General features: G+C 54.5%; 58 protein-coding genes and 1 other RNA gene (2 of these 59 cut by a window edge). 25 read left to right on the forward strand and 34 right to left on the reverse strand.

Features of this window, described 5'->3' with window-relative positions:
* From M987_RS01445 to M987_RS01480, 8 genes are all read right to left on the reverse strand, one after another.
* On the reverse strand, nt 1-335 hold the beginning of the coding sequence (locus M987_RS01445; protein WP_014071665.1) for an SDR family oxidoreductase. It extends 409 nt beyond the left edge of the window; the window shows 335 of its 744 coding nt (coding positions 1-335); the start codon lies at nt 333-335; its stop codon lies off the left edge, out of view.
* A gap of 69 nt (nt 336-404) precedes the next feature.
* Nucleotides 405-3,278 carry an aminomethyl-transferring glycine dehydrogenase gene (gene gcvP, locus M987_RS01450; protein WP_014071666.1) on the reverse strand — a complete coding sequence of 958 codons (2,874 nt, stop codon included), beginning with the start codon at nt 3,276-3,278 and terminating at the stop codon, nt 405-407.
* Between the two features lie 124 nt (nt 3,279-3,402).
* Nucleotides 3,403-3,792, reverse strand: a complete 390-nt coding sequence (gcvH, locus tag M987_RS01455; RefSeq protein WP_014071667.1) for a glycine cleavage system protein GcvH — start codon at nt 3,790-3,792, stop codon at nt 3,403-3,405.
* 23 nt (nt 3,793-3,815) lie between these two features.
* The gene (gcvT, locus tag M987_RS01460) at nt 3,816-4,910 is read right to left on the reverse strand and encodes a glycine cleavage system aminomethyltransferase GcvT (RefSeq protein ID WP_014071668.1); all 1,095 of its coding nucleotides are present in this window, start codon (nt 4,908-4,910) and stop codon (nt 3,816-3,818) included.
* Between the two features lie 429 nt (nt 4,911-5,339).
* Nucleotides 5,340-6,542: an FAD-dependent 2-octaprenylphenol hydroxylase gene (gene ubiI, locus M987_RS01465; protein WP_014071669.1), complete on the reverse strand. Its 1,203-nt coding sequence runs from the start codon at nt 6,540-6,542 to the stop codon at nt 5,340-5,342.
* A gap of 12 nt (nt 6,543-6,554) precedes the next feature.
* Nucleotides 6,555-7,733 (reverse strand): 2-octaprenyl-6-methoxyphenyl hydroxylase, encoded by a 1,179-nt coding sequence (ubiH, locus tag M987_RS01470; RefSeq protein ID WP_014071670.1) that lies wholly within the window; start codon nt 7,731-7,733, stop codon nt 6,555-6,557.
* Entirely contained in the window at nt 7,730-9,043 is a 1,314-nt protein-coding gene (gene pepP / locus M987_RS01475; RefSeq protein ID WP_088201906.1) for a Xaa-Pro aminopeptidase, read from the reverse strand. Before pepP ends, ubiH begins: the two co-directional genes overlap by 4 nt.
* Before the next feature lie 31 nt (nt 9,044-9,074).
* Nucleotides 9,075-9,653 carry a YecA/YgfB family protein gene (locus tag M987_RS01480; RefSeq protein ID WP_074392699.1) on the reverse strand — a complete coding sequence of 193 codons (579 nt, stop codon included), beginning with the start codon at nt 9,651-9,653 and terminating at the stop codon, nt 9,075-9,077.
* 168 nt (nt 9,654-9,821) lie between these two features.
* On the opposite strand from M987_RS01480, the gene zapA reads away from it, so the two are divergent.
* The 3 genes from zapA to M987_RS01495 all read left to right on the forward strand — a co-directional run bounded on the left by zapA (nt 9,822) and on the right by M987_RS01495 (nt 10,997).
* Nucleotides 9,822-10,151 (forward strand): cell division protein ZapA, encoded by a 330-nt coding sequence (gene zapA, locus M987_RS01485; protein WP_014071673.1) that lies wholly within the window; start codon nt 9,822-9,824, stop codon nt 10,149-10,151.
* A gap of 41 nt (nt 10,152-10,192) precedes the next feature.
* A non-coding RNA gene (ssrS, locus tag M987_RS01490) (6S RNA) lies at nt 10,193-10,376 on the forward strand.
* A 24-nt stretch (nt 10,377-10,400) separates the two neighbouring features.
* On the forward strand, nt 10,401-10,997 hold the full coding sequence (locus tag M987_RS01495; RefSeq protein WP_014071674.1) for a 5-formyltetrahydrofolate cyclo-ligase: 597 nt from the start codon (nt 10,401-10,403) through the stop codon (nt 10,995-10,997).
* A 107-nt stretch (nt 10,998-11,104) separates the two neighbouring features.
* Here M987_RS01495 and serA read toward each other — a convergent pair whose 3' ends face one another.
* The gene (serA, locus tag M987_RS01500; protein ID WP_014071675.1) at nt 11,105-12,337 is read right to left on the reverse strand and encodes a phosphoglycerate dehydrogenase; all 1,233 of its coding nucleotides are present in this window, start codon (nt 12,335-12,337) and stop codon (nt 11,105-11,107) included.
* 267 nt (nt 12,338-12,604) lie between these two features.
* Nucleotides 12,605-13,264 carry a ribose-5-phosphate isomerase RpiA gene (gene rpiA / locus M987_RS01505; protein ID WP_014071676.1) on the reverse strand — a complete coding sequence of 220 codons (660 nt, stop codon included), beginning with the start codon at nt 13,262-13,264 and terminating at the stop codon, nt 12,605-12,607.
* Nucleotides 13,265-13,453: 189 nt separating this feature from the next.
* Here rpiA and argP point away from each other — a divergent pair, with 189 nt between their 5' ends.
* Nucleotides 13,454-14,347, forward strand: a complete 894-nt coding sequence (gene argP, locus M987_RS01510) for a DNA-binding transcriptional regulator ArgP (RefSeq protein WP_003860089.1) — start codon at nt 13,454-13,456, stop codon at nt 14,345-14,347.
* Nucleotides 14,348-14,390: 43 nt separating this feature from the next.
* Here argP and M987_RS01515 read toward each other — a convergent pair whose 3' ends face one another.
* The 7 genes from M987_RS01515 to tkt form a co-directional block, all read right to left on the reverse strand.
* Complete coding sequence (locus M987_RS01515; protein ID WP_014071677.1) at nt 14,391-15,113, reverse strand: oxidative stress defense protein; 723 nt, start codon at nt 15,111-15,113, stop codon at nt 14,391-14,393.
* A gap of 92 nt (nt 15,114-15,205) precedes the next feature.
* Nucleotides 15,206-15,841 carry an arginine exporter ArgO gene (argO, locus tag M987_RS01520; protein ID WP_041162121.1) on the reverse strand — a complete coding sequence of 212 codons (636 nt, stop codon included), beginning with the start codon at nt 15,839-15,841 and terminating at the stop codon, nt 15,206-15,208.
* Between the two features lie 145 nt (nt 15,842-15,986).
* Nucleotides 15,987-16,841, reverse strand: a complete 855-nt coding sequence (gene mscS, locus M987_RS01525) for a small-conductance mechanosensitive channel MscS (protein WP_014071679.1) — start codon at nt 16,839-16,841, stop codon at nt 15,987-15,989.
* Nucleotides 16,842-17,028: 187 nt separating this feature from the next.
* Entirely contained in the window at nt 17,029-18,108 is a 1,080-nt protein-coding gene (gene fbaA, locus M987_RS01530; protein ID WP_014071680.1) for a class II fructose-bisphosphate aldolase, read from the reverse strand.
* Between the two features lie 89 nt (nt 18,109-18,197).
* Nucleotides 18,198-19,361: a phosphoglycerate kinase gene (pgk, locus tag M987_RS01535; RefSeq protein ID WP_014071681.1), complete on the reverse strand. Its 1,164-nt coding sequence runs from the start codon at nt 19,359-19,361 to the stop codon at nt 18,198-18,200.
* A 49-nt stretch (nt 19,362-19,410) separates the two neighbouring features.
* On the reverse strand, nt 19,411-20,430 hold the full coding sequence (gene epd / locus M987_RS01540) for an erythrose-4-phosphate dehydrogenase (RefSeq protein ID WP_014071682.1): 1,020 nt from the start codon (nt 20,428-20,430) through the stop codon (nt 19,411-19,413).
* Nucleotides 20,431-20,817: 387 nt separating this feature from the next.
* Complete coding sequence (tkt, locus tag M987_RS01545) at nt 20,818-22,809, reverse strand: transketolase (protein WP_014071683.1); 1,992 nt, start codon at nt 22,807-22,809, stop codon at nt 20,818-20,820.
* A 272-nt stretch (nt 22,810-23,081) separates the two neighbouring features.
* Between tkt and loiP the strand changes: the two genes are divergently transcribed.
* Together loiP and M987_RS01555 are read left to right on the forward strand one after the other, a co-directional pair.
* Nucleotides 23,082-23,840, forward strand: coding sequence for a metalloprotease LoiP (gene loiP / locus M987_RS01550; RefSeq protein ID WP_014071684.1), 759 nt, complete (start codon nt 23,082-23,084; stop codon nt 23,838-23,840).
* A 210-nt stretch (nt 23,841-24,050) separates the two neighbouring features.
* Nucleotides 24,051-25,319: an OprD family outer membrane porin gene (locus M987_RS01555; RefSeq protein ID WP_014071685.1), complete on the forward strand. Its 1,269-nt coding sequence runs from the start codon at nt 24,051-24,053 to the stop codon at nt 25,317-25,319.
* A gap of 51 nt (nt 25,320-25,370) precedes the next feature.
* Here the strand turns inward: M987_RS01555 and speB are convergent, their stop codons facing one another.
* From speB to M987_RS25245, 4 genes are all read right to left on the reverse strand, one after another.
* Nucleotides 25,371-26,291 carry an agmatinase gene (gene speB / locus M987_RS01560; RefSeq protein WP_014071686.1) on the reverse strand — a complete coding sequence of 307 codons (921 nt, stop codon included), beginning with the start codon at nt 26,289-26,291 and terminating at the stop codon, nt 25,371-25,373.
* Nucleotides 26,292-26,501: 210 nt separating this feature from the next.
* Nucleotides 26,502-28,478 (reverse strand): biosynthetic arginine decarboxylase, encoded by a 1,977-nt coding sequence (gene speA, locus M987_RS01565; protein ID WP_014071687.1) that lies wholly within the window; start codon nt 28,476-28,478, stop codon nt 26,502-26,504.
* A gap of 8 nt (nt 28,479-28,486) precedes the next feature.
* Entirely contained in the window at nt 28,487-28,618 is a 132-nt protein-coding gene (gene yqgB / locus M987_RS23590; protein ID WP_014071688.1) for an acid stress response protein YqgB, read from the reverse strand.
* 94 nt (nt 28,619-28,712) lie between these two features.
* The gene (locus M987_RS25245) at nt 28,713-28,856 is read right to left on the reverse strand and encodes a hypothetical protein (RefSeq protein ID WP_418250466.1); all 144 of its coding nucleotides are present in this window, start codon (nt 28,854-28,856) and stop codon (nt 28,713-28,715) included.
* 425 nt (nt 28,857-29,281) lie between these two features.
* Between M987_RS25245 and metK the strand changes: the two genes are divergently transcribed.
* The 8 genes from metK (at nt 29,282) to ruvX (ending at nt 36,343) form a co-directional block, all read left to right on the forward strand.
* Nucleotides 29,282-30,436, forward strand: coding sequence for a methionine adenosyltransferase (gene metK / locus M987_RS01570; RefSeq protein WP_014071689.1), 1,155 nt, complete (start codon nt 29,282-29,284; stop codon nt 30,434-30,436).
* A 348-nt stretch (nt 30,437-30,784) separates the two neighbouring features.
* Nucleotides 30,785-32,182: a galactose/proton symporter gene (gene galP, locus M987_RS01575; protein ID WP_014071690.1), complete on the forward strand. Its 1,398-nt coding sequence runs from the start codon at nt 30,785-30,787 to the stop codon at nt 32,180-32,182.
* Nucleotides 32,183-32,241: 59 nt separating this feature from the next.
* Nucleotides 32,242-32,739, forward strand: a complete 498-nt coding sequence (locus M987_RS01580) for a SprT family zinc-dependent metalloprotease (protein ID WP_014071691.1) — start codon at nt 32,242-32,244, stop codon at nt 32,737-32,739.
* A gap of 94 nt (nt 32,740-32,833) precedes the next feature.
* Nucleotides 32,834-33,541 (forward strand): deoxyribonuclease I, encoded by a 708-nt coding sequence (endA, locus tag M987_RS01585; RefSeq protein ID WP_014071692.1) that lies wholly within the window; start codon nt 32,834-32,836, stop codon nt 33,539-33,541.
* A 52-nt stretch (nt 33,542-33,593) separates the two neighbouring features.
* Nucleotides 33,594-34,325: a 16S rRNA (uracil(1498)-N(3))-methyltransferase gene (rsmE, locus tag M987_RS01590; protein ID WP_014071693.1), complete on the forward strand. Its 732-nt coding sequence runs from the start codon at nt 33,594-33,596 to the stop codon at nt 34,323-34,325.
* A gap of 19 nt (nt 34,326-34,344) precedes the next feature.
* Complete coding sequence (gshB, locus tag M987_RS01595; RefSeq protein WP_014071694.1) at nt 34,345-35,292, forward strand: glutathione synthase; 948 nt, start codon at nt 34,345-34,347, stop codon at nt 35,290-35,292.
* 74 nt (nt 35,293-35,366) lie between these two features.
* Nucleotides 35,367-35,927, forward strand: coding sequence for a YqgE/AlgH family protein (locus M987_RS01600; protein ID WP_014071695.1), 561 nt, complete (start codon nt 35,367-35,369; stop codon nt 35,925-35,927).
* Nucleotides 35,927-36,343, forward strand: a complete 417-nt coding sequence (gene ruvX / locus M987_RS01605; protein WP_014071696.1) for a Holliday junction resolvase RuvX — start codon at nt 35,927-35,929, stop codon at nt 36,341-36,343. Before M987_RS01600 ends, ruvX begins: the two co-directional genes overlap by 1 nt.
* Here the strand turns inward: ruvX and M987_RS01610 are convergent.
* Nucleotides 36,337-37,059, reverse strand: a complete 723-nt coding sequence (locus M987_RS01610) for an IclR family transcriptional regulator (RefSeq protein WP_014071697.1) — start codon at nt 37,057-37,059, stop codon at nt 36,337-36,339. The two genes, ruvX and M987_RS01610, sit on opposite strands and share 7 nt — an antisense overlap.
* Before the next feature lie 60 nt (nt 37,060-37,119).
* Nucleotides 37,120-38,127, reverse strand: coding sequence for a type IV pilus twitching motility protein PilT (locus M987_RS01615; protein WP_041162122.1), 1,008 nt, complete (start codon nt 38,125-38,127; stop codon nt 37,120-37,122).
* A gap of 17 nt (nt 38,128-38,144) precedes the next feature.
* On the opposite strand from M987_RS01615, the gene M987_RS01620 reads away from it, so the two are divergent.
* Genes M987_RS01620 through M987_RS01645 form a run of 6 tightly spaced genes read left to right on the forward strand, consistent with a single transcriptional unit; the run spans nt 38,145 to nt 41,884 of the window.
* Nucleotides 38,145-38,849, forward strand: coding sequence for a YggS family pyridoxal phosphate-dependent enzyme (locus M987_RS01620; RefSeq protein ID WP_014071699.1), 705 nt, complete (start codon nt 38,145-38,147; stop codon nt 38,847-38,849).
* Nucleotides 38,850-38,867: 18 nt separating this feature from the next.
* Entirely contained in the window at nt 38,868-39,434 is a 567-nt protein-coding gene (locus tag M987_RS01625) for a YggT family protein (protein WP_014071700.1), read from the forward strand.
* Complete coding sequence (yggU, locus tag M987_RS01630; RefSeq protein WP_014071701.1) at nt 39,431-39,727, forward strand: DUF167 family protein YggU; 297 nt, start codon at nt 39,431-39,433, stop codon at nt 39,725-39,727. Before M987_RS01625 ends, yggU begins: the two co-directional genes overlap by 4 nt.
* Nucleotides 39,728-39,730: 3 nt before the next feature.
* Complete coding sequence (locus tag M987_RS01635) at nt 39,731-40,324, forward strand: XTP/dITP diphosphatase (protein ID WP_014071702.1); 594 nt, start codon at nt 39,731-39,733, stop codon at nt 40,322-40,324.
* Complete coding sequence (gene hemW / locus M987_RS01640; protein WP_014071703.1) at nt 40,317-41,465, forward strand: radical SAM family heme chaperone HemW; 1,149 nt, start codon at nt 40,317-40,319, stop codon at nt 41,463-41,465. The genes M987_RS01635 and hemW overlap by 8 nt, the downstream gene beginning before the upstream one ends.
* A 56-nt stretch (nt 41,466-41,521) precedes the next feature.
* Entirely contained in the window at nt 41,522-41,884 is a 363-nt protein-coding gene (locus tag M987_RS01645; protein WP_014071704.1) for an endonuclease domain-containing protein, read from the forward strand.
* Between the two features lie 60 nt (nt 41,885-41,944).
* Here the strand turns inward: M987_RS01645 and M987_RS01650 are convergent, their stop codons facing one another.
* From M987_RS01650 to trmB, 3 genes are read right to left on the reverse strand one after another with little or no spacing between them, the layout of a single operon-like run.
* The gene (locus M987_RS01650; RefSeq protein ID WP_014071705.1) at nt 41,945-42,664 is read right to left on the reverse strand and encodes a YggN family protein; all 720 of its coding nucleotides are present in this window, start codon (nt 42,662-42,664) and stop codon (nt 41,945-41,947) included.
* Between the two features lie 53 nt (nt 42,665-42,717).
* A complete protein-coding gene (locus tag M987_RS01655) occupies nt 42,718-43,044 on the reverse strand; it encodes a YggL family protein (RefSeq protein WP_014071706.1) in 327 nt (108 codons plus the stop codon).
* Nucleotides 43,044-43,763, reverse strand: coding sequence for a tRNA (guanosine(46)-N7)-methyltransferase TrmB (trmB, locus tag M987_RS01660; RefSeq protein WP_014071707.1), 720 nt, complete (start codon nt 43,761-43,763; stop codon nt 43,044-43,046). Before trmB ends, M987_RS01655 begins: the two co-directional genes overlap by 1 nt.
* A gap of 144 nt (nt 43,764-43,907) precedes the next feature.
* On the opposite strand from trmB, the gene mutY reads away from it, so the two are divergent.
* The 4 genes from mutY to M987_RS01680 all read left to right on the forward strand — a co-directional run bounded on the left by mutY (nt 43,908) and on the right by M987_RS01680 (nt 47,939).
* Complete coding sequence (mutY, locus tag M987_RS01665; protein WP_014071708.1) at nt 43,908-44,960, forward strand: A/G-specific adenine glycosylase; 1,053 nt, start codon at nt 43,908-43,910, stop codon at nt 44,958-44,960.
* 26 nt (nt 44,961-44,986) lie between these two features.
* Entirely contained in the window at nt 44,987-45,259 is a 273-nt protein-coding gene (locus M987_RS01670) for an oxidative damage protection protein (RefSeq protein WP_013098674.1), read from the forward strand.
* 125 nt (nt 45,260-45,384) lie between these two features.
* Entirely contained in the window at nt 45,385-46,461 is a 1,077-nt protein-coding gene (gene mltC, locus M987_RS01675; RefSeq protein ID WP_041162124.1) for a membrane-bound lytic murein transglycosylase MltC, read from the forward strand.
* Nucleotides 46,462-46,682: 221 nt separating this feature from the next.
* Nucleotides 46,683-47,939 carry a nucleoside permease gene (locus tag M987_RS01680; protein WP_014071710.1) on the forward strand — a complete coding sequence of 419 codons (1,257 nt, stop codon included), beginning with the start codon at nt 46,683-46,685 and terminating at the stop codon, nt 47,937-47,939.
* Between the two features lie 82 nt (nt 47,940-48,021).
* Here the strand turns inward: M987_RS01680 and citG are convergent, their stop codons facing one another.
* Genes citG through M987_RS01720 form a run of 8 tightly spaced genes read right to left on the reverse strand, consistent with a single transcriptional unit; the run spans nt 48,022 to nt 55,336 of the window.
* Nucleotides 48,022-48,825, reverse strand: a complete 804-nt coding sequence (gene citG / locus M987_RS01685; RefSeq protein WP_014071711.1) for a triphosphoribosyl-dephospho-CoA synthase CitG — start codon at nt 48,823-48,825, stop codon at nt 48,022-48,024.
* Nucleotides 48,803-49,342: a citrate lyase holo-[acyl-carrier protein] synthase gene (gene citX, locus M987_RS01690; protein WP_014071712.1), complete on the reverse strand. Its 540-nt coding sequence runs from the start codon at nt 49,340-49,342 to the stop codon at nt 48,803-48,805. Before citX ends, citG begins: the two co-directional genes overlap by 23 nt.
* Nucleotides 49,339-50,862 carry a citrate lyase subunit alpha gene (citF, locus tag M987_RS01695; protein WP_014071713.1) on the reverse strand — a complete coding sequence of 508 codons (1,524 nt, stop codon included), beginning with the start codon at nt 50,860-50,862 and terminating at the stop codon, nt 49,339-49,341. The genes citX and citF overlap by 4 nt, the downstream gene beginning before the upstream one ends.
* Nucleotides 50,863-50,872: 10 nt before the next feature.
* Nucleotides 50,873-51,748, reverse strand: coding sequence for a citrate (pro-3S)-lyase subunit beta (citE, locus tag M987_RS01700; protein WP_014071714.1), 876 nt, complete (start codon nt 51,746-51,748; stop codon nt 50,873-50,875).
* On the reverse strand, nt 51,745-52,038 hold the full coding sequence (citD, locus tag M987_RS01705) for a citrate lyase acyl carrier protein (RefSeq protein WP_014071715.1): 294 nt from the start codon (nt 52,036-52,038) through the stop codon (nt 51,745-51,747). The genes citE and citD overlap by 4 nt, the downstream gene beginning before the upstream one ends.
* A 16-nt stretch (nt 52,039-52,054) precedes the next feature.
* The gene (citC, locus tag M987_RS01710) at nt 52,055-53,080 is read right to left on the reverse strand and encodes a [citrate (pro-3S)-lyase] ligase (RefSeq protein ID WP_014071716.1); all 1,026 of its coding nucleotides are present in this window, start codon (nt 53,078-53,080) and stop codon (nt 52,055-52,057) included.
* 13 nt (nt 53,081-53,093) lie between these two features.
* Nucleotides 53,094-53,957 (reverse strand): fumarylacetoacetate hydrolase family protein, encoded by an 864-nt coding sequence (locus M987_RS01715; protein ID WP_014071717.1) that lies wholly within the window; start codon nt 53,955-53,957, stop codon nt 53,094-53,096.
* Nucleotides 53,958-53,974: 17 nt separating this feature from the next.
* Nucleotides 53,975-55,336 carry a 2-hydroxycarboxylate transporter family protein gene (locus M987_RS01720; protein WP_014071718.1) on the reverse strand — a complete coding sequence of 454 codons (1,362 nt, stop codon included), beginning with the start codon at nt 55,334-55,336 and terminating at the stop codon, nt 53,975-53,977.
* A 345-nt stretch (nt 55,337-55,681) separates the two neighbouring features.
* Here M987_RS01720 and M987_RS01725 point away from each other — a divergent pair, with 345 nt between their 5' ends.
* Nucleotides 55,682-56,860: the 5' portion of an ATP-binding protein gene (locus M987_RS01725; protein WP_041162125.1), read on the forward strand. 459 nt of this gene lie beyond the right edge of the window; 1,179 of the gene's 1,638 nt are visible here — the first part of the coding sequence; the start codon lies at nt 55,682-55,684; its stop codon lies beyond the right edge, outside the window.

Below are 56,860 nucleotides of genomic sequence, written 5' to 3' on the forward strand. Positions count from 1 at the left end.
ACATTGGTGGCCAGCACACGGTTGATACGCTCGGCAGACAGGTTTTCAATGGTGGATTGTTCAAACAGGATCCCGGCGTTGTTTACCAGCGCGGTCAGCGGCTCGCCTTCCCGGTCAAGGCTTTCAAACATCGCCAGTACCTGCGCTTCATCGCTGATATCCGCACGCACGGCAAAAGCTTTCCCACCCGCATCAACAATCGTTCTGATGACATCCGTTGCCGCCTTGATGTTGCGGTGATAGTTCACCGCAACGGTGTAACCTTCGCCTGCCAGCTGTAGCGCGGTGGCTTTACCAATTCCGCGGCTGGCGCCGGTCACAAGTGCAATAGCCATTCACAATCTCCAGATAAAAAAAAGCCGGGTGGCGCTTGCGCTTACCCGGCCTACAGTATGGCAAAGAAATTACTGGTATTCGCTCATCGGCACGCAGGAGCAGAACAGATTACGGTCACCGTAAACGTCATCAAGACGTTTCACGGTCGGCCAGTATTTGTTCGCCACGCCTGCCGGGAAGACCGCCAGCTCACGGGTATAGCTGTGGTTCCACTCTGCCACCAGCTCGTGCTGGGTGTGCGGCGCGTTAACCAGTGGGTTATCTTCCAGCGTCCATTCGCCGTCCAGCACACGATCAATCTCCATGCGGATCGCCAGCATCGCATCAATAAAGCGGTCCAGCTCGGCTTTGCTCTCAGATTCCGTTGGCTCTACCATCAGCGTACCCGCTACCGGGAACGACATGGTTGGGGCGTGGAATCCGTAGTCGATCAGACGTTTGGCGATATCCAGTTCGCTGATGCCGCTCTGCTCTTTCAGCGGACGAATATCCAGAATACACTCGTGCGCCACGCGACCATCACGGCCGGTATAGAGCACCGGGAAGGCAGACTTCAGGCGAGTCGCAATGTAGTTGGCATTCAGAATTGCCACCTGACTTGCCTGCTTCAGCCCTTCCGCACCCATCATGCGGATATACATCCAGCTGATAGGCAGGATAGATGCGCTACCAAACGGTGCCGCAGATACCGCGCCCTGACGGGTCAGCATCCCTTCGATTTGCACGACGCTGTGGCCCGGAACAAACGGTGCCAGGTGCGCTTTCACACCGATTGGACCCATACCTGGGCCGCCACCACCGTGTGGAATGCAGAAGGTTTTGTGCAGGTTCAGGTGCGACACATCCGCGCCGATAAAGCCCGGAGAGGTAATGCCGACCTGAGCGTTCATGTTGGCGCCATCGAGGTATACCTGGCCGCCAAACTGATGCACCACTTCGCACACTTCACGGATAGTCTCTTCGTACACGCCATGAGTGGATGGGTAGGTCACCATGATGCAGGAGAGTTTATCGCCCGCCTGCTCGGCTTTTGCACGCAGGTCGGCCAGGTCGATATTACCGTTCTTATCGCAAGCCACAACAACCACTTCCATCCCTGCCATCTGTGCAGATGCCGGGTTAGTACCGTGGGCGGAGCTTGGGATCAGGCAGATATCGCGATGCCCTTCATTGCGGCTTTCGTGATAGTGGCGGATCGCCAGCAGACCGGCATATTCACCCTGAGCACCGGAGTTTGGCTGCATACAGAGTGCATCGTAACCGGTCAGTTTCACCAGCCAATCTGAAAGCTGGTTGATCATCAGGTGATAACCTTCTGCCTGCTCTGGCGGGCAGAACGGGTGCAGCTCAGAGAACTCAGGCCAGGTGATTGGGATCATCTCGGCCGCGGCGTTCAGCTTCATGGTGCAAGATCCCAGCGGGATCATCGCCTGGTTGAGCGCCAGATCTTTGCGTTCCAGAGAGTGCATATAGCGCATCATCTCGGTTTCGCTGTGATAGCGATTGAACACCGGGTGCGCCAGGATGGCATCGTCACGCAGCATGGTTGGCTGGATGGAGCGGCTGTCGTGCGCCACCTCTTTATCCAGTGAATCAACGTCCAGGCCGTGAGCGTCACCCAGCAGCACGTTAAACAGATTCAGGATATCTTCACGCGCGGTACTTTCATCCAGCGTAATGCCCACTGCATTGTGAATATCGCTGCGCAGGTTAATTTCTGCCGCTTCGGCGCGTGCCAGCACGGCCGCTTTGTCTGCCACTTCAACACACAGGGTGTCAAAGTAGTGGGTGTGGCGCAGCTTGAGGCCTTTTTGTTGCAGGCCGCAGGCCAGAATATCCGCCAGACGGTGAATACGACCAGCAATGCGCTTCAGGCCAGCCGGGCCATGGAAGACGGCATACAGGCTGGCGATGTTTGCCAGCAGAACCTGCGAGGTACAAATGTTGGAGTTCGCTTTCTCGCGGCGGATGTGCTGCTCACGAGTCTGCATCGCCATACGCAGTGCGGTGTTACCGGCAGCATCTTTCGATACCCCGATAATACGACCTGGCATAGAGCGTTTGAATTCATCTTTCGCGGCGAAGAATGCCGCGTGCGGGCCACCGTAGCCCATCGGTACGCCGAAGCGTTGCGCAGAGCCGAAGACAATATCCGCACCCTGTTTGCCTGGTGCAGTCAGCAATACCAGCGCCATAAAATCAGCGGCAACGCTCACTACCACTTTACGGGCTTTCAGCTCGGCAATCAGCGGGCTGTAGTCGTGAACTTCACCTGTGGTGCCTACCTGTTGCAGCAGCACGCCGAAGACGTCCTGGTGATCCAGCACTTTGTCTGCATCATCAACAATCACGTCAAAACCGAAGGTTTCCGCACGGGTGCGTACCACGTCCAGTGTTTGTGGATGCACATCTGCCGCCACGAAGAAGCGGTTGGCATTTTTCAGCTTGCTGACACGTTTGGCCATCGCCATGGCTTCTGCCGCAGCGGTCGCTTCATCCAGCAGAGACGCGGAAGCGATATCCAGGCCAGTCAGATCCAACGTGACCTGCTGGAAGTTCAGCAGCGCTTCCAGACGGCCCTGAGACACTTCTGGCTGATAAGGGGTGTAAGCGGTGTACCAGCCTGGGTTTTCCAGCATATTGCGCTGGATAACCGGCGGTAACTGCACGTTGGTATAGCCCATGCCAATGTAAGACTTGTAGCGCTTGTTCAGGCCGGCAATTGCCTTCAGCTCCGCCAGAGCGGCGAATTCTGTGGTGGCTTCACCTACCTGCGGCGGTGTTGCAAGCTGGATGTCTTTTGGCACTATCTGGCCGATCAGTGCGTTTAATGAATCCGCGCCAACCGTGTTCAGCATCTCCTGCTGTTGCTGAGCATCCGGCCCAATGTGACGTTCAATAAAAGCGCCACGGTTTTCAAGCTGGCTTAAAGTCTGTGTCATGAGCGATGGTTCCTGAAACGTGCAGTGAATTGAGATCCCCTCTCCCTTTGGGAGAGGGTTAGGGTGAGGGGAAAATGGGCACCCTCACCCCGTCCCTCTCCCAAAGGGAGAGGGCGAAAAACGGTTACTCGTCTTCTAACAGTGCTTCGTACGCGGTCGCGTCCAGCAGGGCGGCAACTTCCGCTTCGTCGCTGGCTTTAATTTTAAAGATCCAGCCGCCTTCATATGGCTCGCTGTTCACCAGCTCCGGGGAGTCGCTCAGTGCATCGTTTACGGCAACGATTTCACCGCTGACGGGTGCATAGATGTCGGATGCCGCTTTAACAGATTCCGCAACTGCGCAATCGTCGCCTGCACTTACAGTCGCGCCCACTTCCGGCAGATCAACAAACACCATATCGCCCAGCAACTCTTGCGCGTGCTCGGTGATCCCTACGGTGTAAGTGCCGTCCGCCTCTTTGCGCAGCCACTCGTGTTCTTTGCTGTATTTCAGTTCTGCTGGCACATTGCTCATTGAATTTCTCCTGATAAAAATGATTAGGCGACCGGCTTACCGGCGCGAACAAAAATCGGTTTGGTCACGTTGACGGGCATTTCGCGGTTGCGGATTTGCACCACCGCCGTTTCGCCAATTCCCACCGGTACACGTGCCAGTGCAATACTGTAGCCCAGAGTCGGAGAGAAGGTACCGCTGGTGATAATGCCTTCGAGGTGATTGCCGTTAGCATCGGTGAAACGTACCGGCAGTTCGCCGCGCAGCACGCCTTTTTCGGTCATCACCAGGCCGACCAGCTGTTCGGTACCTTTTTCACGCTGGATTTCCAGCGCTTCACGACCAATGAATTCACGGTCAGCGGGTTCCCACGCAATGGTCCAGCCCATGTTGGCGGCCAGCGGAGACACGCTTTCATCCATTTCCTGCCCGTAGAGGTTCATCCCGGCTTCCAGACGCAGCGTATCGCGCGCGCCCAGTCCTGCCGGCTTAACGCCCGCTTCTACCAGCCCACGCCAGAAATCAGCAGCTTTCTCATTTGGCATAGCAATTTCGTAGCCCGCTTCACCGGTATAGCCGGTGGTCGCGATAAACAGATCGCCTGCCTGCACGCCGAAGAACGGCTTCATCCCTTCCGTTGCTTTACGCTGTTCATCGCTGAACAGAGAAGCGGCTTTTGCCTGCGCGTTCGGTCCCTGTACGGCGATCAGCGACAGATCGTCACGAACAGTGATATCGACAGAGAAAGGTTCAGCGTGTTGGGAAATCCAGGAGAGGTCTTTTTCGCGGGTGGCGGAGTTTACAACGAGGCGGAAGAAATCTTCAGTGAAGTAATAAACAATCAGGTCATCAATCACACCGCCAGAAGCATTGAGCATCCCGGTGTAGAGCGCTTTGCCTGGGGTCTTCAGTTTTGCGACGTCATTTGCCAGCAGATAACGCAAAAACTCCCGGGTGCGGCTACCGCGCAGGTCGACAATGGTCATATGGGACACGTCGAACATGCCGGCATCGGTGCGCACCGCATGATGCTCATCAATCTGTGAGCCGTAGTGCAGCGGCATCATCCAGCCATGGAAATCCACCATGCGCGCGCCGCATAACACGTGTTGATCGTACAAAGGAGTCTGTTGAGCCATCTTTTCCTCGTTGAATAAGCAGGGCTATCTTGCGTTTCATGCGCCCAAAATCGCCACGAAACCCGGCGTCGGCATCACTTTACGGACGTCGACGCAAACGTTCTCTTTTACCTGAACTTACCACCGAAACCGGTGATTAACCATAAGGTAAAGCGGGTCATCACATTAGCTTATGACCAAAAATCGCTAAAAAGCCTACAGAGTTATTCACTGGAAAAATGCGATTAAACCCGCACAAAATTAACATTGAACTAACAAGATTTAGCACATGGTGATATTTCATGCGGAAAAACGGACCGAATTTCCGCAACATAAAAAACGTAAGATTAGATAATCTAATGCGAAAAATGGCGTGGAATTAGAATATTTCAAACGAGGGAATTTCCCCGGCGCAGAGGCCGGGAAAATAAAGTGTGACGGGTATCTAAGTTAGCGTAGCCAGTCCGGCAGATCGTTAAGACCCATCGCCTGACGCAGGAGTTGCGGTTTTACGCCCGGGAGGGTGTCGGCAAGTTTCAGGCCAATATCACGCAGTAACTTTTTGGCCGGGTTTGCGCCAGCGAACAGCTCGCGGAAGCCCTGCATTCCTGCCAGCATCATTGCGGCACTGTGCTTGCGGCTACGCTCGTAGCGACGAAGGTATAAATGCTGACCAAAATCTTTGCCTTCACGGTGCAGACGGCGCAACTCATCAACCAGTTCTGCGGCATCCATAAAGCCCAGATTAACCCCCTGCCCGGCCAGCGGATGAATGGTATGCGCCGCATCGCCCACCAGCGCCAGACGGTGCGCCGCGAACTGACGCGCATAGCGACCGGTAAGCGGGAAGACCTGTCGTTCGCTTTCAAGCGTACACAACCCCAGACGATTATCGAAAGCAACGCACAGCGCCTGGTTAAACTCTTCAGGCGTAGCTTCCTGCATCCGTTGCGCTTTTTCAGGCACCAGCGACCAGACAATGGAGCACAGGTGCGGGTCGGCAAGCGGCAGGAATGCCAGGATACCGTCATTATGGAAAATCTGACGCGCCACGCCGCCGTGTGGCTCTTCGGTACGGATCGTGGCCACAAGCGCGTGATGGCGATAGTCCCAGAAGGTCAGCGGAATATCCGCTTTATTACGCAGCCAGGAGTTCGCGCCATCTGCCCCTACCACCAGCCGCGCGGTAAGCATCTCGCCACTTTGCAGGGTAAGGAATGCCTCATTTTCGCCCCAGGCTACCTGCTGGATTTGCGCCGGAGCCATCAGCGTGACATCACTACAGCTCTGGGCTTTTTGCCACAGCGCGTGGTGGATCACCGCATTCTCAATAATATGACCCAGATGGCTGTACCCCATGCTTTCGTCATCAAAAGCAATGTGGCCAAAGCTGTCTTTGTCCCACACTTCCATTCCGTGATAGCAACTGGCGCGGTGCGCGACAATATCCGACCACACGCCCAGGTGAGCCAGCAGTTTTTCGCTGGCGGCGTTGATGGCCGACACACGTAATTCTGGTGGCGCATCCTGTGCAACGGGCTGAGGCTGTTTTTGCTCAAGCACGGCCACACGCAGGCCGCTACCCTGTAAACCACAGGCCAGCGCCAGCCCGACCATTCCGCCGCCGACAATGGCGACATCAACATTCTGCACGGTGATAACTCCTTAACGAGCGACCCAACCAAGAGTCCTCTGCGCCAGCACATCACGTGCCGGGATAAATAATTCCATCGCCATCAGCCCGAGGTTGCGCCCGGCAACCAGCGGCGCCCAGCGATTAGCGAACAGATGCACCAGGCCATCCGTGACGCCGATTGTGGCCTCTTTATCGGCATGACGGCGCTTCTGATAATGGCTAAGCACCGAATACGCGCCACAATCTTTTTGTTCACCCCACGCCTGCGCCAGTGATTCCGCCAGGCTCATGACATCGCGCAGTCCCAGATTAAATCCCTGGCCCGCAATCGGGTGCAGGGTTTGCGCGGCATTCCCCACCAGCGCAACGCGATGGGAAATCGACTGGGACGCGGTCGTCAGCGACAGCGGATAAACCGATCGTTTCCCCGCGTGGGTGATGCGCCCAAGCCGCCAGCCGAAGGCTTTTTGCAGCTCAGTGCAAAAGCGCTCATCGCTCCAGGACAACACTTCATCCGCCTTATCTTGCGGGTGGCACCACACCAGCGAACAGCGATCTTGCGCCATCGGCAACATCGCCAGCGGGCCATGCTGCGTAAAACGCTCAAACGCACGCCCGTGATGCTCGCTTTGTGTAGAGACATTCGCAATGACCGCCACCTGCCCATACGGCTGCGAGCGCCATTCCACGCCACACTGTGTACCCAGCGCAGAGCGGGAACCATCAGCTGCAACCAGCAGCTTACCTTCAAGTGTCGAACCATCGTCGAGCGTGACGTTAACGGCATCTTCGCTGCGGCTAAAACTGGCCACGCGCGCCGGGCAGTGTAGCGTCACACCAGGTGCGTCCTGTAACAAACGGAACAGGCGAAGCCCAACGTCGTGCAGCTCAACAACCTGACCCAGCGCATCGATGCGATAATCCTGCGCATCAAGGGTAACAAACCCCGCATGGCCGCGATCGCTGACGTGCACTGTGTCGATGGCGGTCGCACAGTCGGCGATAGCCTGCCAGATACCAATGCGCGCTAACTGCTGGCAGGTGCCTTGTGCCAGCGCAATTGCGCGGGCATCAAAGCCTGGATGCTCGGTGGTCTGAGGTGCGACAGCTTCAATCAGGTGAACCGGAAGCTGCCCCTGCGTTAAATGTGAAATGGCCAGAGCCAGCGTGGCCCCGGTCATGCCACCGCCAACGATAATCACGCTCATAAGCGTGCCGCTGCCATCAGCGCCTCAATGTCGTCGGCATTTTTCACAACAGAGGCGGTCAGGTTTTCATTGCCGGTTTCGGTGATGACGATGTCATCTTCAATACGAATGCCAATCCCACGGTACTCTTGCGGCACATCGGCGTCCGGGGCGATATACAGACCCGGTTCAACGGTTAACACCATGCCCGGCTCCAGCACGCGCGAGCGTTCAGAACCATAGGCGCCCACATCATGAACATCCAGCCCCAGCCAGTGGCTCAGGCCATGCATAAAATACGGACGATGGGCATTTTCGGTGATCAGGGTATCCACTTCGCCCTTCAGAATGCCAAGACGCACCAGTCCGGTAATCATGATCCGCACGACAGCACCGGTGACTTCCTGAATGGAGGTGCCCGGGCGATAGAGCGTCAGCGCCGTTTCCAGTGACTCAAGAACGATGTCATAAATTGCGCGCTGCGCAGGCGTGAATTTGCCGCTTACCGGGAAAGTACGGGTGATGTCACCAGCATAGCCCTGATATTCGCAACCGGCGTCAATTAGCACCAGGTCACCCTCCCGCAGTTCACTTTCGTTCTCGGTGTAGTGCAGGATGCAGCCGTTTTCCCCGCCGCCCACGATGGTGTTGTAGGACGGATAGCGCGCGCCGTGGCGGTTAAATTCGTGGTGGATCTCGCCTTCGAGCTGGTATTCAAACATCCCGGGACGGCACTTTTCCATCGCGCGGGTATGCGCCAGCGCACTGATTTCGCCTGCACGACGTAGCACTTCAATTTCTTCTTCAGACTTGAAGAGACGCATCTCGTGCACCACCGGACGCCAGTCCGTGAGCGTAGCTGGCGCAGATAAGTTCTGACGCGAACCTTTTCGCAGCTTATCCAGCGCGTTGAAGACAATCTCATCGGCCCAGGCATATTCGCCCTGTGCGTGGTAGAGCACGTCCAGGCCGTTAAGCAATTGATAAAGCTGCTGGTTGATTTCGCTAAACGCCAGAGCGCGATCGACACCGAGCTTTGCAGGAGCGGCCTCCTGGCCCAGGCGACGGCCAAACCAGATTTCGGCGGTTAAATCCCGTACGCGGTTGAAAAGCACGCTGTGGTTGTGGGTGTCATTGCTCTTAATCAGCACCAGTACTGCTTCAGGTTCGTTAAACCCGGTGAAGTACCAGAAATCGCTGCTCTGGCGATAGGGGTATTCGCTGTCGGCACTGCGCGTCACTTCAGGCGCGGCAAAAATTAGCGCGGCGCTTCCTGGCTGCATTTTTGCCAGCAGCGCCTGACGACGGCGAGAATACTCTTGATTCGAGATAACCATGACACCCTCCTGTGCGTTATTTTTCTTAATGTAAGGTTGGCTTGCGCACTTCCGGCGCGGTTGGCTGCGAGCGCGTAAAGGTGTCGTGGCACAGCAGTGCCGCAACGCGTACGTACTCAATAATCTCTTCGAGGGACATTTCCAGCTCTTCCTGGTCTTCCTCTTCGTCATAGCCAAGCTGCGCGATATTGCGCAGATCGTCGATAGCTTCACCCGCTTCGCCGGTAACTTTATCGAGCTTAGGCTGTGTCACGCCAAGACCCAGCAGATAGTGGTTTACCCAACCTGCGAGCGCATCAGCGCGTTCGAAGACGCTAACGTCGTCGCCTTCAGGCAGATAAAGCTGAAAAAGGAAGCCGTCATCTTCCAGCGAGTCGCTGGTTGCGGAGTGCATTTTACGCAGCGCTTCAGCCAGTTCGTGACCAAACGCCAGCCCTTCGTTCGTCAGGTCGTGAACCAGCGGCTGCCATGAGCTGTCGCTGTTTCCGCCACACAGCATCCCGGCGATCAGACCGTGCATTTCGGCAGGGGTTAATCCTACTCCCTGCTGGTTCAGTAACTGGCTTAATTCGTTGTAACCAGGCATTTCGTTCTGTATAGACATGCGCATTCGTCATCGTTGGGAGGAATATTCATGATATGCTACCACTTTGGACCCTGGTGATACCAGAAAAGGGCTTGTATCTTCACATCAGGGTAGCTATAGTGTCGCCCCTTCGCGGCCCCCGGGGCAGTAAGCGAAGGCAGCGCAGTCAATCAGCAGGAAGGTGGCATGTCTGCACAACCCGTCGATCTCCAGATTTTTGGCCGTTCACTGCGAGTGAATTGTCCACCTGAACAAAGGGATGCTTTGAATCAGGCTGCGGACGATTTGAATCAGCGGTTGCAAGATCTAAAAGAACGCACTAGAGTCACAAATACTGAGCAGTTGGTCTTCATCGCCGCGTTGAACATCAGCTATGAATTGACTCAGGAAAAAGCAAAGACCCGCGATTACGCGGCGAGCATGGAGCAGCGCATTAAAATGCTCCAGCAGACCATTGAACAGGCATTGCTTGATCAAGGTCGCACTCCCGAAAGACCGGGACCAAAGTTTGAATAACACTTCTCAGTTGACTATGGTAGAGTAACTGGGAAGACAAAATTTCTCTGAGATGTTCGCAAGCGGGCCAGTCCCCTGAGCCGATATTTCATACCACAAGAATGTGGCGCTCCATGGTTGGTGAGCATGCTCGGTCCGTCCGAGAAGCCTTAAAACTATGACGACACATTCACCTTGAACCAAGGGTTCAAGGGTTACAGCCTGCGGCGGCATCTCGGAGATTCCCTCTCTCTTCTTCTACCGACTACCATGACTCTACTTTCTGAAGTTTCTGCCTCACGCCAGGACATCCGTCAGTTAATCCGTAAACGCCGTCGTGCGTTAACCCCCGAACAGCAAACTCATTTCGCCCAACAGGCCGCCGCACGCATGATGGCATACCCGCCGGTTGTGATGGCACATACGGTCGCCCTGTTTCTGTCGTTTGATGGCGAACTGGATACCCAGCCGCTTATCGAACAGCTCTGGCGTGCCGGGAAAAAGGTTTACCTGCCGGTGCTGCATCCGTTTAGCGAAGGGAACCTGCTGTTCCTGAACTACCATCCGCATAGCGAACTGGTGGTCAATCGCCTGAAAATCACCGAACCGAAGCTGGACGTGCGCGACGTGCTCCCGCTTGCCGAGCTGGATGTGCTGGTAACCCCACTGGTGGCGTTTGATGAACAAGGCCAGCGGCTGGGTATGGGCGGCGGCTTTTATGACAGAACGCTGCAAAACTGGCAGCAGTATGGTTTGCAGCCGGTGGGCTATGCGCATGATTGTCAGGGCGTGGAGGTATTGCCGGTGGAGAAATGGGATGTGCCGTTGCCGGCGGTGGTGACGCCGTCGAAGTTGTGGGAATGGTAAACCAAACGTGCGGCCTGATGCCCTCACCCCAGCCCTCTCCCACGGGGAGAAGGTGAAAACATAAAAAACGGTAACTATCGTTACCGTTTTGCATTTACCACGCGCGATCAGTAAAGCAGACGCGCGCGGATAGTCCCCGGGATCGCCTTCATGCTCAGCAGCGCTTTCTCGGCCACATCTTCATCCGCTTCAATATCGATAACCACGTAACCCATCTGAGAGTTCGTTTGCAGATACTGTGCGGCAATGTTGACGCCCTGCTCAGCGAAGATCTGGTTAATTGCGGTCAACACGCCTGGGCGGTTTTCGTGAATGTGCAGCAGACGGCGGCCACCGTGCAGCGGCAGAGACACTTCCGGGAAATTCACCGCAGAGAGCGTAGAGCCGTTGTCGGAGTATTTGCTCAATTTACCTGCCACTTCCAGGCCGATGTTCTCCTGCGCTTCCTGAGTTGAACCACCGATGTGTGGCGTCAGGATCACATTATCGAACTCGCACAGCGGAGACGTAAACGGATCGGTGTTGGTTGCCGGCTCGGTCGGGAATACGTCGATTGCCGCCCCTGCCAGGTGTTTACGCTTCAGCGCATCACACAGTGCCGGGATGTCGACAACGGTGCCGCGCGCGGCGTTGATCAGCAGTGAACCTGGCTTCATCAGCGCCAGCTCCTCTGCACCCATCATGTTTTTAGTGGACGCGTTTTCCGGCACATGCAGGCTCACGACATCACTCATGTTCAGCAGGTCAGACAGGTGTTGAACCTGGGTAGCATTCCCCAGCGGCAGTTTGCTTTCGATATCGTAGAAGAAGACGTTCATACCGAGGGATTCAGCAAGAATACCCAGTTGCGTACCGATGTGGCCGTAACCGATGATACCCAGTTTTTTGCCACGCGCTTCGAAAGAGCCGGACGCCAGTTTGTTCCACACGCCGCGGTGTGCTTTGGCGTTCGCTTCCGGAATACCGCGCAGCAACAGCAGCAGTTCGCCAATCACCAGTTCCGCAACAGAACGGGTGTTAGAGAACGGGGCGTTAAAGACAGGAATACCGCGCTTCGCAGCAGCACTCAGGTCAACCTGGTTGGTGCCGATGCAGAAGCAACCAATGGCAACCAGTTTTTCTGCCGCAGCGATAACGTCTTCAGTCAGGTGAGTACGGGATCGCAGGCCAATGAAGTGGGCATCACGGATGGACGCTTTCAGCTCTTCAGTATCCAGCGCGCCTTTGTGAAATTCGATGTTGGTGTAACCCGCTGCACGAAGGCTATCGAGTGCTTTCTGATGCACGCCTTCTACTAGCAGGAATTTAATCTTGTCTTTCTCCAGTGATACCTTTGCCATTTACCCGACCCTGTTTTTTGTCTGAACTGATGTTGTGCTGGATTTGAATCCGCTCTAGCCAACATATCAAAAAAAACTATTGCAGCAATATGAACGTTTGCGTCGGCACTCTGAAGAAAAGTCATACAGGGCAAAATGACAGAGGAAAATGCTGCGTAAATTTACGAAAGTGGCAGGATCGGCAAAAGAGGGGCAAAAACGTGACACAAGTCACCGAATTTAGCTTTTCAAAAATTTTTTAGCGGGGGGAGTGCTCCCCCCGTCAGATCATTTCACGATGGTTTTCACGCCGTCAGCCGTACCGATCAGCGCGACATCCGCGCCACGGTTGGCGAATAACCCTACGGTGACTACGCCTGGAAGGCCATTGATGGCATTTTCCAGCGCAATGGCATCCAGAATTTCCAGACCGTGCACATCCAGGATCACGTTACCGTTGTCAGTCACAACACCCTGACGGTATTCCGGGCGGCCACCCAGCTTCACTAGTTCACGTGCCACTGCGCTGCGTGCCATTGGGATCACTTCGACTGGCAGCGGGAATTTGCCCAGAATATCGACCTGTTTAGAGGCATCCGCGATACAGATAAATTTATCCGCAACAGAAGCGATGATCTTCTCACGCGTCAGCGCCGCGCCGCCGCCTTTGATCATCTGCATGTGGCCGTTGATCTCATCAGCGCCGTCAACGTAGATCCCCAGGCGATCCACTTCGTTCAGGTCAAAAACGGTAATGCCAAGGCTTTTCAGCTTTTCCGTGGAAGCATCGGAGCTGGATACTGCGCCCTCGATCTGCCCTTTCATCGTGCCCAGCGCATCGATAAAGTGCGCCGCTGTAGAGCCCGTGCCGACACCGACAATCGTTCCCGGTTGCACGTACTGGAGAGCGGCCCATCCTACTGCTTTTTTCAGTTCATCCTGCGTCATGATCTTTTTGCCTGTGGTGTGAAAACTCAGGGCGCATTATAGAACACGTAAGCGGGAAATGTCCCTGTGACCACTATCACATAACCGCGCAAAGCCCTGACAGATCCGATGTGGGTGCATTTCGTCTGTATCAAACGTAAATTTGTGTCATAGTGCTGAATAAGCACATTTCAGGAGTAAGCCAGAGCAATGAAACGTCCGGACTACAGAACACTACAGGCACTTGATGCGGTTATTCGTGAACGAGGTTTTGAGCGCGCAGCGCAAAAGCTGTGCATCACTCAATCCGCCGTCTCACAACGTATCAAACAGCTTGAAAACATGTTCGGGCAACCGCTGCTGGTGCGTACCGTCCCGCCTCGCCCAACGGAACAAGGCCAGAAGCTCCTCGCTCTGCTGCGCCAGGTTGAACTGCTGGAAGATGAATGGCTGGGTGACGAACAGACCGGCTCTACGCCGCTGCTGCTGTCGCTGGCGGTGAACGCCGACAGTCTGGCAACCTGGCTGTTGCCGGCGCTTGCACCGGTACTGGCCGACTCCCCTATTCGCCTGAATTTACAGGTAGAAGATGAAACCCGCACTCAGGAACGCCTGCGTCGCGGTGAAGTGGTGGGTGCCGTCAGTATTCAGCCGCAAGCGCTGCCAAGCTGCCTTGTGGATCAGCTCGGTGCGCTGGATTATCTGTTTGTGGGGTCGAAGGCTTTCGCAGAACGCTACTTCCCGAATGGCGTTACCCGCGCAGCGCTGCTTAAAGCCCCGGCCGTTGCGTTCGACCATCTTGATGATATGCATCAGGCCTTCCTGCAACAAAACTTCGACCTGCCGCCTGGCAGCGTGCCGTGCCACATTGTGAACTCGTCCGAAGCCTTTGTGCAGCTCGCACGTCAGGGAACCACCTGCTGCATGATCCCGCATCTGCAAATTGAGAAAGAGTTAAAAAGCGGTGAGCTTATCGATTTAACGCCGGGGCTGTACCAGCGCCGGATGCTTTACTGGCACCGTTTTGCGCCGGAAAGCCGCATGATGCGCAACGTAACAGATGCACTGCTGGCATTCGGGCATAAGGTGTTGAGGCAGGATTAAAAAAATACGCCGGGTGGCGCTAACGCTTACCCGGCCTACTGGTTTACTGAGCGGATTTTTGAGTGGGTTCCAGCTCAAATACCACATCAACCTGATCGTCGAACTGGATAGTCGGCTGCTCATAAGTTTCCTGAGCAGAAACCGGCGCAGCATCGGCCTTCATCATCCGAACCATCGGGCTTGGCTGGTAGTTAGAGACGTGGTAACGCACGCTATACACCGGGCCGAGTTTGCTGTTAAAACCTGAAGCCAGCTGCTGCGCCTGATGAATTGCATCATCAATGGCCGCTTTGCGCGCTTCGTCTTTGTATTTTTCAGGTTGCGCAACGCCCAGTGAGACAGAACGAATTTCGTTCAGACCCGCTTTCAGCGCGCCATCCAGTAATGAATTAAGCTTATCGAGCTGACGCAGCGTGACCTCAACGGTACGCACCGCGCGGTAGCCTTTCAGAATACTTTTGCCGTTCTGGTAGTCGTAATCAGGCTGGGTGCGCAGGTTTGCGGAGTTGATATCCTTTTTCGCGACACCATTCTGTTCGAGGAAGGAGAGATATTGCGCAACACGATCGTCTGCCTGTTTTTTGGCAGAAGCGGCATCTTTTGCGGCCACATTTACTTCGATTGCCAGCGTTGCCACATCCGGGACGGCATCAACACTTGCCGTGCCTGAAGTCACAATGTGCGGGCCAGCAGGCAATTCATTCGCCTGAACCGATACCGCGCCTAAACTAACTAATGCCGCCAGGGCCATCACTTTAAACTTCACTGTCATTCCTCCATGTTGCGAAGAGTGCCCTATCAACAGGGCACATGCCAGCAAGCTTAGCGGGTCTTGTTCAGTTGTCCATAAGACAACACTTAGTTGAGTAAACCCTGTACATGCTGAATACCGTCTTTTGCCAGCTGGAAAGCGATAAACCACATCACAACACCCACCAGCGTGTTAATGATGCGCTGTGCTTTCGCCGTGCGCAGACGTGGGGCCAGCCAGGCCGCCAGTATCGCCAGGCCGAAGAACCACAAGAAAGAGGCGCTGACCGTGCCAAGCGCAAACCAGCGTTTTGGCTCGACATCCAACTGCCCTCCCAGGCTGCCCAGGACGACAAAAGTATCAAGATAAACATGCGGATTAAGCCAGGTGACCGCCAGCATGGTGACGATAATCTTCCAGCGCCCCTGTTTCATGACCTCGGCCGTGGCTAATTCAAGATTGCTACTCATGGCGGTTTTCAGCGCCCCGAAACCGTACCACAGCAGAAACGCTACGCCGCCCCAGGTGACCAGCGCCAGCAGCCAGGGCGACTGCATCAGCAGTGCGCTACCGCCAAAAATTCCGGCGCAAATCAGCAGCAAATCGCTTAACGCGCACAACAGCGCAATCATCAGATGGTACTGACGGCGAATGCCCTGATTCATCACGAATGCATTCTGGGGGCCGAGCGGAAGGATCATGGCTGCGCCTAACACAAGACCTTGAAAATAATAGGATAACATGACTTCAATCTCACAAAACTGTCCTGGGAGCAGACTATACTGCGAGAATGTCATTAGAGGAAATTGATAATATTAATTGGGGATTAGCAGAGCTTATGAAAGTAAAGCCCGGTGGCGCTAACGCTTACCGGGCCTACAGGTGGCGTTATTCTGCTTCTTTGACCTTTTTGACGTTTACGTCCATCTGCGGGTACGGGAAGCTAATGCCATTGGCGTCAAAGTCACGCTTGATGCGTTCCAGAACATCCCAGTAAACGTTTTGCAGATCGCTGCTTTTGCTCCAGATACGCACCACGAAGTTGATCGATGACGCGCCCAGCTCATTCAGGCGTACCGTCTGCTCTTTGTCTTTCAGGATGCGGTCGTCCGAGGCAATGATGTTAGTAATCAGCGACTTCACCTGATCGATATCCGAATCATACGCCACGCTTACCACCAGCTCATTACGGCGCACCGGCTCGCGGGAGAAGTTGATAATGTTACCCGCGATAATTTTACCGTTCGGTACCACTACAATACGACCGTCGACGGTACGCATGGTGGTGGAGAAGATCTGCACCTGGAGCACAGTTCCGGCAATGCCACCCAAATCAACATATTCGCCAGAGCGGAATGGACGGAAGGTCACCAGAAGCACGCCTGCGGCGAGGTTCGACAGCGATCCCTGCAACGCCAGACCAATGGCCAGACCTGCGGCACCCAGCACTGCGATGACCGATGCCGTTTGCACACCGACACGCCCCAGGGCGGCAATCAGGGTAAAGGCAATAATCCCATAGCGCACCAGTGCAGAGAGGAAATCGGCAACCGTGGCATCAATGTTTCGCGCAACCATCACGCGATTAACCGTGTTTGACACGATCCGTGCCACGATCATCCCGACAATGATAATCGCAATTGCCGCAACGATGTTAACGGCATAACTCAGCAGTAACTCCTGGTTGCGCACAAGCCAAGTACCGGCGTTATTGATGCTGTCTACAACATCGAGTTGTTCCATTTATTCTTCCTTTTGTTAAACCAATACACAAAATCCATCCCCCATGGAGACAGGCAGGTCAGTAAAGGGTAAACAAAAAGGACAAATATTGCCAAACAGATCACAAAAAACAGACCAGCAGGCCATTGAAAAGCCATAAAAAAAGGCCCGCATTTGCGGACCTTTCTGAGGCGTTTAGCGACTCAAATTACAGAACGTCAACCGCGTTCAGCTCTTTGAATGCCTGCTCCAGACGAGTAATCATTGAAGTCTGTGCAGCACGCAGCCATACGCGTGGATCGTAGTATTTCTTGTTCGGCTGGTCTTCGCCTTTCGGGTTGCCCAGCTGGCCTTGCAGGTAAGCTTCGTTGGTTTTGTAGTATTGCAGGATACCGTCCCAGGTTGCCCATTGGGTGTCGGTATCGATGTTCATTTTCACTACGCCGTAGCTTACGGAGTCTTTGATTTCCTGAGCAGAAGAACCAGAACCACCGTGGAATACGAAGTTCAGGCTGTTGTGCGGCAGGTTGTGTTTCTTAGAAACGTATTCCTGAGAATCACGCAGGATAGTTGGGGTAAGAACCACGTTACCTGGTTTGTAAACGCCGTGCACGTTACCGAAGGACGCTGCGATAGTGAAGCGTGGGCTGATTTTGCTCAGCTCGGTGTATGCGTAATCAACGTCTTCTGGCTGGGTGTACAGTGCAGAAGCGTCCATGTGGCTGTTGTCCACGCCGTCTTCTTCACCACCGGTGCAACCCAGTTCGATTTCCAGAGTCATGTCCATTTTGGCCATGCGCGCCAGATATTTAGAGCAGATTTCGATGTTTTCGTGCAGTGACTCTTCAGACAGGTCGATCATGTGAGAAGAGAACAGTGGTTTACCGGTTGCCGCGAAGTGTTTCTCACCAGCGTCCAGCAGACCGTCGATCCATGGCAGCAGTTTCTTCGCGCAGTGGTCGGTGTGCAGGATAACTGGAACACCGTAGTGCTCAGCCATCTGGTGAACGTGGTGCGCACCAGAGATAGCACCCAGGATTGCAGCGCCCTGAGGAACGTCAGTTTTCACGCCTTTACCTGCGATGAACGCAGCACCACCGTTAGAGAACTGTACGATTACCGGCGCTTTAACTTTTGCAGCGGTTTCCAGAACGGCGTTGATGGAGTCGGTACCTACGCAGTTAACTGCTGGCAGAGCAAAATTGTTCTCTTTAGCTACCTGGAACACTTTCTGAACGTCATCACCAGTGATCACGCCAGGTTTTACGAAATCAAAAATTTTAGACATGTTACGAGTCCTGTATCTTCGGCCTTGGAAAGAGGTGCGTGCCCTAAAGCGCGCTGAAAATTGGGCAGGTTTCCCTGCCCTTAAATGGCTTACTTCTTAGCGCGCTCTTCGAGCATTGCTACTGCTGGCAGTACTTTGCCTTCCACGAATTCGAGGAATGCGCCGCCACCAGTGGAGATGTAGGAGATTTTGTCAGCGATACCGAACAGGTCGATAGCTGCCAGCGTGTCACCGCCGCCTGCGATTGAGAACGCTTCGCTGTCTGCGATTGCGTTAGCAACGATTTCAGTACCTTTACGGAAGTTCGCGAATTCGAACACACCAACAGGACCGTTCCACAGGATAGTTTTTGCGTTTTTCAGGATTTCAGCCAGTTTCTGTGCAGAAACATCGCCCAGGTCCAGAATCTGCTCTTCATCTTTGATGTCGTTTACAGATTTCAGGGTAGCGGTTGCTGTTTCAGAGAACTCAGTTGCAACACGAACGTCAGTTGGAACCGGGATATCACAGGTGGTCAGCAGGCGTTTCGCTTCGTCAACCAGGTCTGCTTCATACAGGGATTTACCCACATTGTGGCCCTGAGCGGCAACGAAGGTGTTCGCGATACCACCGCCAACGATCAGCTGGTCAGCGATTTTAGACAGGGAATCCAGAACGGTCAGTTTGGTAGAAACTTTAGAACCACCAACGATAGCCACCATTGGGCGAGCTGGCTCTTTCAGCGCTTTACCCAGTGCTTCCAGTTCGTCAGCCAGCAGAGGACCTGCACAGGCTACGTCTGCGAATTTACCGATACCGTGGGTAGAAGCCTGAGCACGGTGAGCAGTACCGAATGCATCCATCACAAATACGTCGCACAGTGCAGCGTATTTTTTGGACAGTGCTTCGTCGTCTTTCTTCTCGCCTTTGTTGAAGCGAACGTTTTCCAGAACAACCAGTTCACCGGCAGCCACTTCAACGCCGTCCAGGTAATCTTTAACCAGGCGAACCGGGTTGGATAGTTTGTCTTTCAGGTAATTAACAACTGGCAGCAGAGAAAACTCTTCGTTGTACTCGCCTTCAGTTGGACGACCCAGGTGGGAGGTTACCATCACTTTTGCACCTTGCTTCAGTGCCAGTTCGATGGTTGGCAGGGATGCACGGATACGCGCGTCGCTGGTCACTTTACCATCTTTAACCGGTACGTTCAGATCAGCACGGATGAAAACGCGTTTACCAGCCAGATCCAGATCGGTCATCTTAATTACAGACATGGTGAATCCTCTCGTTGATTCTTAAAGTTTTGCAGACGCACAATGCGTCTTACCTGAAACCTTGAGCGGCCATTGCTAACGTGGTGTCGAGCATTCGGTTAGCAAAGCCCCATTCGTTATCACACCAGACCAGCGTCTTGATAAGGTGTGCGCCACTGACTCGCGTTTGAGTGCCATCAACAATGGCGCTGTGCGGGTCGTGGTTAAAATCTACTGAGACCAACGGTAATTCCGTATAGTCAACTATACCATGAAATGCACCCTGTGCCGCTTTTTGCAGCAACAGGTTGACTTCACAGGCTTTTACCGGTTTTTTCACCGTTACACTGAGGTCAATTGCGGTGACGTTAATCGTCGGGACACGCACGGCAATGGCTTCAAAACGGTCGTTAAACTGCGGGAAAATACGGGTAATCCCTGCTGCAAGCTTCGTATCCACCGGAATGATCGACTGGCTCGCCGCGCGAGTGCGTCGTAAGTCCGGGTGATAGGCGTCGATAACCTGCTGATCGTGCATGGCGGAGTGAATCGTGGTCACGGTGCCGGATTCAATGCCATACGCATCGTCTAACAGTTTGATGACCGGAATAATGCAGTTGGTGGTACAGGAGGCGTTGGAAACAATACGGTGTTCAGCTTGCAGCTCATGCTGGTTGACGCCAAACACGACTGTCGCGTCGAGGTCGTTACTGCCGGGATGAGAAAACAGGACTTTTTTCGCGCCTGCTGCCAGATACGCTTCGCCGTGTTCACGGTTGCCGTACACGCCGGTGCAGTCCAGCACTACATCCACACCCAGCTCGCGCCACGGCAACTCTTCGATGCTGCTCTCATGCAGTACGCGAATCGCATCGTCACCAACAAAAAGCTGATCTCTTTCCTGGCGAACATCCCAGGCAAAGCGGCCATGACTGGTGTCGTATTTCAATAAATGCGCCATGCCCGTGGCATCCGCCAGTTCATTGATTGCCACCACGGTCATTTCCGCACGACGCCCGGATTCATATAAAGCACGAACCACGTTACGCCCGATGCGACCGAAGCCATTAATCGCTACGCGTACGGTCATAGATCTCCTGCAAAGCTATCCCTGGGTTTGAGGTGGCTGAAAGAGTAATCCAGCTACGCCCGAAGGGGAATCCTTGCCTGTCACAAACTGCGATTGATTGGTCAATTGTCGAACATTTAATCGACTGAAACGCTTCAGCTAGAATAAGCGAATCGGGGAATAAAAGGAATGTCTGTCCAGATGTATAAGCGAGCTATATGACTTGCGTCACACTTTCGATGGAATAATTTACAGTGATGTTACATGCCAGAGGAATAGTGCATACAAAAAAGCCGGGTGGCGTGGTGAAAGCAAAACGGTAACCCCAGGGTTACCGTTTTTAGCGTTTGCACCCTCTCCCGTGGGAGAGGGTCGGGGTGAGGGCACAAGCCCGCACCCAACCAGCAATTACAGCAGTTCTTTCGCTTTCGCGACAACGTTCTCTACAGTGAAGCCGAACTCTTCGAACAGCAGCTCTGCCGGTGCAGACTCACCGAAGGTGGTCATACCGACGATAGCGCCATTCAGGCCAACGTATTTGAACCAGTAGTCAGCGATACCTGCTTCCACTGCCACGCGAGCGGAAACCGCTTTAGGCAGTACGGATTCACGATAGGCCGCATCCTGCTTGTCGAACGCGTCGGTAGACGGCATGGAAACCACGCGCGCTTTAACGCCTTCGGCAGACAGTTTGTCCCAGGCCGCTACAGCCAGCTCAACTTCTGAACCAGTCGCGATGAAGATAAGCTCTGGCTGGCCAGCGCAGTCTTTCAGCACGTAACCACCGCGGGCGATATTCGCCAGCTGCTCTTCAGTACGATCCTGCTGTGCCAGGTTCTGACGGGAGAGAATCAGTGCGGTCGGGCCGTCCTGACGCTCAACACCGTATTTCCACGCTACTGCGGATTCAACCTGGTCACATGGGCGCCATGTAGACATGTTCGGGGTCACACGCAGGGAAGCCACCTGCTCTACCGGCTGGTGAGTCGGGCCATCTTCGCCCAGACCGATGGAGTCGTGGGTGTAGACCATCACCTGACGCTGTTTCATCAGCGCAGCCATACGCACGGCGTTACGTGCATATTCAACGAACATCAGGAAGGTAGAGGTGTACGGCAGGAAACCACCGTGCAGGGAGATACCATTCGCAATCGCGGTCATACCGAATTCACGTACACCGTAATGGATGTAGTTACCGGCAGTATCTTCGTTGATCGCTTTAGAACCAGACCAGATAGTCAGGTTCGATGGTGCCAGGTCAGCGGAGCCGCCCAGGAATTCCGGCAGCAGAGGGCCGAATGCTTCGATCGCATTCTGGGACGCTTTACGGCTGGCGATTTTGGACGGGTTAGCCTGGAGTTTCGCGATGAACTCGTTCGCTTTCGCGTCGAAATCAGAAGGCATGTCACCTTTCATACGACGGGTGAATTCAGCTGCTTCCTGCGGGAAGGCTTTCGCGTACGCCGCGAACTTCTCGTTCCAGGCCGCTTCTTTCACCTGACCGGCTTCTTTTGCATCCCACTGCGCATAGATGTCAGACGGGATTTCGAATGCCGGGTGGTTCCAGCCCAGTGCTTCACGAGTCAGTGCGATTTCCGCGTCACCCAGTGGCGCACCGTGGGAGTCGTGGGTACCCGCTTTGTTCGGAGAACCGAAGCCGATGATGGTTTTGCACATCAGCAGGGACGGTTTGTCAGTCACAGCACGAGCTTCTTCTACTGCGCGTTTAATCGAGTCAGCATCGTGACCGTCAACGCCACGCACCACGTGCCAGCCGTAGGCTTCGAAACGTGCTGCGGTATCATCAGTGAACCAGCCTTCCACATGACCATCGATGGAGATACCGTTGTCGTCATAGAACGCAACCAGTTTGCCCAGTTTCAGGGTACCTGCCAGGGAGCACACTTCGTGAGAAATGCCTTCCATCATGCAGCCGTCGCCCATGAACGCATAGGTGAAGTGGTCCACGATGTCGTGGCCAGGACGGTTGAACTGTGCTGCCAGAGTCTTCTCGGCAATCGCCATACCTACGGCGTTAGCAATACCCTGACCCAGCGGGCCGGTGGTGGTTTCTACGCCAGCGGTGTAGCCCACTTCCGGGTGACCCGGGGTTTTGGAGTGCAGCTGACGGAAATTTTTCAGCTCTTCGATTGGCAGGTCATAGCCAGTGAGGTGCAGCAGGCTGTAGATCAGCATTGAGCCGTGGCCGTTAGACAGTACGAAACGGTCGCGGTCAGCCCAGGCCGGGTTCTGCGGGTTGTGGTTCAGGAAATCTCGCCACAGGACTTCGGCGATATCAGCCATACCCATAGGGGCGCCCGGGTGGCCGGATTTGGCTTTCTGTACTGCGTCCATGCTCAGCGCACGAATAGCATTAGCAAGCTCTTTACGTGAGGACATTTTAACTCCAGATCGGACTGTTAAAGGCCATGCCCTTGACGACAGCGCGTTTTGGGCTACGCCGGAAAAAAGTGCCAACAATGTAACCCAAGCGACAAGGCATGTACATGGAGCATTCTTTTGCCGCTTAAGAAATCTCTGGATCATGCTCGCATGTTGCGCAATCCACTCGCCCGCTACCGTATATCTTCCTTATACTTAGCCCGACACTGGCTTTTTGGTCGGTGCACTTTTCGGATTAAATTCAGACTAACGAGTACGGAAGCAACATCATGAAAATGCGTGCAATTGTGCTGGCCCTGGGTACAACGCTCCTTCTGAGCGGCTGTCAGAATATGGATTCTAATGGCCTGATGACCTCTGGCGCTGAAGCATTTCAGGCGTATTCCCTGAGCGATGCACAGGTAAAAGCGCTGAGCGACCAGGCCTGTAAAGATATGGACGGAAAAGCCACTATCGCCCCTGCCAGCAGCACATACGCGCAGCGTCTGAATAAGATAGCCTCCGCTCTGGGCGACAATATCAACGGCCAGCCGGTGAACTACAAGGTCTACATGGCGAAAGACGTTAACGCATTTGCCATGGCAAACGGCTGTATTCGCGTCTACAGCGGGCTGATGGACATGATGAATGACAACGAAGTTGAAGCGGTCATCGGCCATGAAATGGGTCACGTTGCGCTCGGCCACGTGAAAAAAGGAATGCAGGTCGCGCTGGGTACCAACGCCGTTCGCGCCGCAGCGGCCTCCGCGGGCGGGATTGTCGGCAGTCTGTCCCAGTCTCAGCTTGGCGATATGGGTGAAAAACTGGTCAACTCTCAGTTCTCCCAGCGTCAGGAATCCGAGGCGGATGACTACTCCTACGATTTGTTGCGCAAACGCGGTATTAATCCGTCAGGATTAGCCACCAGCTTCGAAAAACTGGCAAAACAGGAAGCAGGACGCCAAAGTTCAATGTTTGACGATCACCCAGCATCAGAAGAACGCGCGCAACATATTCGCGATCGTATGGCAGCAGACGGAATTAAATAATTTTTGAAGGAGGCAATATTGCCTCCTTTTTATTTCGCACGTATTGTCAATTTAACCGCACATATCGATAACACCCCCCGCAAGCCGCGCTACATCAGCATCCAGACACTGAAACCTTTACTCACATAATTATTGCAATCGGTAAATATTCCGGTAATTATCCCTTCGCAGTCTTTCAAATTAATATATCAAGACAGAGACGTTCCCTCCGTGAAAAAACAATTATCGTTAGTTGCTTTAAGTTTATTTGCCGCATTACCTGCTTTTGCAAGCCAGCAATCCGACAGCCAGGGTTTTATTGACGACAGCCATCTGGATCTGTTTTTACGCAATGCGTATATCAGCCGTGACTATCATCAGGGCCAGCAGGATAAAGCCGAATGGGGTCAGGGCATCGTCGCCACATTTGCATCTGGTTACACCGAAGGGCTGGTCGGTTTTGGCGTCGACGGCATTGCCCAGTACGGCGTACGCCTTGACGGCGGCCGCGGCAAGAGCGGTGCCGGCGGTATCGACTTCTTCAAACAGGAAGACGATGGTCGTGCGAAATCCGATCTGGCGAAATTTGGCGCGACCGCCAAAATGCGCATCTCCAATACCGTTCTGAGCTACGGTAACCAGCGTCCTGAGCTTCCAATTGTAAATGCCGACAGCTCCCGCCTGCTGTTTGAAAGCTATACCGGGACGATGCTGACTTCTAAAGAGATAGACGGGCTGGAAGTCAATGCGGGTTACTTCACTGACGAACAACGCAAAAGCGACGACCGCCACGACAGCGGCCTGAAGAGCCTCTCCTTCGGCGGTGCCAGCTATCAGTTCAACGACCAGTTCAGCGGCGCACTTTACGCTTCTCACGTTGAAGAGGTGATGAACAAGCAGTATTTGGGCATGAACTTTAAACAACCGTTCAGTACCGGGCAACAGCTGGTTCTCGACTTTAACGGCTATAACTCGCGTCTGGATCAGGGTTACGCTGACAGCCTCGATACGGGTCGCAGTAACACCATCTGGAGCATGGCGGCGAGCTATATCTGGGATATTCATACCTTTAAGGTGGCGTATCAGCAAAGCAGCGGCAGCACCGGTTACCACTATGGCAGCTATCGCGATCAGGGCGGCGTGGGTGACGGTGGTAATACCATCTGGCTTGCGAACTCTTACTGGTCTGATTTTAACGGTGAAGACGAACGCTCATGGCAGGCATCTTACGGGCTGGACTTTGCAGGACTCGGCTTACCGGGCCTGAGCTGGACCACCGCTTACGTGCGCGGCGACAACATCAAAACGTCAGAAACCAGCAACGGTAAAGAGCATGAGTGGTTTAACCAGGTTCAGTACCAGGTGCAGGATGGCCCGGCGAAAGATCTGAAACTGAAACTGCGCTACTCCGTACTGCGCGTTTCCAGTAACGCCAGCGATTACAACGTGGGCGGGGACGAAATCCGCGTCTATGTGGAATACCCGTTTAACGTGTTTTAAGCGAAAAAAAGCCCTCACCTGCTGGTGAGGGCTTTTACTTAACCGCTAAGCTTACTCGCCTTTTTTCGCAGCCTGGATGTAGAGCATTTCCAGTGCCAGCGTCGCCGCAGCCAGTGCCGTGATTTCTGATTGATCGTACGCAGGCGCTACTTCCACCACGTCCATACCCACGATGTTTAAATCTTTCAGGCCACGCACCAGTTTGATGGCACGGTCAGACGTCAGGCCGCCGATCACCGGCGTACCGGTACCCGGAGCAAATGCCGGATCCAGGCAGTCGATGTCGAAGGTCAGGTAAACCGGCATATCGCCCACAATCTGCTTAACCTGCGCAATGATGTCGTCCACGCCACGATCGTTCACCTGGCCTGCATCCAGTACGGTGAAGCCGTTGTCTTTATCGAACTCAGTACGAATACCGATCTGCACAGAGTGGTTCGGATCGATCAGGCCTTCGTTCGGCGCGGTGAAGAACATGGTGCCGTGATCAAATTCACAGCCGTTCGCGTAGGTGTCGGTATGCGCATCAAAGTGCACCAGCGCCATTTTCCCGAAGTGTTTCGCATGGGCACGCAGCAGCGGCAGCGTCACGAAATGGTCACCACCGAAGGAGAGCATACGCTTACCGGCAGCCAGCAGCTTCTCGGCGTGCGCCTGGAGTTTTTCGCTCATCTCACGCGCGTCGCCAAAGGCGTACACCAGGTCACCGCAGTCGACCACGTTCAGGCGCTCGCGCATGTCGAAGTTCCACGGGAAGCGGTTGTGCTCCCAGGCCAGATTAGTCGATACCTGACGAATGGCTGCCGGGCCATGACGACCACCAGCACGGCCAGAGGTGGCCATATCAAACGGCACGCCGGTGATAACCCAGTCAGCATCGCTATCGTATGGCTGGAAGTTCATCGGAAGGCGTAAAAAACCAAACGCGTTAGATACCAGAGAGTTATCGTACTGATGACCTAAAGTGCTCATGTCCTGACCTCTTTTAAAGTCGATTCATTAAAAACAGATGAAAAAAAATCCCCTCCGCGTCGTTAAACCCGACGAGGAAGGGATTGATTCGTAAATAGCATATTGGGGCGAATTATCGCCGTTAATTCATACGGGTTCAAGAGAGTATAGGGCATAGTGCGGTCTGATGCCCTCACCCCAACCCTCTCCCACGGGGAGAGGGAGGTTTTCTTACTCGTCTTCCAGATAGGTATACCCGTACAGACCCGCTTCAAACTCTTCCAGGAACTGCTGCTGCAATGCATCGTCCAGACCGGTGTTTTTCACCTGATCGCGGAACTGGGTCAGCAGGGTTTTCGGATCCAGCTGAACGTATTCCAGCATGTCCGCCACGGTATCCCCTTCGTCGGACAGTTCGACTTCCACGCTGCCGTCAGGGAAGACAAACACGTCAACCGCTTCGGTATCACCGAACAGGTTGTGCATGTTCCCGAGGATTTCCTGATACGCACCGACCATAAAGAAGCCCAGCATTGGCGGATTCTCCGGGTCGTATTCCGGCATTGGCATCGTGGTCGCGATACCGTCGCCATCAACGTAATGATCGATAGCACCGTCTGAGTCACAGGTAATATCCAGCAGCACAGCACGGCGTTCCGGAGCGTGGTTCAGCCCTTCCAGCGGCAGTACCGGGAACAGCTGATCAATACCCCATGCATCCGGCATCGACTGGAACAGTGAGAAGTTGACGTAAATCTTATCCGCCATACGTTCCTGCAACTCGTCTATAATCGGACGGTGCGCGCGGTTGCTCGGGTCGAGCTGTTTCTGCACTTCATGGCACATGTTCAGATAGAGCTGCTCTGCCCACGCGCGCTCCTGCAAGCTAAAGGTGCCTGAAGAATAACCCACGTGGATGTCATGCAGATCCATCTGGCTGTCGTGCAGCCATTCGCGCAGTGAGCGACGCGTGCCCGGCTCGTGCATCTCCTGCCAGGTTTCCCACATGCTTTGCAGGGAACGCGGGGCATCATCTGACGGAGGGGTCGCTTCGGTGGTTTCGCTGCGCTCAACGCCGATAATGTTAGACACCAACACCGTATGGTGCGCAGTCACCGCGCGGCCCGATTCGGTGATCACCGTCGGGTGCGGCAAGCCGTGTTCTTCACACGCATCGCCAATTGCCCAGATGATGTTGTTCGCGTATTCGTTCAGGCCGTAGTTCACAGAGCAGTCAGACTGCGAGCGTGTACCTTCATAGTCCACACCCAGGCCGCCGCCCACGTCGAAGCACTGAATATTTACGCCAAGCTTATGCAGCTCAACGTAGAAACGCGCTGATTCACGCACACCCGTGGCGATGTCGCGAATATTAGCCATCTGCGAACCGAGGTGGAAGTGCAGCAACTGAATGCTGTCCAGACGACCGCGCTCACGCAGGATCTCCACCAGTTGCAGAACCTGGTTTGCCGCCAGGCCGAATTTGGATTTTTCGCCGCCGGAAGACTGCCATTTACCGGAACCCTGAGAGGCCAGACGCGCTCGCACGCCAAGGCGTGGGATCACGTTCAGACGCTCGGCTTCTTCCAGCACGATAGCAATTTCGGACATCTTCTCGATTACCAGATAGACCTTGTGGCCCATCTTCTCGCCAATCAGTGCCAGACGAATGTATTCACGGTCTTTATAGCCGTTACAGACAATCACCGAACGGGTCATCCCCGCGTGTGCCAGAACAGCCATCAGTTCCGCTTTTGAACCCGCTTCCAGCCCCAGCGGTTCGCCAGAGTGGATCAGGGATTCAATGACGCGGCGATGCTGGTTTACCTTGATCGGGTAAACCAGGAAGTAGTCGCCTTTATAGCCGTACGATTCACGCGCGCGTTTGAAGGCGGCATTAATAGAACGCAGGCGATGTTGCAGGATCTGCGGGAAGCAGAACAGTGCAGGCAAACGCTGGCCCTGCGCTTCACGGGCTTTCACCAGTTTGGCGAGATCCACGCGCGCTTCAGGGACGTCGGGATCCGGGCAAACGCTGATGTGGCCCAGTTCGTTGACGTCATAATAGTTATTGCCCCACCAGGCAATATTGTAAGTGCGCAGCATCTTGCTGGCTTCCTGGGAGCTCATCGCAACCTCCTGCATAGAACGTAGTACACCCTGTTCGCCTGCTGACGAAGGCGAAACCGAAGACATGTCGTCAGACATAGCGAACCTCAACTCTTTGTATTAAGTGTAAAACAGTTGACTACTATCGCAGCGTTAAACGGCGATAACAACCCATAAACGGCTCCGTTTTCCAGCATAGTATGCTGAAATCCTGACCGTGCGACCGGTTTCTTATTCATATCATTGTAAAACACGTATCCGAACTCTGTATGACAAGGTTCGGCGAAACCACGAGAAAACTCTTGTATTAACAAGAGCGCCCTTGTTCAGTTTTCACAAAGCGTGACCGGCCCTGGAATCCTGAGAAGCGCCGAGATGGGTATAACATCGGCAGGTTTGCAGACTAGAAATGCGGGTTGCGGGAATCAAATGCGCGCCAGAACGGCTGCGCTGAATTAGCGGAAAACGATGGTTCATTATCTCGTATCACCTCCACGGCCGCTCCTGTTGAAACGGACCACAAGCCAAAGCTAAAAGTTCACTGCTTAACCCGGCTGGAAGTGGCGACACGATGAGTTCATCGAGCGCTTTTTTTGTATGAGCCGCGCGCCGCGTTTTATACCGAGAAGACGGTCAAATTGCAAAAGATTAATGCGCGTGTTGCCAGCGCCGTCAGGAAATATTTCCAGCTTCGATTTCAACGCAGTGAGAGCTTAGTCAAAAAAAACTGGAAATCGGGTGAAGAAGTGACCTAAAATAGACGTCCAGATGTTAATCCATCCATACTGATTAACACTCAGACTGCCAGTGTCAAAATCCTGCAGGCCTTGGTAGAATTATCTCCTATGGCTACTCCACACAGCAGCTTGAGCTAACCAAATTCCTCTTAGGTGAAATAAAACATGGCAAAACACCTGTTTACGTCCGAGTCCGTATCAGAAGGACATCCTGATAAAATTGCTGACCAAATCTCCGATGCAGTGCTGGATGCGATCCTCGAGCAGGATCCAAAAGCGCGCGTAGCGTGTGAAACCTATGTCAAAACCGGCATGGTTCTGGTTGGCGGTGAGATCACCACCAGCGCATGGGTTGATATCGAAGAGATCACCCGTAACACGGTGCGTGAAATCGGTTATGTGCATTCTGATATGGGCTTTGATGCCAACTCTTGCGCAGTACTGAGCGCAATCGGCAAACAGTCTCCAGACATCAACCAGGGTGTTGACCGTGCCGACCCGCTGGAACAGGGCGCGGGCGACCAGGGTCTGATGTTCGGTTATGCAACCAACGAAACTGACGTGCTGATGCCAGCACCAGTGACCTACGCACACCGTCTGGTGCAGCGTCAGGCTGAAGTGCGTAAAAACGGCACCCTGCCGTGGCTGCGCCCGGATGCGAAAAGCCAGGTCACCTTCCAGTATGACGACGGCAAAATCGTCGGTATCGATGCCGTGGTTCTGTCCACTCAGCACGCCGAAGATATTGATCAGAAATCTCTGCAAGAAGCCGTGATGGAAGAGATCATCAAGCCAGTTCTGCCTACCGAGTGGTTGAGCGCGTCGACCAAATTCTTCATCAACCCAACCGGACGTTTTGTTATCGGTGGCCCAATGGGTGACTGTGGCCTGACCGGTCGTAAAATCATCGTTGATACCTACGGCGGCATGGCGCGTCACGGTGGCGGCGCATTCTCTGGTAAAGATCCGTCTAAAGTTGACCGTTCTGCTGCGTACGCTGCACGTTATGTTGCGAAAAACATCGTTGCTGCGGGCCTGGCTGACCGTTGTGAGATTCAGGTTTCCTACGCAATTGGCGTAGCTGAACCAACCTCCATCATGGTTGAAACCTTCGGTACTGAAAAAGTGCCTTCTGAACAGCTGACCCTGCTGGTGCGCGAGTTCTTCGACCTGCGTCCATACGGCCTGATTCAGATGCTGGATCTGCTGCACCCAATCTACAAAGAAACCGCTGCGTACGGTCACTTTGGTCGTGAACATTTCCCATGGGAAAAAACCGACAAAGCCGCTCTGCTGCGTGAAGCTGCCGGTCTGAAATAATCGACTCACAGCGTTAAACAGGCCAGCCTTTGCGCTGGCCTTTTTTATGTCGGGTGGCGGCTAAACTTGAAACCGCTTACACCACACCAAATATACCCTCCTTTCAGAATAATCCCTTTGCATGATCGCCTTTCCTCTGCTGTTACATTTCATTTCAGTTAAGTCTGAAATTCAAACAAACTCGATGCACATCACTCAATTTATATCTATATTTTCAATGTCTTAATTAAAGTTACATCTACACACCAGTGTAACCGATTACACCAATGTGATTTGCCTCACATATTTTTACGCTCTACTAACCTACCCTTTACATCGATAAAACTGATAACCCAACTGGAGGGCATAATGCCTGACAATAAAAAACAGGGGCGTACGTCCAACAAGGCGATGACTTTCTTCGTCTGCTTCCTCGCCGCCCTGGCAGGATTACTCTTTGGCCTGGATATCGGCGTGATTGCCGGCGCACTCCCTTTCATCACCGATGAATTCCAGATAACCGCCCACACTCAGGAATGGGTAGTAAGCTCCATGATGTTCGGTGCGGCCGTCGGCGCAGTCGGCAGCGGCTGGCTCTCCTTCAAACTGGGTCGTAAAAAAAGCCTGATGATCGGCGCTATTCTGTTCGTGGCCGGTTCACTGTTTTCTGCGGCGGCACCCAACGTAGAAGTACTGCTGGTATCCCGCGTGCTGCTCGGCCTGGCGGTTGGTGTGGCCTCTTATACCGCTCCGCTTTACCTGTCAGAAATCGCACCAGAGAAAATCCGTGGCAGCATGATTTCGATGTACCAGTTGATGATCACCATCGGTATTCTGGGAGCCTACCTTTCCGATACCGCGTTCAGCTACAGCGGCGCCTGGCGCTGGATGCTCGGCGTCATTATCATCCCTGCGATCCTGCTGCTGATTGGTGTGTTCTTCCTGCCGGACAGCCCGCGCTGGTTTGCCGCGAAACGCCGCTTCGTGGATGCTGAGCGCGTGTTGTTACGCCTGCGCGATACCAGCGCAGAAGCGAAAAACGAACTGGAAGAGATCCGCGAAAGCCTGAAGGTAAAACAGTCTGGTTGGGCGCTGTTCAAAGAGAACAGCAACTTCCGCCGCGCCGTATTCCTGGGCGTACTCCTTCAGGTGATGCAGCAGTTCACCGGGATGAACGTCATCATGTACTACGCGCCAAAAATCTTTGAGCTGGCGGGTTACACCAATACTACCGAGCAGATGTGGGGCACCGTGATCGTGGGCCTGACCAACGTGCTGGCTACCTTTATCGCCATTGGTCTGGTTGACCGCTGGGGACGCAAACCAACGCTAACCCTGGGCTTCCTGGTGATGGCGGTGGGGATGGGCGTCCTCGGTACAATGATGCATGTGGGCATTCACTCACCTTCTGCACAGTACTTTGCCGTAGCCATGCTGCTGATGTTTATCGTCGGTTTTGCGATGAGTGCTGGCCCGCTGATTTGGGTCCTGTGCTCTGAGATCCAGCCGCTGAAAGGGCGTGATTTTGGTATCACCTGCTCTACCGCAACCAACTGGATTGCCAACATGATTGTCGGCGCAACCTTCCTGACCATGCTCAATAGCCTGGGTAATGCCAACACCTTCTGGGTTTACTCTGGTCTGAACCTGTTCTTTATTGTGCTGACGGTGTGGCTGGTTCCAGAAACCAAACACGTGTCGCTGGAACATATCGAACGTAACCTGATGAAAGGCCGCCCATTGCGCGAGATTGGCGCACACGACTGACCTGCCTGCGGGGAGGAGCCTCTTGCACCTCCCTTTCGCAAGCTCTATGCTCTGCCCCTATGAAAACTCCCCGTCTTCCCATTGCTATTCAGCAGGCCGTGATGCGCAGCCTGCGGGAAAAACTCGCTCTGGCAAACCAGAAGCTCGGTCGCAATTACCCGGAACCTAAGCTCGTCTATCAGCAACGCGGAACCTCTGCCGGAACGGCCTGGCTGGAGTCTTATGAAATTCGTCTGAACCCGGTGCTGATGATGGAAAACCAGCAGGCGTTTATCGATGAAGTGGTTCCGCACGAGCTGGCGCACCTGCTGGTCTGGAAACACTTTGGGCGCGTGGCGCCGCACGGCAAAGAGTGGAAATGGATGATGGAAGCCGTACTTGGCGTTCCTGCACGCAGAACCCATCAGTTCGAGCTTGAGTCTGTTCGCCGCAATACCTTTCCCTACCGCTGTCAGTGCCAGCAGCATCAGCTGACTGTTCGCCGTCATAATCGCGTGGTACGCGGTGAAGCTACCTATCGCTGCGTCAAGTGCGGCGAGCCACTGGTTGCAGAATAATCAATTGAACAATCAGGAACTTTCCTGATCTGACTGATTGCATACAGGAACAACTTTCGTTACGTTGCGGGCTCGTTTTGACACGGAGTTAACGATGTCCCGTACTATTTCTCTCGCGGTCGCTTTTCTGGCGACGGCATGCTCAGGCTATACGCTGGCCGACGGTATCAACAGTTTCTCTCAGGCTAAGACCGCTGGTGTAAAGGTTAATGCCGACGTTCCAGGTGATTTCTACTGTGGCTGTAAGATTAACTGGCAGGGTAAAAAAGGGGTCGTTGATCTCGAATCCTGCGGCTATAAAGTGCGTAAAAACGAAAACCGCGCCAGCCGAATCGAATGGGAACACGTTGTCCCGGCATGGCAGTTTGGCCATCAGCGCCAGTGCTGGCAGGACGGCGGGCGTAAAAATTGCGCCAAAGACCCGGTCTATCGCCAGATGGAAAGCGATATGCACAACCTGCAACCGGCGGTGGGCGAAGTGAACGGCGATCGCGGCAACTTTATGTACGGCCAGTGGAATGGCGGCGAGGGTCAGTACGGACAGTGCGCCATGAAGGTAGATTTTAAAGAGAAAGTGGCTGAGCCACCGGCTCGTGCGCGCGGCAGTATCGCCCGCACCTACTTCTATATGCGCGACCGTTACGACCTCACCCTCTCCCGCCAGCAGACACAGCTGTTTAATGCCTGGGATAAGCAGTATCCGGTCACCGACTGGGAGTGTCAGCGCGACGAACGCATCGCCAAAGCCCAGGGGAATCATAACCCTTATGTCCAGCGCGCTTGCCAGGCGCAAAAGAGCTAACCTACACTAGCGGCAATTCGCTTACATTGCATGACACACGGAATTTCTGACTATGCGCATTCCCCGCATCTACCACCCTGAACTGATTACCGCAGGTCGCGAAATCGCCCTGTCCGACGAAGCCGCTAACCATGTTGGCCGCGTGCTGCGCATGGGCGCAGGCCAGGCTATCCAGCTTTTCGACGGCTCAAATCAGGTTTTCGACGCTGAAATCACCCGTGCTGATAAGAAGAGCGTGCACGTCAATGTGCTGCGTGGCGAAGTGGATGACCGTGAATCGCCGCTGCATATTCATTTAGGCCAGGTGATGTCGCGCGGTGAAAAGATGGAATTCACCATCCAGAAATCGATCGAACTGGGTGTAAGCCTCATTACGCCACTTTTTTCTGAGCGCTGTGGCGTTAAACTGGATGCGGAACGTCTGAACAAAAAGATCCAGCAGTGGCAGAAAATCGCCATTGCCGCCTGTGAACAGAGTGGCCGTAACCGTATCCCGGAGATCCGCCCGGCGATGGATCTGGAAGACTGGTGTGCTGAACAGGACAGCGGGCTTAAGCTCAACCTCCACCCGCGCGCCAGCGCCAGTATTAATACGCTGCCGCTGCCCGTTGAACGCATTCGCCTGTTGATTGGCCCGGAAGGCGGCCTGTCCGCTGACGAAATTGCTATGACGGCACGTTACGAGTTTACTGATATTCTGTTGGGACCTCGCGTTCTGCGCACTGAGACAACGGCACTCACTGCCATTACCGCGCTGCAAGTGCGGTTTGGCGATCTGGGTTGAAGCATTATTGGAGAGGAACATGATCAAGCTCGGCATCGTGATGGATCCCATCGCAAACATTAACATCAAGAAAGATTCCAGCTTCGCTATGCTGCTGGAAGCACAGCGTCGCGGCTATGAACTCCACTACATGGAGATGAACGATCTCTACCTGATCAACGGCGAAGCCCGCGCACGCACCCGTATTGTTAACGTCGAGCAGAACTACGATAAATGGTACGAATTCGGCACCGAGCAGGATATCCAGCTTGCCGATCTCGATGTGATCCTGATGCGTAAAGATCCGCCGTTCGACACCGAATTTATCTACTGCACCTATATCCTTGAGCGTGCAGAAGAGAAAGGCACGCTGATCGTGAACAAACCGCAGAGCCTGCGCGACTGTAACGAGAAGCTCTACACCGCCTGGTTCTCTGATTTGACGCCAGAAACGCTGGTGACCCGCAGTAAGGCCCAGCTGAAAGCCTTCTGGCAGAAGCACGGCGATATCATCATGAAACCGCTGGACGGTATGGGCGGCGCATCGATTTTCCGCGTGAAAGAGAGCGACCCGAACATTGGTGTGATTGCCGAAACGCTGACCGAACTGGGTACCCGTTACTGCATGGCGCAAAACTATCTGCCTGCCATTGTCGATGGTGACAAGCGCGTTCTGGTGGTGGATGGCGAACCGGTTCCTTACTGCCTGGCCCGTATCCCGCAGGGTGGCGAAACCCGTGGTAACCTGGCGGCCGGTGGCCGTGGCGAACCGCGTCCGTTGACCGAAAGCGACTGGGAAATTGCCCGCCGCGTCGGCCCAACGCTTAAAGCCAAAGGCCTGATCTTCGTCGGCCTGGATATCATCGGCGACCGTCTGACCGAAGTGAACGTCACCAGCCCAACCTGCATTCGTGAAATCGAGGCCGAATTCCCTGTCTCGATCACCGGAATGCTGATGGACGCTATCGAAAAACGTTTACAGAAATAACCTGTGACAGCGCCTGAGTTTGTCCCCATACTGGGCGCTGTCGCTTTTTAAACCAGGAAACAGAACCTCTGACAATGAATTTACAGCATCACTTTCTTATTGCCATGCCTGCTCTCCAGGATCCCATTTTCCGCCGTTCCGTCGTTTATATCTGTGAATACAATGAAGACGGTGCGATGGGTATCATCATTAATAAGCCTCTGGAAAACCTACAAATCGAAGGCATTCTGGAAAAACTAAAAATCACCACTGAAGAGCGTCTGCCTGAAATCCGTCTTGATAAGCCAGTGATGTTAGGCGGGCCGCTGGCTGAAGATCGCGGTTTTATCCTGCATACGCCGCCGGGTTTCTCTTCCAGCATCCGGATCTCGGATAACACCGTAGTCACCACTTCGCGCGACGTGCTTGAAACACTGGGTACCGCCGAACAGCCTTCGGAAGTGCTGGTTGCGCTGGGCTATGCGTCCTGGGAAAAAGGCCAGCTTGAACAGGAGATCCTGGATAACGCATGGCTGACTGCGCCTGCGGATCTGAACATTCTGTTTAAGACCCCTATCGCCGATCGCTGGCGTGATGCGGCTAAACTTATCGGCATTGATATTCTGACCATGCCGGGCGTAGCGGGGCACGCGTAATGAGCGGTACGCTTTTAGCTTTTGATTTTGGTACCCGCAGTATTGGCGTTGCCGTCGGCCAGCGCATTACCGGCACGGCGCGCCCGCTGACGGCGTTAAAAGCGAACGATGGCACGCCAGACTGGACGCTGATCGAACGCCTGCTCAAAGAGTGGCAACCGGATGACGTTATCGTTGGGCTACCGCTGAATATGGATGGCACCGAACAGCCGCTCACCGCGCGCGCACGTAAGTTCGCCAACAAAATCCACGGCCGCTTTGGGGTATCGGTAAAGCTGCACGACGAACGCCTGAGCACCGTCGAAGCCCGCGCAGGCCTGTTTGAGCACGGCGGTTTCAGGGCGCTCAACAAAGGCAGCGTGGACTCAGCCTCTGCCGTAGTGATCCTCGAAAGCTATTTCGAACAGGGCTACTGAGCTTCTTCTGAATTGCCCGTAAAATCGGGCATTTCCAGCAGCTTAGCGTTGAGTTCCTGTAGCGCCTGAAGACGTGCTTCCACCACATCATCCCCGACATTCCACATCCCGGCAAATGCCAGCGCAGCATGATGCGCACCAACCGGAATCGCCATCGACACTTCCCCATCATCGTGATGCCAGATAACGCGGCCAGTTTTACGCTGCTGCTCAACGTGGGGCGCCAGGTTGCGCCACTGCTCGTCGGTGAAGCGTAATTTCAGCTGTTCGTCGCTCTCTTCTGCCAGCAAGGCCATGCCAATCACGGACTGCCAGGCCGGAAGCATCCGATAACCGGCCAGCGCCTGTGTCGTTTGGCTCCCAGGCACCGAGTGCCAGATATAGATAATCTGATCCTCCCACAGCACGCCGAGCGCGACGACAATATCGCGCGGCGCGTAACGCTCCAGTATGGGCAGGGCACGGGAAAAAAGCGCAGATCCACGAATGGACTGTGCCGCCAGGGCATGAATACCCGGCCCCGGCAGATAGCGGCGGTGTTCGTCCTGCATCGTCAGGCCAATCGAGGCCATTGTCATCAGCAGGCGGTTAGCGCGAGTGGTGTTAATTCCCATCAGACGCGCCAGCTCGCGACACCCAATCGCACGATCGCTGGACACCAGGTATTGCAGACAGCGTATACCGTCAATCAGGCTTTGATTTGGTTGTGATGACATGGTTTCGTTTGCTCAAAAGGTAGAGAGTCGATTCTACCGCTCGCACGGATGGAAACAAGGTCAACCCGACGCAACGACTGACCTTTCGTGAAGCCGCCCCTGCGCTCTGCGCTCAGCAAAGCTTTGGTCAAAATTCTGCATCCCTGCCTGTTGCCCGGTCTGGATAATACCGGGCAACTGCCAGGTTTTGCCCTCGCGGATAAGGTTTGCTGCCGCTGAGGTATTCACCAGCAGTTCGTACAGCGCCACGCGTCCTCCCTGGACGTCCCGACAAAGCTTTTGCGCCAGCACTGCGCGCAGACTACCCGCCAGTTGATTACGCACCGGGTCTTTTTCCTGTGCCGGAAAGGTATCGACCAGGCGCTCTATTGCCTGCGCTGCCCCACGCGTATGCAGCGTTGCCAGTACCAGATGGCCAGTCTCCGCCGCCGTAAGGGCCAGCCTGATCGTTTCGCTGTCGCGAAGCTCCCCTAATAAAATCACGTCAGGATCTTCACGTAATGCGGCGCGAAGCGCCTCTGCAAATGAAGGGCAGTGCTGACCTATCTCCCGCTGATGGATAAGACAGCGATCGCTTTGATAAATAAACTCAACCGGGTCTTCCAGCGTCAAAATGTGTTTATCGTAGTGGCGGTTAAGATGGTCCACCATTGCCGCAAGCGTAGTGGATTTGCCACTTCCGGTTGCTCCCGTCACCAGAATCAGACCGCTGTCTTTGTCCAGCAGTACCGGGAGCGTACGCGGCGCCCCCAGCGCCGAAAGCTGCGGGCAGTTTGCTGGCAAGAGTCTGAGCGTGAGTGAGGTACCGTTAATGTGGCTGAATGCGCTGCCGCGTAAACGCTGCTGGCTGGCGAGCGTCACGGCAAAATCGACCTGCCCGTTTGCCCACCAGGTCCCCTGTTGTTCGTCGTTAAGCCACGTTTTTAATAGCTGCGTAATATCCGGCGGCGGGAATGGCGCAGGTTCAAGAGTACCAGCCCTGCGCCAGCGTGGCGGTGAATCACTGCACAGGTGTAGATCCGACACGTTATGCTTTACACTAAGGGCCACCATTTCTTCCATCACCACACGACTCTCCTTGGAAAATGAACGACATTGCGCATAACCTGGCACAGGTCCGGGACAAAATCTCAGCCGCTGCAACGCGTTGCGGCCGTGCTCCAGAAGAAGTTACGTTACTTGCAGTGAGCAAAACCAAGCCTGCGAGCGCCATCGCAGAAGCGATTACCGCTGGCCATCGCGCGTTTGGTGAAAACTACGTGCAGGAGGGCGTGGACAAAATTCGCTATTTCCAGGAATTGGGAAATAGCGACCTGCAATGGCACTTTATTGGCCCATTGCAGTCGAACAAAAGCCGTCTGGTTGCTGAGCACTTTGACTGGTGTCATACCCTTGACCGCCTGCGGATTGCGACCCGTCTCAACGAGCAACGTCCAGCCGAGCTTGCGCCACTTAACGTGCTGATTCAAATCAATATCAGTGACGAAAACAGCAAGTCAGGCATCGCGCTAAACGAGCTGGATACGTTGGCGGCAGAGGTGGCCGCGCTGCCCGGGTTAACCCTGCGCGGATTAATGGCCATCCCGGCGCCTGAGTCAAGTTACGAAAGGCAGTTTGCCGTGGCACAGCAAATGGCTGTAGCATTTGAGGCGCTTAAAGCGCGCTACTCCACGGTAGACACGCTTTCTCTGGGCATGTCGGACGATATGGAAGCCGCAATTGCGGCAGGCAGCACTATGGTGCGCATTGGCACAGCTATTTTCGGTGCGCGCGATTACCCCCAAAAATAAGGAAACCTGAGGAACGCCATGAAGACGTTGACTTTCCTGCTCTCAACGGTGATTGAACTGTATACGATGGCGCTTTTACTGCGCGTCTGGATGCAGTGGGCGCGTTGTGATTTTTATAATCCCTTCTCGCAGTTTGTTGTGAAAATCACGCAACCTGTAGTGGGGCCGCTGCGCCGTGTGATCCCGGCGATGGGCCCAATTGACAGCGCCTCTTTACTGGTCGCTTTTATACTCAGCGTCATTAAGGCCATCGTGCTGTTTATGGTGGTGACGTTCCAGCCGATTATCTGGATCGCCGCCGTTCTGATTCTGGTCAAAACCATCGGGTTGTTGATCTTCTGGGTCTTGCTGGTGATGGCAATCATGAGCTGGGTGAGCCAGGGCCGTAGTCCGGTGGAATATGCCCTGATTCAGCTTGCCGAGCCGCTGCTGCGCCCGATCCGCAGTCTGTTGCCTTCGATGGGCGGTATCGACTTTTCACCGATGATTCTGGTGTTGCTGTTGTACGTCATCAACATGGGTATCACCGAGCTGCTACAGGCTACGGGCAACATGCTGCTGCCGGGGCTGTGGATGGCGTTATGAGTGCAGTAAGCACCTGCGCCGATGGGCTGGTTTTACGGTTGTATATTCAACCGAAAGCCAGCCGCGATAGTATTGTTGGACTGCATGGCGACGAATTAAAAGTCGCCATCACCGCCCCACCCGTTGATGGCCAGGCGAATGCGCATCTGACCAAATATCTGGCTAAACAGTTTCGCGTTGCTAAAAGTCAGGTCATCATTGAAAAGGGTGAACTTGGGCGCCATAAACAGGTAAAAATCCTCGATCCGCAATCCATCCCGACGGAAGTCGCGGCTCTGAAAGAACAGGAATAAACGATGCAGAAAGTTGTTCTCGCTACCGGTAACGCCGGTAAAGTTCGCGAGCTGGCCTCGCTGTTGAATGATTTTGGTCTGGATGTCGTTGCGCAGACAGAACTGGGCGTAGAGTCCGCTGAAGAGACAGGCCTGACATTTATTGAAAACGCGATCCTGAAAGCGCGCCACGCGGCACAGGTGACCGGCCTGCCCGCCATTGCCGATGACTCTGGCCTGGCTGTTGATTTTCTGGGTGGTGCGCCGGGGATCTATTCCGCGCGTTATTCAGGCGTTGATGCCACTGACCAGCAGAATCTGGAAAAGCTGCTTGTCGCCCTGAAAGATGTTCCTGACGAAAAGCGCCAGGCACAGTTCCACTGCGTGCTGGTGTATATGCGCCATGCGGAAGACCCTACGCCAATCGTCTGCCACGGCAGCTGGCCGGGTGTGATTACCCGCGAAGCGGCAGGCAACGGCGGCTTTGGCTATGACCCGATTTTCTTTGTCCCGACCGAGGGCAAAACCGCTGCGGAACTGACCCGCGAAGAGAAAAGCGCGATTTCCCACCGTGGACGCGCGCTGAAACTGTTACTGGAAGCATTACGTAATGGCTAATTTGCCACCTTTGAGTCTTTATATTCATATCCCGTGGTGCGTGCAGAAATGCCCGTACTGCGATTTCAACTCTCATGCGCTGAAAGGCGAAGTACCGCATGACGATTACGTTGCGCATCTGCTGGCTGACCTGGATGCCGACGTGCCTTACGCACAGGGACGTGAAGTTAAGACCATTTTTATTGGTGGCGGTACGCCGAGCCTGCTGTCAGGCCCGGCAATGCAAACGCTGCTGGATGGCGTGCGAGCGCGCCTCAATCTGGCAGCGGATGCTGAAATTACAATGGAAGCCAACCCCGGAACCGTTGAAGCTGACCGTTTTGTCGAGTATCAGCGTGCGGGTGTGAACCGTATTTCCATCGGCGTACAGAGTTTTAGCGAGCCAAAATTAAAACGTCTGGGACGTATTCACGGCCCGGAAGAAGCAAAACGCGCGGCAAACCTGGCAACAGGCCTGGGTCTTCGCAGTTTTAACCTCGATTTGATGCACGGCCTGCCGGATCAGTCCCTGGAAGAGGCGCTGGACGACCTGCGCCAGGCCATTGCGCTGAACCCGCCGCATCTCTCCTGGTATCAGCTGACCATTGAACCAAACACGCTGTTTGGCTCCCGCCCGCCGGTGCTGCCGGATGACGACGCGCTGTGGGATATCTTTGAGCAGGGGCATCAGTTGCTGACCGCCGCTGGCTATCAGCAGTACGAAACCTCCGCCTATGCGAAGCCAGGCTACCAGTGTCAGCACAACCTGAACTACTGGCGATTTGGTGATTACCTGGGTATTGGCTGCGGTGCGCACGGTAAAGTGACCTTCCCGGACGGGCGCATTCTGCGTACCGCCAAGACGCGTCATCCGCGCGGGTTTATGGAGGGGCGTTACCTGGAGCGCAGTCACGATGTTGAGGCGGCTGATAAACCGTTCGAGTTCTTTATGAACCGCTTCCGCCTGTTGGAAGCCGCGCCGCGTGCGGAGTTTACGCTGTACACCGGGTTGCCGGAGTCGGTTATACGCCCGCAGATTGACGAAGCGCTGGCACAGAAGTATCTCACCGAGTGCGATGATTTCTGGCAGATAACTGAGCATGGAAAACTGTTCTTAAACTCCCTACTCGAGCTGTTCCTCGCCGAAGATCCTGAACGCTGATTCAGGATTTTGCATCCCGTTCTGCCAGCTGATAGAAAGGCTGGCAGAGTGTGGGGATGGATATTATTCGTTCTTATGCAAAACAGCTCAGACACGAGCTCACAATGGAAGAAAAACGGCTCTGGTATTTATTACGTAGCCGTCGCTTCTCTCACTATAAATTCCGTCGGCAACACCCCGTGGGTCATTACATTCTGGATTTTGCCTGTTGCGAAGCACGTCTGGCAATCGAGCTGGATGGTGGGCAACATGATGAAAAGCAGGGATATGATTGGCAAAGAACGATCTGGTTAAATCAACAAGGCTGGCGCGTCATTCGATTCTGGAACAACGAGCTCTGGGATAACGAAGAGGGCGTATTAGAAAATATCCTTGAGACACTGCAAGCACTTCTACCCTCACCCCGGCCCTCTCCCTGAAAGGGAGAGGGAGCAAACCATTCCCTCGCCCCTTTGGGGAGAGGGTCAGGGGTGAGGGGTTTACTTCAGCGTCCCCACCAGCGCCTTACGGCTGTCTTCCAGCGACACCACGCGCTTACACACGTCTTTACCGAACTGCTGGAAATCATCTTCCTGATTCTTCCATTCGTTCTGAATCGAGGTCTGTAGGCCGCCCAGGCTACCTAAAACGCCCTGCAATGGGTTTCCGCCGCCTTTCAGCACGGCTTTGGCGCCCATTTCGTTGATGCTGTCCTGCAAGATACCGCCCATCGCCTGATTCACCAGCTGCTGCCCGTCGGCACGGACCTGATCAATCGCCTTGTAGTGGAACGTCAGGCCATCGGTGCGATGCTCAATAATACGGTTCATCTGCTCTTTCAGCTGTTTGTCCAGCTTGGTCAGGCGAGTACGCATATTGCTGCTCTCACCCACCTCTTTGGTGATGATTTTATCCAGTGCGACACGGCTCTTTTCCACGCGTGTCAGCGCACCTTCATCAATCCACGGCAGTGCGGTACGCAAATCTGCCTGATAATCTTTTGCCTGCTCGCGCTGCGCTGCGCTCAGGTTGTACTGTTTGCCGTTAAACGTTACGTTACCATCCGGCGTAATCACCAGATTGCCGTTTTCGCCTTTAACCTGCACGGTTTGCGGGCTTAATACCACATCGTCGCGCGGCGTCACGCCACATTTGTACTCCGCATGGGCGGTGAATCCGGTTGCCATTAAAGCAACAGCCAGCAACGTTTTGCGCATCATAAAAACTCCCTCAGACAAAATGGGCCAGCTAATGCTGGCCCCTTGATGCTTACTTAGTCCCACCAAATATCGAAAAGTTCGCTGATGCGCACGTCTTCAAATTTGCGGTCTTCAAGCCATTTACGTACTGCTGCCTGATGTTCTTCAGTACATTTACCCACTTCTTGCAGGCAAATCAGGCCTTCCCATGCCAGGTAACCACTGCCGTCAAACGCCAGCTTGTTTGGCTCAATCACGTCGCTGATGAAGGCATCAACGTCCTGATCAATTTGCTCTACGCTTGTACCTTCCGGGAAACGCCATGCAATAGAGAAACCGACTTCCTGGAATTCCTCGATGTGCATTTTTTTACGCAGACGACGGCTACGGTTCTTTGCCATTATTTCACCCTCTCGAACATTAAGTCCCATACACCGTGACCAAGACGATGGCCACGCTGTTCAAATTTCGTCACCGGACGTGAGTCCGGGCGCGGTACATAGTCGTTGCTCTCAGACTGGTTTTTATACCCGTCCAGAGACGACATCACTTCCAGCATATGTTCCGCATAAGGTTCCCAGTCGGTCGCCATGTGGAAGACGCCGCCCAGTTTAAGTTTGCTTTTTACAAGCTCAGCAAACTGCGCCTGAACGATACGGCGTTTATTATGACGTGCTTTGTGCCACGGGTCAGGGAAAAAGAGCTGAACCATGTTCAAAGAATTGTCAGGAATCATTTTGTGCAGCACTTCAACCGCGTCGTGACACATCACGCGCAGGTTTTCTACGCCCTCTTCATGGGCGGTCGCCAGACACGCACCCACGCCCGGCGAGTGAACTTCAATACCGAGGAAGTTCTGCTCCGGGCGCGCTTTGGCCATGGTCACAAGCGACGTGCCCATGCCAAAACCAATCTCAAGCGTAACCGGGGTTTCGCGGCCAAACAGTTCGGCGAAATCAACAGGCTGTTCACTGAACTCAACGCCCATCACCGGCCAGTAGTTGTCCAGCGCATGTTGCTGCCCTTTGGTCAGGCGGCCCTGACGGCGGACAAAGCTGCGAATACGGCGCAGCGGGCGGCCGTTTTCATCAAATTCCGGTGAAATGACGTCGTTTTTCATAAAAGAGTTGTCTGCTTGTGAGAATGTTCGGGAAACGGGCATTATCCAAAGTTAAGGCTTCTATGCAAGCATGGGAAAGATCCGGTTTACAGCAGATTGACGCTGTGCTGCAATCTGCGTCCCTGATTATGTGAATCGATAACCATGCAAGCCTCTCAATTTTCAGCCCAGGTGCTGGACTGGTACGACAAATACGGGCGTAAAACCCTGCCCTGGCAAATTGAAAAAACGCCTTACAAAGTATGGCTCTCCGAAGTGATGTTGCAACAAACGCAGGTCGCTACGGTTATTCCTTACTTTGAGCGTTTTATGGCACGCTTCCCGACGGTGACCGATCTGGCGAATGCTCCGCTGGACGAGGTGCTGCACCTGTGGACGGGGCTTGGCTATTACGCCCGTGCGCGTAACCTGCACAAAGCCGCACAGCAGGTTGCCACCCGCCATCATGGCAAATTCCCTGAAACCTTTGAAGAAGTTGCAGACTTACCCGGTGTTGGGCGCTCAACCGCTGGCGCGATCCTCTCTTTGTCATTAGGCAAACATTTCCCGATCCTCGACGGTAACGTCAAGCGCGTGCTCGCACGCTGTTATGCCGTGGGCGGCTGGCCCGGCAAGAAAGAGGTTGAGAAACGTCTGTGGGAAATCAGCGAAGAGGTTACCCCGGCGAAAGGTGTGGAACGTTTTAATCAGGCAATGATGGATTTGGGCGCGATGGTCTGTACCCGTTCCCGACCTAAGTGCGAACTCTGCCCGGTGAATAATATCTGTGTGGCGTATGCCAACAACAGCTGGGCACAGTACCCGGGCAAAAAACCGAAACAGACGATTCCGGAGCGCACTGGCTACATGTTGCTGATGCAGCAGGGTGATGGCGTATTCCTCGCCCAGCGCCCGCCAAGCGGCCTGTGGGGTGGTCTATACTGCTTCCCACAATTTGAAGATGAAGCATCGCTACGGGAATGGCTTAAGCAGCGTGGGATTGCTGCCGATAACCTCACGCAACAGACCGCGTTTCGCCACACCTTTAGCCATTTCCATCTGGATATTGTGCCAATGTGGCTTCCCGTGTCCTCATTTGCCGCGTGCATGGATGAAGGCCCGGCTCTCTGGTATAACTTAGCGCAACCGCCATCAGTCGGGCTCGCGGCTCCCGTAGAGCGTCTGTTACAGCAATTACGTGCCGGTGCAATGGTTTAGCATCGGCAAGATAAAGAGGAATGAGTATGGCCAGAACCATTTTTTGCACTTTTTTACAGCGCGACGCTGAAGGACAAGACTTTCAGCTCTATCCAGGCGAATTAGGCAAGCGCATCTATAACGAGATCTCCAAAGAAGCCTGGGGACAATGGCAGAAGAAGCAAACCATGCTGATTAACGAGAAAAAACTCAGCATGATGAACCCGGAACACCGCAAGCTGCTGGAACAGGAAATGGTGAACTTCCTGTTCGAAGGTAAAGACGTACACATCGAAGGCTATACGCCACCGGAAAAATAATATTCTGCGGGCTGGTGCCCGGTGGCGCTTTGCTTGCGCGGGCCTACGGTTTTGTAGGCCGGGTAAGCGCAGCGCCACCGGGCAAAAGCAACGACTAAGCAAACACAACACGCACTCCCGGAATGATGAAAAAATTTTTAGCGCTAGCTCTTATTGCGCCGTTGCTTGTGTCTTGTTCATCTAAAAAAGGCGATGATTACAACGAAGCCTGGGTAAAGGACACCAACGGTTTTGACATTTTGATGGGGCAATTTGCCCATAACATCGAAAATATTTGGGGATTTAACGAAGTTCTTATCGCTGGCCCTAAGGACTACGTTAAGTACACCGACGCTTACCAGACCCGTAGCCACATCAATTTTGATGAGGGTACGATCACGGTCGAAACTATCGCGGGCACTGAACCTGCCGCACGCTTACGCCAGGCAATTATCAAGACCCTGCTGATGGGCGATGATCCGGGCTCTATCGACCTCTACTCCGATGCTGACGACATTACTATCTCCAAAGAACCGTTCCTGTACGGTCAGGTTGTCGATCAGACCGGCCAGGCGATCCGCTGGGAAGGCCGCGCCACAAAATTCGCCGACTACCTGCTGCAAACGCGTCTGAAAAGCCGGACTAACGGGCTGCGCATTATTTACAGCGTGACCATCAATCTGGTGCCAAACCACCTTGATAAACGTGCGCATAAATACGTGGGCATGGTGCGTCAGGCGTCGCGGAAATACGGCGTGGATGAGTCGCTGATTCTGGCGATTATGCAGACCGAGTCCTCCTTCAACCCTTACGCCGTAAGCCGTTCTGATGCGTTAGGCCTGATGCAAGTTGTCCAGCACAGCGCCGGGAAAGACGTTTTCCGTTCACAAGGGAAATCGGGTACGCCAAGCCGTAGCTACCTGTTCGATCCGCAAAGCAACATTGACACCGGCACGGCGTATCTGGCGATGCTGAACAATGTCTATCTGGGCGGAATTGATAACCCAACCTCACGTCGCTATGCGGTGATCACCGCGTACAACGGCGGTGCGGGTAGCGTGCTGCGCGTGTTCTCGAGTGACAAAGTGCAGGCGGCAAACATCATCAACAGCATGGCACCGGGTGATGTCTATTCGACGCTGACCTCCCGCCACCCGTCGGCGGAATCTCGTCGTTATCTGTATAAGGTGAATACGGCGCAGAAGAACTACCGTCGCCGCTAGTCCCCTCACCCTGCCCTCTCCCCCAAGGGGAGAGGGTAAAAAGAACCCATCCATACGAAAATGTTATTTGCATCACAATCCAAACTGCAAATTAATGTGGATTGCATTTTTTTGCGGGAGGTAACAAAACATATCGTTGCCTGCTGATAGAATTGCATCAAATACCAACCCTGAATGTTTCTATAACAACATATCTCCCGCTCACTTGTGAGGAAAGTAACATGAACCTTAAGCTGCAGCTTAAAATCTTGTCGTTTCTGCAGTTCTGCCTGTGGGGTAGCTGGCTGACTACACTCGGCTCCTATATGTTTGTGACGCTCAAGTTCGATGGTGCGTCTATCGGTGCCGTTTACAGCTCGCTCGGTATTGCGGCTGTCTTCATGCCAACGCTGCTGGGTATCGTGGCGGACAAATGGTTAAGCGCAAAATGGCTGTACATGCTTTGTCATCTGGTGGGTGCGGGGACGCTGTTTATGGCAGCCGAAGTCACCACGCCTGGCGCGATGTTCATGGTGATCCTGCTTAACTCGCTGGCCTATATGCCAACGCTTGGCCTTATCAACACCATCTCCTACTACCGCCTGAAATCAAACGGTATGGATATCGTGACTGATTTCCCGCCAATCCGTATCTGGGGCACTATCGGCTTTATCATGGCGATGTGGGGCGTGAGCTTCGCGGGCTTCGAACTGAGCCATATGCAGCTCTATATCGGTGCTGCGCTGTCTGTTGTGCTGGCGATCTTCACCCTCACCCTGCCGCACATTCCGGTGTCTAACCAGCAGAAAAACCAGAGCTGGAGCACCATGCTGGGCCTGGATGCATTTGCACTGTTCAAAAACAAACGCATGGCGATTTTCTTTATCTTCTCCATGCTGCTGGGTGCGGAACTGCAAATCACCAACATGTTCGGCAACACCTTCCTGCACAGCTTCGATAACAACCCGCTGTTCTCCGGTAGCTTTATCGTTGAACACGCGTCGGTGATGATGTCTATCTCTCAGATCTCTGAAACGCTGTTCATCCTGACCATCCCGTTCTTCCTGAGCCGCTACGGTATCAAGAACGTGATGCTTATCAGTATCGCGGCCTGGATGTTGCGCTTCGGCCTGTTCGCTTACGGCGACCCAAGCCCGTTCGGCACCGTGCTGCTGGTTCTGTCGATGATTGTTTACGGCTGCGCCTTCGACTTCTTCAACATTTCAGGTTCCGTGTTTGTGGAAAAAGAAGTGAAGCCTGAAATCCGCGCCAGTGCACAGGGTATGTTCCTGATGATGACCAACGGCTTCGGCTGTATTCTGGGTGGTGTGGTGAGCGGTAAAGTGGTTGAGATGTACACCACCAACGGTATCACTAACTGGCAACCAGTGTGGCTCATCTTCGCCGCGTACTCACTGGTACTGTTCTTCGCGTTTATCGCGCTGTTCAAGTACAAGCACGTTCGCGTGCCAGACGGTGCGCAGCCGATTGCGCATTAATTGTGGTGCCCGGTGGCGGCTTCGCCTTACCGGGCCTACAAAAACACAGAGAATAGGCCGGGTAAGCGTTAGTGCCACCCGGCTATTTTATTGCAGAAAGCACCCACCCCACAGACAGCAAATCCGCACTGCCTCCCGGGCTCAGGTTCCGTTCAATCAACGCGTTATCCATTTTAAGCAGCGCGTCACGATCCCAGCCATTGGCGATTAATTCCCGCGCGTAGCCCTGCACGTAGCGCAGCCCGTCGATACCGCCGCGCGATACCAGATTACTGTCCTGATTTATCGCCATCAGGCCTAGCAGCAACTCATGAAGCGAACGCCCGCGCCACTTCGCCAGTGCGTTGCGTACCGTTGAAAAACCGCTTTCGGCCTCACCGCGCGCGCCGGTTAAGCCATACAATCGAAACTGCCGCTCGCCCGCCGTCGCCTGCCCGCTGCGCTCTGTCAGCTCGCGCGCCACCAGCCCACAACAGATGTTACTCACCTCACAGCACAGGCTCTGTGCGCTCACATTTTTCACCCGTCCGGAAGCAAAACAGAGCAGGCCGAGGGCAAAAATCCCGCCTTTGTGGGTGTTCACTCCACCCGTTGCGGTATACATCGCCTGTTCGCAGGCCATGCCCATCGGGCGGATAAGACGCAGCTGTTCTGCCACAGGTTTACCGGCATGGGCATCGCCCAGCGCGGCAAAGCGCGTAAACCACGGCGTAATTGCCGCAATGCTGCGGGCAAACAGGGCGTGGTCCATATCGCGATGGGAACCGTTATTGAGCTTATCCACCAGCCCCGGCTTGGGCGTCAGCTCCAGCTCCTGCCAGAGCGCCTCTTCCGCCAGCCCGGGCACATCGCACTGGCGCGGTTTAGTCGCGAGCAAACCAGTCATCAATCATCTTCTCCACGCGAGCCGTCACCTGTTCAACAGGATGATTTCGCGAACGGGAACAGGCGTGGGCCGGTTCATCACATATCAGGCAACGGCGCATATTCGCGCCTAACGATACCCGTCCAACATGGCCGTTTTGGGGGCAAATCACATCCAGATCCCAGAGCCTGCCGAGCGGATGCGTCTGTTCCAGCTCTGCACAGTGGGCTTTCATTTCCGCCGCCTGATGGGCCACACACCACAGTGCCTCTGGCCCTGTCGGCAGCCACAAAACCTGACGGTCGAGCACCTGCCAGCGGTTCTCCCACAGCAGTTGATCGCACATCTGGAGCGCCACGCCCATCGTATTGCGATAACGCAGGCTGTCTTTGATTTCACCCGGCGTGACCAGAGTGAGCGAAATCACCGGTTGTTGATAGTGCGCAAGCCAGTCAGCCTGGCGTGCTGCGCGACGCTCTTTCGCCGCCAGCAACGCTTCCAGGCTGACACCCGCCTGCACGGGTGTCGCTGTTGTCATGATGACTCCTTCACCTGTCTGACGGTGTCGATCACACTGCCGTCGCGGTAGCGGATCACACCCACAATTTTGTCGGTAAATTCAATCGCTTTTGGCACACCTGTCAGCGAGATAGCCCGCTCGTACAGCGCATCGATATCGACGATTTTCAGCCCGGCCTCAAGCAGACGCTCACGGATCTCCGGGCGCGCCGGGTTGACCGCAATACCGTGGTCAGTGACTAACACATCGATGCTCTCCCCCGGCGTCAGGCGAGTGGTCACGCGCTTCACCACCGTCGGAATACGGCTACGTAACAGCGGCGCTACCACAATCGTCAGGTTCGCCGCCGCGGCAACATCGCAGTGCCCGCCAGATGCCCCGCGCATCACCCCGTCAGAGCCGGTGATCACGTTCACGTTAAAATCGACGTCAATTTCCAGAGCACTAAGGATGACAACGTCAAGCTGGTCACAACATGCGGCTTTGCTGCCGGGGTTGGCGTAGACGTTGGTGGAAATCTCAACGTGATTCGGGTTGTGCGCCAGCGATGCCGCCGCCTGCCCGTCAAAACACTGGGTATCAAGCAGCTTTTCAATCAGCCCTTTTTCGTGCAGATCCACCAGGCTGCCGGTGATCCCGCCGAGCGCAAAGCGTGCTTTCACGCCGCTGCGTTCCATCTTCTCTTCCATAAAGCGCGTGCAGGCGGTGGCCGCCGCGCCGGAACCGGTCTGCATGGAGAAACCCGGTTTGAAATAGCCGGAGTGTTCAATCACATCCGCCGCATAGCGGGCAATCATCAGCTCGCGCGGATTACTGGTCACGCGCGCGGCGCCGACGCTGATTTTGGCCGGGTCGCCCACGCTCTCGACCTGCACGATGTAGTCCACCTGATCCTGCACCAGGCTGGCGGGCATATTGGGGAATGGCACCAGCTCTTCGGCCAGCAGCACCACTTTACGGGCAAAGTGGGCGTCCACCATGGCGTAACCCAGCGAACCGCAGCTCGATTTCCCCTGCGTGCCGTTGGCGTTACCAAATTCATCGCTGCACGGCACGCCGAGGAACGCAACGTCGATATTCAGCTCCCCGTCCTGCAATAATTTGACGCGTCCACCGTGGGAGTGGATTTGCACCGGCTCGTCCATCAGCCCGTGAGAGATGGCATCTGCCAGCTTGCCGCGCATCCCGGAGGTGTAAATACGGCTGATCACCCCGCTTTGAATATATTCAATCAGCGCATCATTACAGGTCATCAGCGAGCTGGAGGCCAGGGTCAGGTTTTTGAAGCCCATCTTCGCCAGCAGGGCCACCACGGTGTTGATCACCCGGTCGCCTTCGCGAAACGCATGGTGAAACGAAATGGTCATGCCGTCCTGCAAGCCGCTGCGTAACACCGCCTCTTCAACGGATGCGCACAGCTTACGGGTATGCTTCTCTTCCGGGCTGTTCAGCCACGGCGTCGCGCTATGGGCGGTATCGAAAGGGGCTAACGCCCGCAGATGGGGAAAATTCACATGGAGAAGTTCTGTCTGATTCATTTTGTAATCCTTAACGACGCACGCCGGAGGCCGCCGCGCGTTCCAGCACCATCTGCGCGTGGTTAATAATCGGGGCATCGACCATTTTGCCGTTGAGCGATACCACGCCCAGGCCGTTACGTTCGCCCTCTTCTGCTGCTTCGATCACCCGTCTGGCGTGATCCACTTCCTGCTGGGTTGGCGCATAGGCATTGTGCAGCAGGTCAATCTGGCGCGGGTTAATCAGCGATTTGCCGTTGAAACCCATCTTGCGGATCAGTTCCACTTCACGCAGGAACCCGGCTTCGTCGTTTACGTCTGACCACACCACATCAAAGGCGTCGATGCCCGCGGCGCGCGCCGCATGCAGCACGGCACAACGGGCGTAGAACAGCTCGGTGCCGTCACCGCGCTCGGTTTGCATGTCCATCACGTAGTCAAAGGCCGCCAGCGCGATACCGATTAAACGCGGGGAGCTGCGGGCAATCGCCACGGCGTTAATGACCCCAATAGCCGATTCAATGGCTGCCATCACGCGGGTAGACCCCACTTCACGCCCGCATTCGCGCTCGATGCGCTCCAGGTGGCCTTCAAGTTCAGCAATATCGTCAGGCGTATCGGTTTTAGGCAGACGGATCACGTCCACACCGGCATGCACGGCGGCTTCCAGATCCAGCAAGCCAAACGGCGTGCTCAGTGGGTTAATACGCACCACGGTTTCGATATCCTGATACATCGGGTGTTGTAGCGCGTGGAAGACCAGCAGGCGCGCGGTGTCTTTCTCGCGTAACGCCACCGCATCCTCAAGGTCGAACATGATGGAGTCAGGACGGTAGATAAACGCCGTTGAGAGCATGGCGGCATTCGCCCCCGGCAGGAACAGCATACTGCGACGGAGTTTGCTCATTTCAGCGCTCCCCAGTTGATGGTTTGTTCTTCTGCGGCGCGCATAATCGCGCTTTGCAGACGGGCGCGGATCACACAGTCCAGCGCCCCTTTATCTTCAACAATGATCAATCCCTGCTGCACGTTCATCGCGCGTAATGTCTCATCGACGACCTGGCGGATCTGTTCGCCAAACTGCTTGATCACTTCACTGTGGATGACAATCTCCAGCTCGCCGTGAGCGGGAGCGATTTTCACCATCAGGTCGCTGGACTCCTGCGTTCCGGCCAGCGCCTCCCTTACAATTTTCATGATAAATTCCTGAGAGTTATGCGACTTCCGCGCGCGCACTGTAGTGCGCTTCGAGATGCGCGAAAGTGGATTCCGGGACAATCTCCCGGATCCGGGTAAACTGCTGTGTCTTGAGTAAACGGCGTACTTCTGAGGCTGAAATGGCGTTGCCGGTGGCTTTTATGCGCGGCATTTCCACCACTTCGATGCGGGAAGAAAGCAGCGCGTGTAGCGTCTGGTTGTACTGACGGGTGATATCGCAAAACGGCTCTGAACCGATAAACCGGTGGGTGATCCCCAGGGCAGGTGCAATGTGATCCCGGAAGATCAACACATCGATTTCACTCCATGCCTGCTGCACTTTGCCGGTATCTTTCAGGAAATAGGCCGGGAAGGTCGCACGAGAGATGATGTACTGCGAGCCTTCATGCACAATCACGTTTGGCAGATGCGCCACACCTGCACGCACCATATCCAGACGTGCGCTGAACGGGAAGAATGACGCGTCTTCGCGCACCACAAACAGATGTAACACATCACACTGCTGCGCGGCCTGCTCCACCAGATGACGGTGGCCAAGCGTGAACGGGTTAGCGTTCATCACAATCGCCCCCACCTTCTCGCCACACTTGCGCTTAGCGCTAAGCGCACGGCAGTAACGCTCAATACCCTGCGGCGTGTTCTCCATTAACACGGCGTTGTTACCGCTCTGGGCAATGGGCCAGAAGCCACTGCGGGAAAAGCGCTCTTTATTGCACGGACGCGTGCACAGAAAGAGATGAAAGTGACCGCGTGCCAGCGCCGCGTTCTCCACTTCTGCCAGTAACCGCGCGCTTAAGTTCTCGCCACGAAGCTGCTCGTTTACCGCCACGCATTTGATGACGTTACCGGCAAGGCCTGCACAACCCACCAGCTGCATTCCGGCCCAGGCCTCAACGAACAGCGTAATGTCGTTGTCCAGGCCAAGACCGCTGTCTGCCAGTAAATAACGGATCTGGCTTAAGCGTTCCGGGTGTTTCGCTACGTCTGTCAGACGAAAATCGATAGTGGGTTGCGATTGCATACTGCCGCCTTACTTAATGTGCTGCCGCAAGCGTGGTTGCTGGCGCTTCCATGATCACGTTACTCAGATGGCCGATATGTTCGATCTCCACCTCAATGCGATCCCCCTCTTTCATAAACAGCGGTGGGTTGCGCTTTTTACCTACGCCACCCGGTGAACCGGTGATGATCACATCGCCCGGGCTCAGTCGGGTGAAGGTGCTGATGTACTCGATCAGTTCCGCGACCTTGTGGATCATGCTGCTGGTGTTGTCTTCCTGCACCATGCGGCCATTCAGCCAGGTGCGGATCGCTAACTGGTGCGGGTCCGGGATTTCATCCGCCGTGGCCATCCACGGACCGAACGCTCCGGTCTGACGCCAGTTCTTCCCGGCGGTAAACCAGGTGTGCTGCCAGTCGCGGGCTGAACCGTCCATGTAGCAGCTGTAACCAGCCACGTGGCGCAGGGCATCGTCGCGGCTGATGTTCTCTCCACCTTTGCCGATGATCACCGCCAGCTCGCCTTCATAATCGAACTCGCTGGAGTGGCGTGGTTTCAGCACCGGCTCGTTGTGGCCGGTCTGGGAATCCGGGAAGCGGACAAACAGCGTTGGCGCCGGGTTGTGCTGGTCGAACTCCTTGCGCTTGTCGGCATAGTTCATGCCCACACAGAGGATTTTTTCCGGCTGCTCAATCACCGGTAAAAAGGTGATGGCGCTCATCGGCACATCCACAGCATCGTTGAGATAACGGGTGGCCTGTGCCAGCCCGTTGCCCTGCAGCAGTGCTTTGAGGTCGCTGTAGCGGTCGCCCAGACGGCGACCTAAATCAATCACACCTTCGGCCTGCACGATGCCGTAGCTGCGTTTACCCTGGTATAAAAAGCTTGCGAGTTTCATTGTTCTTTCCTGAAAACTTAAACGAGGAAGTTGCCCAGAATCAGCAGTGAGACGGAGACGTTAATCGCACCGCCAATACGGGTAGCAATCTGAGCGAATGGCATCAGGCTCATGCGGTTGCCTGCGGTCAGGATCGCTACGTCACCGGTACCGCCCTGGCCGCTCTGGCAGCAAGAGACGATGGCGACATCAATCGGGTGCATCCCAATCTTTTTACCGACGAAGAAGCCGGTTGCGACCAGCGCAGAGACGGTGCTCACAATCACCAGCAGGTTGCTGATGGTGAACGCAGCCACCAGTTCGTGCCACGGGGTGATAGCCACACCGACGGCAAAGAGGATTGGATAGGTCACAGAGGTCTGGAAGAATTTGTACACCACCTGAGAGCCTTCAAGCAGACGCGGGGACGCGCCGTTGCAGAGCTTCACCAGTACCGCCATAAACAACATGCCAACCGGCGCAGGCAGGCCAATCAGCTTGTGGCCGAGCATCCCGAGCATGTACAGCAGTACCGCCAGCAGCGCGCCAGAGGCAATTGTGGTGACATCGGCTTTGCCAGAGAACGCAGGCTGAGTCACGGTTGCATCGGCATTGGCGCGGTTTGGCATCAGCTGGCCTTCACCGGTCAGATGCGGGTAGCGTTTACCGAGTTGGTTCAGGCAGCCAGAGATAATGATTGCCGTCAGACCACCGAGCATCACCATCGGCAGCACGCGGCCGAGCGCAACGCCCTGGTCCATATGCAGCAAGGTGGCATAACCAATCGAGAGTGGAATAGCCCCTTCGCCTACGCCGCCCGCCATGATTGGCAGAATAATGAAGAAGAAGATCTGGAACGGCTCAAGACCCAGCGCCAGGCCAACGCCCATCCCGACAATCATGCCGACGATTTCACCGCACAGCATCGGGAAGAAGATGCGCAGGAAGCCCTGGATCAGCACCGTGCGGTTCATACTCATGATGCTGCCGACAATAATGCAGCAGATGTAGAGATAGAGAATGTTGGTAGATTTGTAGAACTTGGTTGTGGATTCGACCACCACATCCGGCAGCAGACCATAATAGACCAGCGCAGACGGGATAAAGGTGGCGCAAATCGCCGCCGCACCGAGCTTGCCGATAATCGGCAGGCGTTTGCCAAATTCACCGCAGGCAAAGCCGAAAAACGCCAGTGTCGCCACCATCACCACGATGTCGCTTGGCAGTTTTCCGCCCAGACAGTCAATGGCAATCAGCGCGCCCGCCAGGATAAACAGCGGCAGAGGAATAATCCCGACTTTCCAGGTATCCATAATATGCCACCAGCGCTCCTTGAGCGATGGCCGCTGAATATCAATCGGGTCGTGGGTAACAGAGAAAGAGTCGTCAGTTGTGCTCATAATAAGCCCCTTGGTTATTTTGTGCGTTCAGCTTAAAGTCACAAAGGCTTACTTTATGTGAGGAATGACATATTAAAACCGAAGTTTTAATGGCAGCTATGGTTTTAATGGTTTCTTTTATTTAGTGTGATTTATGCCTTATTAATCGCCGTGGTTTTTATGGTTTCTTTTCTAAATTGAACAAACAAATAACATTTATGAATTTCGTTTCAGGGCGATAATGCTTTCAGATAAATCTTTTACAGGCCGTGCTGTGCAAGGGATCACAAGTTTTCGGCAAACCGGGGGCTGGCGCGAGAAAAGATGATATATTGGCGCTTCTCATTGATACCCTGCGTGATAGTTATGAAAGTATCGTTTCAGATTAAGCTGTTTATTTCGCTGGTGGCCTTTTTCTCAGTGCTATTTACTTTACTGGGGGGATATTATTATGTCGATGTTGGCAGACAGCTTTATCAGGAAATGAGTGCGCGCGCTAAAATACAAGCAGAAGAAATTGCGCTTATTCCGACTTTACGCAAAGAAGTCGAACAAAAAGATATCAAGTCAATCCATGACTTTATGCAAAAAATAGCCGCCCACAGTGATGCCAGTTTTATTGTGATTGGCGATAACAAAGGGCAGCATCTGTTCCATTCCGTGTTTGCTGACCGGGTAGGTACAACGCTTGTCGGCGGCGATAACGAAGAAGTGCTGCAGGGGAAAAGCACCACCACCATTCGCAAAGGCGGGCTGGGCATTTCTCTGCGCAGCAAAGCGCCCATCTTTAACGATGCCGGTCAGGTGGTGGGGATTGTTTCGGTGGGGTATCTCACCAGCTATCTCGACACCATTACCGTGAATAAGGTCGTCAATATTCTGATTGCCGCAGTACTGCTGCTTATCGCCCTGTTTATCTTCTCGTGGTTTTTCACCCGCAGTATAAAGAAGCAGATCTTCTCCCTCGAGCCACGCGAAATCGGCCTGCTGGTGCGCCAGCAAAAAGCGATGATGGAATCTATTTATGAAGGGGTGATCGCCATTGATGACGACCTGCGCATTGAAGTGATCAACCAGGCGGCCAGAAAGTTGCTGGGGTTAAGCCAGCCCGCACGTGAACTGCGCGGCCAGCTGATTAGCCAGGTTATCGATCCTGTTCCCTTCTTCGCCCCACAAACCATGCTGGCGAAAGACACCCACGATGAGATCTGCCGCTTTAACGATCTCACCGTAATCGCCAGCCGGGTCCGCATCATGCTGGAAAATTCGCTTCAGGGATGGGTGATCACCTTCCGCGATCGCAATGAGATAGACACCCTGAGCGCCCAGCTCAGCCAGGTAAAACGCTATGTCGATAACCTGCGCATTATGCGCCATGAGCAACTTAACCGCATGACCACGCTCTCAGGCCTGCTGCATATGGGCCGTTATGAAGAAGCCATTGGCTACATTCAGGCGCAATCGGAACACGCTCAGGAGCTGCTGGACTTTATTTCATCCCGCTTTAGCTCACCCACGCTGTGCGGCCTGCTGCTGGGCAAAACG

The organism is Enterobacter soli ATCC BAA-2102 (genome assembly GCF_001654845.1).
In the GTDB taxonomy this organism is placed as follows: Bacteria; Pseudomonadota; Gammaproteobacteria; order Enterobacterales; family Enterobacteriaceae; genus Enterobacter; species Enterobacter soli.

Excerpts from the sequence above, each read along its gene's own strand:
- gcvP (WP_014071666.1), bottom strand. The coding sequence starts at position 3,278 with ATGACACAGACTTTAAGCCAGCTTGAAAACCGTGGCGCTTTTATTGAA.
- gcvH (WP_014071667.1), bottom strand. The coding sequence starts at position 3,792 with ATGAGCAATGTGCCAGCAGAACTGAAATACAGCAAAGAACACGAGTGG.
- gcvT (WP_014071668.1), bottom strand. The coding sequence starts at position 4,910 with ATGGCTCAACAGACTCCTTTGTACGATCAACACGTGTTATGCGGCGCG.
- ubiH (WP_014071670.1), bottom strand. The coding sequence starts at position 7,733 with ATGAGCGTGATTATCGTTGGCGGTGGCATGACCGGGGCCACGCTGGCT.
- M987_RS01480 (WP_074392699.1), bottom strand. The coding sequence starts at position 9,653 with ATGTCTATACAGAACGAAATGCCTGGTTACAACGAATTAAGCCAGTTA.
- zapA (WP_014071673.1), top strand. The coding sequence starts at position 9,822 with ATGTCTGCACAACCCGTCGATCTCCAGATTTTTGGCCGTTCACTGCGA.
- M987_RS01495 (WP_014071674.1), top strand. The coding sequence starts at position 10,401 with ATGACTCTACTTTCTGAAGTTTCTGCCTCACGCCAGGACATCCGTCAG.
- serA (WP_014071675.1), bottom strand. The coding sequence starts at position 12,337 with ATGGCAAAGGTATCACTGGAGAAAGACAAGATTAAATTCCTGCTAGTA.
- rpiA (WP_014071676.1), bottom strand. The coding sequence starts at position 13,264 with ATGACGCAGGATGAACTGAAAAAAGCAGTAGGATGGGCCGCTCTCCAG.
- argP (WP_003860089.1), top strand. The coding sequence starts at position 13,454 with ATGAAACGTCCGGACTACAGAACACTACAGGCACTTGATGCGGTTATT.
- argO (WP_041162121.1), bottom strand. The coding sequence starts at position 15,841 with ATGTTATCCTATTATTTTCAAGGTCTTGTGTTAGGCGCAGCCATGATC.
- mscS (WP_014071679.1), bottom strand. The coding sequence starts at position 16,841 with ATGGAACAACTCGATGTTGTAGACAGCATCAATAACGCCGGTACTTGG.
- fbaA (WP_014071680.1), bottom strand. The coding sequence starts at position 18,108 with ATGTCTAAAATTTTTGATTTCGTAAAACCTGGCGTGATCACTGGTGAT.
- pgk (WP_014071681.1), bottom strand. The coding sequence starts at position 19,361 with ATGTCTGTAATTAAGATGACCGATCTGGATCTGGCTGGTAAACGCGTT.
- epd (WP_014071682.1), bottom strand. The coding sequence starts at position 20,430 with ATGACCGTACGCGTAGCGATTAATGGCTTCGGTCGCATCGGGCGTAAC.
- tkt (WP_014071683.1), bottom strand. The coding sequence starts at position 22,809 with ATGTCCTCACGTAAAGAGCTTGCTAATGCTATTCGTGCGCTGAGCATG.
- loiP (WP_014071684.1), top strand. The coding sequence starts at position 23,082 with ATGAAAATGCGTGCAATTGTGCTGGCCCTGGGTACAACGCTCCTTCTG.
- speB (WP_014071686.1), bottom strand. The coding sequence starts at position 26,291 with ATGAGCACTTTAGGTCATCAGTACGATAACTCTCTGGTATCTAACGCG.
- speA (WP_014071687.1), bottom strand. The coding sequence starts at position 28,478 with ATGTCTGACGACATGTCTTCGGTTTCGCCTTCGTCAGCAGGCGAACAG.
- yqgB (WP_014071688.1), bottom strand. The coding sequence starts at position 28,618 with ATGAATAAGAAACCGGTCGCACGGTCAGGATTTCAGCATACTATGCTG.
- M987_RS25245 (WP_418250466.1), bottom strand. The coding sequence starts at position 28,856 with ATGAACCATCGTTTTCCGCTAATTCAGCGCAGCCGTTCTGGCGCGCAT.
- metK (WP_014071689.1), top strand. The coding sequence starts at position 29,282 with ATGGCAAAACACCTGTTTACGTCCGAGTCCGTATCAGAAGGACATCCT.
- galP (WP_014071690.1), top strand. The coding sequence starts at position 30,785 with ATGCCTGACAATAAAAAACAGGGGCGTACGTCCAACAAGGCGATGACT.
- M987_RS01580 (WP_014071691.1), top strand. The coding sequence starts at position 32,242 with ATGAAAACTCCCCGTCTTCCCATTGCTATTCAGCAGGCCGTGATGCGC.
- endA (WP_014071692.1), top strand. The coding sequence starts at position 32,834 with ATGTCCCGTACTATTTCTCTCGCGGTCGCTTTTCTGGCGACGGCATGC.
- rsmE (WP_014071693.1), top strand. The coding sequence starts at position 33,594 with ATGCGCATTCCCCGCATCTACCACCCTGAACTGATTACCGCAGGTCGC.
- gshB (WP_014071694.1), top strand. The coding sequence starts at position 34,345 with ATGATCAAGCTCGGCATCGTGATGGATCCCATCGCAAACATTAACATC.
- M987_RS01600 (WP_014071695.1), top strand. The coding sequence starts at position 35,367 with ATGAATTTACAGCATCACTTTCTTATTGCCATGCCTGCTCTCCAGGAT.
- ruvX (WP_014071696.1), top strand. The coding sequence starts at position 35,927 with ATGAGCGGTACGCTTTTAGCTTTTGATTTTGGTACCCGCAGTATTGGC.
- M987_RS01610 (WP_014071697.1), bottom strand. The coding sequence starts at position 37,059 with ATGTCATCACAACCAAATCAAAGCCTGATTGACGGTATACGCTGTCTG.
- M987_RS01620 (WP_014071699.1), top strand. The coding sequence starts at position 38,145 with ATGAACGACATTGCGCATAACCTGGCACAGGTCCGGGACAAAATCTCA.
- M987_RS01625 (WP_014071700.1), top strand. The coding sequence starts at position 38,868 with ATGAAGACGTTGACTTTCCTGCTCTCAACGGTGATTGAACTGTATACG.
- yggU (WP_014071701.1), top strand. The coding sequence starts at position 39,431 with ATGAGTGCAGTAAGCACCTGCGCCGATGGGCTGGTTTTACGGTTGTAT.
- M987_RS01635 (WP_014071702.1), top strand. The coding sequence starts at position 39,731 with ATGCAGAAAGTTGTTCTCGCTACCGGTAACGCCGGTAAAGTTCGCGAG.
- hemW (WP_014071703.1), top strand. The coding sequence starts at position 40,317 with ATGGCTAATTTGCCACCTTTGAGTCTTTATATTCATATCCCGTGGTGC.
- M987_RS01645 (WP_014071704.1), top strand. The coding sequence starts at position 41,522 with ATGGATATTATTCGTTCTTATGCAAAACAGCTCAGACACGAGCTCACA.
- M987_RS01650 (WP_014071705.1), bottom strand. The coding sequence starts at position 42,664 with ATGATGCGCAAAACGTTGCTGGCTGTTGCTTTAATGGCAACCGGATTC.
- M987_RS01655 (WP_014071706.1), bottom strand. The coding sequence starts at position 43,044 with ATGGCAAAGAACCGTAGCCGTCGTCTGCGTAAAAAAATGCACATCGAG.
- trmB (WP_014071707.1), bottom strand. The coding sequence starts at position 43,763 with ATGAAAAACGACGTCATTTCACCGGAATTTGATGAAAACGGCCGCCCG.
- mutY (WP_014071708.1), top strand. The coding sequence starts at position 43,908 with ATGCAAGCCTCTCAATTTTCAGCCCAGGTGCTGGACTGGTACGACAAA.
- M987_RS01670 (WP_013098674.1), top strand. The coding sequence starts at position 44,987 with ATGGCCAGAACCATTTTTTGCACTTTTTTACAGCGCGACGCTGAAGGA.
- mltC (WP_041162124.1), top strand. The coding sequence starts at position 45,385 with ATGAAAAAATTTTTAGCGCTAGCTCTTATTGCGCCGTTGCTTGTGTCT.
- M987_RS01680 (WP_014071710.1), top strand. The coding sequence starts at position 46,683 with ATGAACCTTAAGCTGCAGCTTAAAATCTTGTCGTTTCTGCAGTTCTGC.
- citG (WP_014071711.1), bottom strand. The coding sequence starts at position 48,825 with ATGACTGGTTTGCTCGCGACTAAACCGCGCCAGTGCGATGTGCCCGGG.
- citX (WP_014071712.1), bottom strand. The coding sequence starts at position 49,342 with ATGACAACAGCGACACCCGTGCAGGCGGGTGTCAGCCTGGAAGCGTTG.
- citF (WP_014071713.1), bottom strand. The coding sequence starts at position 50,862 with ATGAATCAGACAGAACTTCTCCATGTGAATTTTCCCCATCTGCGGGCG.
- citE (WP_014071714.1), bottom strand. The coding sequence starts at position 51,748 with ATGAGCAAACTCCGTCGCAGTATGCTGTTCCTGCCGGGGGCGAATGCC.
- citD (WP_014071715.1), bottom strand. The coding sequence starts at position 52,038 with ATGAAAATTGTAAGGGAGGCGCTGGCCGGAACGCAGGAGTCCAGCGAC.
- citC (WP_014071716.1), bottom strand. The coding sequence starts at position 53,080 with ATGCAATCGCAACCCACTATCGATTTTCGTCTGACAGACGTAGCGAAA.
- M987_RS01715 (WP_014071717.1), bottom strand. The coding sequence starts at position 53,957 with ATGAAACTCGCAAGCTTTTTATACCAGGGTAAACGCAGCTACGGCATC.
- M987_RS01720 (WP_014071718.1), bottom strand. The coding sequence starts at position 55,336 with ATGAGCACAACTGACGACTCTTTCTCTGTTACCCACGACCCGATTGAT.